Consider the following 57,671-nt stretch of genomic DNA (forward strand, 5'->3'; position numbering starts at 1 on the left):
CGTCGTCCCGATCAGCCGCCAGGCGGGCCCGCTGGCCACCCCGGCGATCCGGCCGCGCCGCAGCAGGATCACCAGCATGGCGAACATGCAGAACAGCAGCACCAGCACGGCGAACCTGCGGGTCATCGAGGCGTCGACGTTCTCCTCGACGGTCAGGAAGTAGTAGCGCAGGAACTCCTGATACCAGGCGATCGTCGGCCCGACGACATATTTGATGCGGGCGGACTCGGCGACCGCGGCCAGCGTCTGCGACCGGCACACCACCACGGCGATCACCGAGGCCGCCGCGGCCAGCACCGCCAGCGGGCCGGCCAGGCCGTCGAGGGCTCGGCGCTTGCGGATCACCCCTTCGATGGCGCGCGATCCGGTCAGCAGCGGAGCCAGCGCGATCAGCCCGTGCGGGGCCAGCGTCACGGTGAAGACGGCCACCAGGATCGCGCACGCGGTCGGCACCAGCCGGCGGGTGGCGATGGTGTGCTCCACCAGCACCCAGACCACCAGCGTGCCCAGCGCGATCAGCGGTTCGGGGCGCAGGCCGTTGTTGAACGGCAGCCAGGCCGCCGCGAACATCATCGCGGCGGTGAACACCGCGATTCGGTTGCCGGACAGCCGGCCCAGCCGAGGCAGGATGCGGCGGCTAATGATCAGCCAGCAGGCCATGCCGGCCAGCGTGGCGGGCAGCCGCATCCACACTCCGGCGGTGCTGAGGCTGCTCAGTTGGCCCAGCAGTGCCGGATACCAGTCGAAGGGGGCCTCGCTGGCGCCGAAGAAGCGGTAATAGTTGGCGACGTACCCGGCGTGCTCGACGTTGCGGGCCATCGTGAGGTTGTAGCCGTCGTCGCTGGAGATGGCGCCGATGACGTGCCACAGCGCCAGGGTGGCCAGCACCCCGATGTCGGCCAGCCAGGTTATCGGGTTGGCCTTGAACCAGTGCCGCCAGCTGCGCGGGGTGCGGTGGGTGTGGCGGCGGTCCAAGACCGCCAGCGCGATGATCGACGCCAGCACCGCCAGCACCCCCAGGGCCATCACGGCGGCCTTGAGCGTCGTCGGGTTGGTGATGAAGCGGGTGTCGACGGCGATGTGCGCGCTCAGGCCCGGCTCCGGGCCGACTTTGAGCTCGGTGAAGATGCCGCCGATCTGCGGCTTGTTCTCCGGCGGCAGGCTGCCGGAGGCACCCGGTATGCCGACGAATTCGGCGCCGACATCGCCGGGGTTGGCCCACAGGCGCAGTTGGCTGCAGTCGGCGATCTTGTTGCGGGGGGCGGCCGCGGCCACATGATCGCGGTAGGCGGCGAACACGGTGGTCTTGTTGGCTCGCACGAACAGGCCGTGCGCGGTGGCGTCGACGCCGCCGGCCGGCACCGTGGACACCACCAGGCCGCCGCTGGCCGGCAGCGTGGCGATGGCCGAGCAGGGGATGGTGATGTCCAGGCCGCGCGGTGCTCCGGAGACCAGCGGGGCGGTGACGTCGGTGACGTGGCCTTGCGCGTCAACGCCCTGCGGCCAAGCGATGGTGGCGGTGGTCTGTCGGGCCGGGAGCAGCGGCGTGATGCCGCACAGCAACACGCCGGCGATGCCGGCGACCACCGCGATCAGCCGGGCGAGTCGATGGCGGTGCTGGTCCTTAGGCTGCGCGGAGGGGGAGGACACGAGCCTCGATGTTATGCGACCGGGGTCCCGAAGCCGGGGACCCCCGTCCCGCCCGTCGGGCGCGGAAGCCCCTCACCGCCGCGCGGCCGGGAGATATGTGGTTGTTGCCCGCCTACGAGCGACACTGCACGTCATGTCGGGTCGCGCAACGCGGCGGCCCGGGCGCGCAGCGCCATCACCCGCTGGTGGATCCGATACTCGGTGCTGCGCGGCATAAACGCCGGGCCGTAGAGTCCGCGGCCGCGCCGGTACACCCGGCCGTGCTCGCGCTCCCATCGCAACGCATCCGAGATCGCCTTCGACGTCATGACCGGACCTTGCCATCGCGGCCTGACATCATGACCGGACCCTGCCATCGCGGTCTGACATAACGCACGTTGTCGCTCGGAGGTGGGCAACTGTCCAAATGGTCCGGAGCCGCGACGGCAGGCAGGTCGGATCAAAGCTCGATCACCTGCAGCACCGCGTCCAAGCCGGCGAAGTCGGCGGGGTTGCGGGTTGCCAGTGCGGCGTTGTCGGCGACGGCGACGGCCGCGATCATCACATCGACCCGGCGCCTTCTGCCGGTCGTTCGCCCGGAGGCAGCGATGATCGCACACAGTTCGCGGTACACGTCCGCTTCACGCTGGGTGAACCCAACGCCCTCCCCGTAGGCGTGGCGTAACCGGGTGAGGTCCACCCGTGCCCGCGCGGCGATCTGCGGATCCGGGTGGGTCGTACCCTCACTGAATTCGGCGAAGGCAATTGCCGACACCAATAGTTGGTGGGTCCCGGGCGGAAGGCGCTCCCAATGCGGGCGTTGAATCAACAGATTCGTGTCGAGGTGGATCTTCACGGGCCGCCGACTCGACCGGATTGATCCCGGCCGCTTTCGACGAGTCGCAACATCTCGGCTTCGTAATGGTCTGGCCTGGGACTGTCATACAACCCCGAGGCCATGATCTGTTCGGGACTGGCGCCGGTACGTTCGGGGGCGGCGCGGGAGGGTTGCTCGGGCGACGGGTCCTGCCCCCTGACGATCACCACACCAGTGGCCGCGCCGTGGTTGGTGACCTGGAACGTCGTTCCCTTCGCCGCCGCGTCGATGACCCGCGAGGCGTTCTGTCGAAGTTCACGAATCCCCACCGACTCCACTTCCATGACGACAGGGTAGCACCGTTGTAGCTCATATGTAGCACATTGTGGGCCGAGGTGCCGCGCGGAGAAACCCAGAAACCGCCAGGAAACTCAGTGCCGCAGCGGCGCCGGGCTCCACAACCCGGACCGGACCGCCGTGCCCAGCTCCAGCTCAGCCGGCGTCGCCGCAGGGTAGTACGGCGTCAACTGCTGCAGCGCACCCCAGTCCCGGAACCAGTCGTGGTTCAGATAGCTGGGCACCGTGGTCGCGCGCACCAATAGCTCGGTGATGCCCAGCGGGCCACCGCCGTTGTTGTCCATCACCGGCGAGTTCGCCTCGGCGCCGAAGCGGTCCGGCAGGATCCGCCACTTGGGCACCTCGGTCACCCCGTTCTGGTGGCCGAACGGCCGCTGGCACGGGAACGCCAGACCCACCAGCCAGTCCAGCAGCACCGGGTCCGACGACCCCACCACGTCCTGCAGGCTGCGCAGCTGCGGAACGCGCGGCGGCGTCACCGCGATCCAGTGCTGCGGCGCCAGGTCGTCGTCGCGGACCACCAACCGGATCCGGGTGGCCTCGGCCGGGATCGCCGACATCGGCGTGCGCAGGTTGCGCCACGCCGGCACCGCCCCGATGTCACCGAAGTCGATGGTGCCGCCCGGCTTGTCGTTGGCGGCACCGGCGTCGGTGGCCCACTGCGCGGTCACCTCACCCCGGTCGAACCGGCCGGCGGCCGCCACCACCAGCAGCGGCCCGGCGTTCGCCCGGTCGGCGGGCAGCCGGTACCACGTCGAGCGCAGCTGCGCGGGCACCTGCACCCCGGGACGCCAGCTGCCCAGCACCGGCACCCGGGCCGGATCCAGCTTGTAGGGCAGCCGGGCCCGCGAGCCGTTGATGCCCTCGCGGGCGGTGGTGCCGCCCTCGGTGCCGGCCTCGCCGCTGGTCTCGGCGCCGGTCTGCGCGTCGTCGTCGGCCAGGCGGCCCAGCCCGGGCGGGCCGATCACCTGGTCGGCGGAGACGTCGGCGGGAATCCCGTTGGGCGCGAACCCGGCCGAGAACGTCGCGCCGAGTGCGTCGGCGACGGGTGTGTCGATCGGCTCGAGCATCCCGGCGTTGGGGTCCTGTTCCACCAGTACGTCATCGGCCAGCCCGCACGTCTTGCCGGTGCCCAGCACGGGAATGGCGGCCAGGTTCGACCGGCCCACCGTCCACGCCGGGTACTGGCCGAGCATCGACACCGTCAGCGACACCACCTGGAAGGTGATCAGCGCCCAGGAGGCGATTGCCAGCGGGTAGCCGGAGAGCGCCGCCCAGCGCGGCGGTCGGTCCTCGCCGTTGACGAAGTGGAACCACGCCGCGACCAGCAACGCGAGCACCGTCAGCCCCACGCCCACGGTGGCGAACGCCAGATGCCACTTGGGGAACGCGTTCGACCACGGCACCCCGAAGTTGGAGACGTACCACCAGCCGTTGACGCTGGCGAACGACAGCGCGGTGATGAACAGCACCAGCGCGGTGAACAGCGTCCGGTTGCGCCGCGAATGCATCGCCGCGGCGCCCACCGCGACGGCGGCCAGCGCACCCAGCGAACCGGCCAGCCCGGCGAACACCCCGAAGTGGTGCGTCCACTTGGTGGGGGTGAACATCATCGCGATGAACGAGATGATGGTGATCCCGATGATGCGCCGGCTCGGCCCGGCCGCGGTGCCGGGAATCCGGCCCTTGCGCAACGCCATCGCCACGCTCACCGCCAGCGCGACACCCAGCGCCAGCACCGGGAACCGGCGCGCCACCGAACCGTCCGGGGTGGCCAGGAACAGCCGCTCGTAGCGGACATGCTCCTCGAACCAGGCCAGGCTGGGCCCGACCGCGGATTTCAGGGTGCTGGCCTCCAGCTCGCCGGCCAACGTCTGGTCGCGGAAGATCACGATCGCGGTGATGCTGATCGCGGCGGCGATCGGCGCCAGCAGCGGTGCCAACCCGAACTGTGCCGAGCGCCGGTGCAAGATGGTGCGCAGCGGCCCGATCGCCACCAACAGCGCACCGATGGAGGCGATCCCGGTCGGCCCGGAGAACAGCGTCAGCGCGCCGATGATGCAGGCGACCGCCAACGGCAGCAGTCGGCTGGTGGCCACCGCCCGCTCCACCGAGCACCAGGTCGCCAGGATGCCCAGCGCGATGATCGGCTCCGGGCGCAGCCCGTTGTTGAGCGGCAGCCAGAACGCCAGGAACATGCCGGCCGCGGTCCAGGCCGCCGCCGTGCTGTGTTTGACGGCGTGGCCCAGCCGGGGCAGCACTTCGCGGCTGATCAGCCACCAGCAGGCCAGTGCCATGCCCAGCGTGGGCAGTCGCATCCAGATGCTGGTGGTCGACACCTGCGACCACACCGCCAGTAGGTCGTAGTACCAGCCGAACGGCGCCTCCGGGGTGCCGAACCAGCGGTAGAAGTTGGCCATGTAGCCGGCGTGCTCGGAGATGCGCGCCATGGTCAGGATGTAGCCGTCGTCGCTGGTGTTGGCCCCGATGAAGTGCCACCACACCAGGACCAGGGTGACCAGCGCGTCCAGCGGCGACATCGACCACCAGCGGGCCGGCAGGAACCGGCGGTGCCGGGTGCCGTCGGCGGTGTCCAGCACATGCAGGGCGATCAGCGCGAGGATCGTCAGCGCCACCCCGAGGATCATCGCGGCCAGCTTCAGCGGCGTCGGCGCGCTGGAGAAGCGGCTGTCGACAGTGGCGCTGAAGTCCAGTCCGTCCGGCGCCGGCCCGGACAGGTCGGTGTAGACGCCGACGATCTGCGGCCGGAAGTCATAGCCGCTGCGGGTGCCGGTCAGCGGTGAGCCGGGGTGCTCGGCGTTGGGTCCGTGCTTGAGGCCGACGAACTCGGCGGTGACCCGGTCGGCGTGCGCGGTGAACGTCAGCTTCTGGCAGTCGGGGCCGAGCACCTGCGACAGCGGCGCCACCACCACCGGCACGTTGCGCACCACCAGGACCAGGTCGTCGTTGACGCGTTCGATGAGCAGTCCGCGGTCGACGGCCTTGGGCGCCTGCTTGGGCACCGTGGACAGCAGCACGGTGTTGGTCTTGGTCAGGCCCGCGGCGGCCCGGCATGGCACGGTGATGTCCAGATCGGTGGCCACATAGCTGATCAGCGGTGCTTGCACGCTGGCCCACGCACCGTTCTGCGGCCAGTTGAGTTCGGCGGTGGTCTGCTTGACCGGCAACAATGGGGTGAGGATCGCCAGCAGGGTGCCCAGTACGCCGGCGACGACGGCGACGGCCCGAGCGATGCGGAAGTCGGCGCGCGTATCGGTCACGGACCTAGATGCTATCGGGGCGCTCGGCGGCCCCGCGTGGTGTGTCTAGCCGGGCAGACTCGGACTATGGACACTGTCGATTACGCCCCCGGCCGGCTCGCCGATTTGTTCGGTGAGCGTTCCCAGCGGACCGCGCTGCTGTGGCACGGCAAGCAGCCCGACGCCCGCACGGCGCTCCGGCCGCTGGCCGAACTGGTGGCCGCGCACGACGTGCACGTGGTGGTGCCCGACTGGAATTCCCACCACGACGACGGCGGGCGCGCAGATCTGCTGGGATCGGTGCAGTTCGCGCGCGAACGCGCTGACGACGCCGACGGCCTGATCCTGGTGGGCTGGTCGATGGGCGGCCTCGCCGCCGCCGGGCTGGCGGTGCACGCGAGCCGCTACGACGTCAGCTTCTCCCACGTGGTCTGCCTGGCCGGCGCGTTCATGGTTGCCGACCCGATCAGCGGCGAGCATCCGGTGGCCGGGCTGCCGGGCGGCCGGCGCTGCCCGATCACGCTGCTGCACGGCACATCCGACGATGTCGTCCCGGTGACGGCCAGCCGCGAGTTCGCCGCCGCCCTGGCGCACCACCGGTGGCCGGTGGAGTCGTACGAGCTGTCCGCCGATCACGGGTCGATCGCCGGAGCAACCTACGACCCCGAGGCCGACCGCTATGCGGCCGCCACCGACCGCCGCACGTTGGCGGTCGCAGCCGAGGTGGCCGAGCGCATCACCGCCGCACCGCCAGCACGAACGGGCCGATCTTCTCCACGCTGAATGCCGGCCCGTCGAACAGCGCGGCGTCCAGTTCCACGGTGTAGCGCTTCACGTTGGGATGGTTGGGATAGACGTCCTTGGCCAGCCGCAACGCGTAGGTGTCCCCGGCACCGGGCCGCAGCAGGAACACCGTCGGCGCCGGCCAGGGCAGGTCGTCGAGGGCGCGGGTGAACTGCGCCGAGGTCTCCAGCTTCGACCAGGCCTCGATCGCGGCGGCGCGCGCGGAGAACTGCGCCAGCGGGTTGGCGTAGTGGCTCGTCAGGCCCTGGAACCCCCAGTAGGGGTAGTAGGACAAGAAGCTGTAGTCGGCGGTGAGCACCACCGTCTCGTCGCGCGCCTTGCCGGTGGCCTTGGTGATGGCGGCGTCAACCGCTTCGTAGTACTTCGCCGCGCCGGGCGGGCGCCGGTCGCCGCGCTGGCCGTGGCCGTCGGTGTCGGTGTAGGCCACGGTGATGTCGGGCCGCAGCACCTCGGGGATGTCCTGGGTGAACGCCAGCGCCCCGGCCAGCCCGACGGCGGTAGCCACCGGATGCACCACCAGATGCCAACCGGTCCCGGCCCGGCTGAGCGCCCGGGTGCCCTCGATGAAGCCGAACACCCCGGCGGTGGCCAGCAGCACGGTCAGCGTCGGCTGCAGCCGGAAACTCAGCAGCGTGGTGCGGGCCAGCGTCGACACCATCGACAGCAGGGACCACAGGTAGACGCCGACGACGCCGATCGCCAGTGCGCCCGCCCGGGTGGAGCTGCGGGCTTTGACCACCAGCCATCCGGTGCCCAGCAGGCACAGCGCGCCGAGCAGGGTGAACTGCAGCATCGGGAAGCTCAGCTCGGCGCCGTCGCCGGGCAGATAGTGCCGGGCGCTGCCGGTGTCGCTGACCGGGTGGTTCAGTGTGGCCAGCAGATACGGCGTCCAGGTGATTGCCGCGATGGCCACCGCGATGACACCGATCACCAGCAGGCGGGCCAGTGGGCGCAGCGCCGCTTTGAGGCCGTCGCGGAGGCGCGACGCCGCCAGCAGCAGCGCCATCAGCGTCACGGTGGACGCGCTGTAGGCCACCAGCAGGGTGTAGAAGGTGGCGGCGAAGCCGAGGAAGAGGCCGGTGCCCACAAGGGCTCCTCCGCCCGTTCGCCCGCCGGCGCCGTCATTCGCGAAGGAGCGGCGCCCGGGGGCCCGCAGGCCCGACCAGGCCATGATCAGCACCGGCGGCAGCAACACGGTGATCATCGCCGCATAGGGCTCCGGGGAGCTGTAGGCCAGCGTGATCGCGGCGCCGGCGATGGTGGCGATCAGCGCGTACTCGAAGCGGATCAGCTTGTTCCACAGCACCAGAGCGACCGCGGCCGCCACCGCCATCGAGGTGATCGCCCACGGCTTGTACATCTCCCAGCCCGGGATGCCGGTCAGCGCCGCGGCCCGGCCGCCCAGCCAGAACCAGCCCGGCGGGTAGTACGACGGCAGCCCGAGGTAGGTCATGTCGTGTAGCGCTGGGCTGTCGGTCAACCGGGTCAGGTATTCGGTGCGGAACTGCTGGTCCACCGAGATCCCGAACAGATACAGCTTGGTGGCGCCCAGCGGCATCGCCAGCGTCACCACCGAGAACGCGCTGGTTAACACCACCGCCGCCAGCCACGCCAGCGCCCGCCGGCCGCGCCGCCACAGCAAGCCGGCGCCGGCCAACCCGGCCAGACAGCCGACCTGCCCGACGGTGGTCAGCGCGTGCAGTTGGTTCGACGACGGGTAGGCCGGCCATTGCACCCGGGCGATGGCCAGCAGTGCGACCACGGCGACGACGACGGCGATGACGCCGGCCAGGATCATCTGCCCGACGGTGGCCAGCGCGGTGCGCATCAGCGGCGGCCTGTCGAGTCGGCGGCGGCGGAGGGGGTGTGGCTGTTGCCCGCCTTTGAGCGACAGCGGGCGATCGCCCGGGGGTGGCAGCGCGCCGAGTGTGCGGTTTGGGCGCGATATGCCGGTGATTTCATGCCAAAACGCACACTCGGCGGGGGGCGGTGAGGCGTGGGCGGCATAGGGGAGGCGACCGGGATCAGATGGGCAGTCGGCGGAAGATCGCCCGCGGGACGTGCCGCAGCACCATCATCACGTAGCGGAAAGCCCCTGGCGCCCACACCAATTCCTTGCCCTTGGCGGCCGCGGTGACCGCCAGCTCGGCGACGTCTTCCTTGTCGACGGTCAGCGGCGCCTCCTTGACGTGTGCGGAGAACCGGGTGCGCACCTGGCCGGGCCGGATCACCAGCACCCGCACCCCGTCGTCGCGGAGCGCCTCACCCAGGCCGAGGTAGAAGCCGTCGAGCCCGGCCTTGGTGGAGCCGTAGACGAAGTTGGTGCGGCGCACCCGCTCACCGGCCACCGAACTCATTACGATGATCTGCCCGAAGCCCTGGGCGCCCATCTTGTTCGCCAGCAACACCCCGACCGAAACCGCTGCGGTGTAGTTGATCCCGGCGACCTGCACGGCCTTGGCCTGGTTGTGCCAGAGCTCCTCGGCGTCGGCGTCCATGCCGAACGCCACGATCGCGACATCTATATCGCCGTCGCTGAAGGCGGCGTCGATCATCGCCGGGTGAGCGGCGGTGTCGAGGGCGTCGAAGTCGATCACCCGCACCGACTTGGCACCGGCCGCCTCCAGCTGCGCCACGGCGTCGTCGCGGCCGGGATCGCCCGGCAGACAGGCCAGCACCACGCTCGCCGAGGCGTGGCGCAGGTAGCGCGCACAGATCGCCAGCCCGATCTCGGACGTACCGCCGAGCACCAGGATGGACTGGGGATTTCCGGTGGCGTCAAGCACCATCTACAGCAGCTCCAAACGTCGGGCCATGTCGGAGGCGAAGACCCCGTCGGGGTCGGCCCTGCGGCGCACCGCAATCCACTCGTCGATGCGCGGGTACATGGCGTGGAAATTCTCCGCGGTGGTGCGGGAATCCTTGGCGGTGTAGAGCCGGCCGCCGAACTCCATCACCCGGCGGTCCAGCCCGTTGAGGAACTCGTCGAGCCCGGGCTTGATCGGAAAGTCCATGGCGACGTTCCAGCCGGCCATCGGGAAGCTCAGCGGCGCCCGGTTGCCGGGTCCGAACAGTTTGAACACGTTCAGCGCCGACGAGTGCCCGCTGGCCTGGATGTCGCGGATGATCGCCTTGAACTCCTCGACCGCCTCGGTGGGAACCAGGAACTGGTACTGGGCGAAACCCGCCGTGCCGTAGGCCCGATTCCATTCCCCCAGCAGGTCCAGCGGGTGGTAGAACTGCGTCAGGTTCTGGATCTTGCCGCGGTAGTGCCCGCCGCGCCGGTAGTACAGCTCGCCGATCACGCTGGCCGACAGCTTGTTCATCAACCCGTTCGGGAAGATGTCGGGCACCGTCATCAGCTGCGGCGCGTCGAATTTCAGCGGGTTGCGGGCCAGCTTCTTGGGCAGCTCGTCGCGTAGTGCCAGCCGGCCCCGGGTGATGGCCGCCCGGCCGAGTTTCGGTGGCGCGCTGACGGCGTCGAACCAGGCCGAAGAGTAGGTGTAGTCGGCCTCGCTGCCGTCGCTGTGGAACGCCACGGTCTCGTCCAGGTCGGCGGTGTTGTCGCCGTCGTTGATGAAGTACGCGGTTTCGGTGGGGGTCATCGCGATGACGGCGCGCACGATGATCCCGGTCAGCCCGTTGCCGCCGACGGTGGCCCAGAACAACTCGGCCTCGGAGCCGTCCGGAGTCAGATGCCGCACCGAACCGTCGGCGGTCAGCAACTCCATCGACACCACGTGGTTGCCGAAACTGCCCTCACTGTGGTGGTTCTTGCCGTGGATGTCGCAGGCGATCGCGCCGCCGATGGTGACCTGGCGGGTGCCCGGCAGCACCGGTACCCACAGGCCGAACGGCAAGGCGGCCTTCATCAACTGGTCCAGGCTGACGCCGCCGTCGACGTCGACGACGCCGTCATCGGCGGAGATCGAGTGGATCCGGTTCAGCGCGGTCATGTCGACGACCAGGCCGCCGCCGTTCTGGGCGTTGTCGCCGTAGGAGCGACCCAGGCCGCGGGCGATCACGCCGCGCCGGTTCGCGAGGGATCCGTGATCGGATGCGCGCGCCACGGCTTTGGCGATGATCTCGACGTCCGGGGTGGACAGCACCTGCGCCACGCTCGGCGCGGTGCGGCCCCAACCCGTCAGCCGCCGCGTGGTCGTCTGCAACTCGGTGCTCAACATCGCAAGTGAGGGTACCGCCAACGCGCCCGCAAACCGGTTCCGCGTGACTAATCGGATGACTACCGTTACGATCGCGCAATGCCTGAGACTCCCCCCACAGATTCCGCCTCTTCGGCCAAGCCCGCCAAGCCCAAGACCGCGGGTTTTCCGAAAACTTCCACTTCGTCCTCGGGACTGTCGGTGCCGACGATCGCCGCTCTCGCGTTGTCGGTGCTCGCCATCGTGTTGGCCGTCTTCGGCTGGTTCTACCCGTCGACGGGCCAGAAATTCTCCGGCGATCAGCGCCAGGAAGCCAAGGGCAAGATCTGCGACGCGCAGGCCGTGGTGCGCCAAGGCACCCAGTTCAACACCAACCTGCAGAACCCGGTGCCCGGCGACCTGGCCGGTGACCTGGCGGTCGGCACCAACGCCCGGCTGTCGTTGTTCGCCGGCGGTGCGTTCCTGCACCAGCGCCTGGAGGCCAATCCGGCCACCCCGGATGACCTGTCCAAGGCCGTCGGCGACATGGCCGACACGCTGGAGGCGCTGAGCATCAACTACCTGGCCGGGCACTCGCCGGACGACTCGGTGCAGCAGCCGCTGCGCGACCAGCTGCGCGGTCAGATCGACGTGCTCGACAACCTCTGCCAGCCGGAGTAACCCCCTTCAGAATCCGTTATCCGATCTCAGCACCGGTTGCGCCAGTCGCGCAGCCGGTGCTGAGTCGTTTCCGGGGCAGTACGGGAGGTCCGCGGGCGATGGCAAGCTCAGCGGAGTTCGCGGACCTGAAAGTCGCTCCGCACCTTGCTGATCCGCTGGTAATCGCGGTCGCGATGCAAGACGCCGGCCCCGTGGTACAGCGCTGTCTCCGCGATGAACAAGTCGGGTAACGGCGTTCGATGCCACATCCCGCGATGATGGGCCAGATCACGCTGAAGGCGGCGAACCCGGTCGAAGATGTCGGCCGGTGCGGACAGCACCGGGTAGGCGTCACGAACCGCGGCGGACTGGCTGTCGTAGTCGGCGCCGGACCGCGCCGAGTACAGCCACTCGAGTTCGCTCATCTCACAGAGAGCCACGTCGGCCAGGTCGATATCGTCCGGCAACGCCGCACCGCCCACAAGCCGCACGTGCGCGCTCTTGTCGAGCAGCCAGAGGGTCATCGCCACGCCTGGTCAGACAACAGCGCATCGGTGTCGACCTGCTTGCCCGCGCTCGCCAGGTGCTCGGTGATCCGTCGCCGCCGCTCGTCGGCCTCGCCCTGCGCCTCGGCTATCAGCCGGCGCAACGCTGATTCCACCGTGGATCGCAGCGTGCTGCCGGTCACCGACTGGGCCTTGCGCACCAGCTCCTCGTCGAGCTCGATTGTTGTCCGCTTCACCGTCATGCATACATATTAACAGTGTATAAGTACATAATATCGCGACCGCCCCGGGGATGGGCAGTCCGGGGCGGTAGCCGGGAACGGCGACAGCATCTGCTCGACGACGTCGTCAGAAACTTCGCCGTGTCCCAGCGACAGTGGTGTCCAAGGCGGGAGCCCGAACGCCAGGAAGACGCCCGCGGAGGCGGCCCGCGACGGTGGAGCTCTCGTGTACGTGAGTCCGTCAGCGTCTACCAGCACGAGCTCAGGCTGGACCCCCTCCCCCGCCGTTTTCTATGACGAGGCTGAGTTTGTGTGGTCTACGTAAGCGAGGTGGAGGCGTGGGATCGAACGGGCTGGAGCGGGACCGCAGCAGCCGTGCCGTCCACGGCGCGGCGGCCCGCGGGGTCGAGCGTGAAGGCCGGCGCATGCGTTCGAACTGCGCTTTTCCCGGTTGAAGCAGTGACACCATTCAACATGCATCCTGATTACCGACAAGAATCATTACCGCAGCTAAGTGAATGGCGAGGTTAGTTTCACGGCGCCACCTGTCAAGCTGTGGCGTCAGAAAGCCTTTAGTGGGCTGTGCTTATCGCGCCTGTTCGGCTCGACGGGGCCGCAGCGATCTAGTCCACCTCACGTGTACTAAATTGACGGGTACGTCAATTAACTGTGGCTGAGGTTGAGGCGGTGTTCAGCATTCGGGGCGACCCGAGGTGGCAGCGACCAGTGGGGCAGGCGAGTGGCGAAGCGCTAAAAGAAGCCGATGACCTGCGGGAATAGCTCGCCAGAAGGCGCATCTGGCAACCAATAGACAAGCAGTCTTTTTCTGAGAATTGGAAAATTTTCTAAGAAAGTTTGACCGACAAGACAGTGCTGATTCAGGCCTATAAGGCCATGTTAGCGCCCATTACTGACGGGTAACTCGCGTCATTCCGGCTTTGTGTACCGGGGTTGACGCGACGAGAATTAGCGTTAACGTAGCCCCACACAGCGTTTGTTGTGCCGCCGCTATGTGCAAGCTAAGGGGAATCAGGTCATGTCTCGTCAACGTCAAAGTGTGTCCAAAGGTCGTCGTCGTAGCCGGGTGGTTGGTGCCGGCAGCGCCGTCGGTGCGTTCCTCGCGTTCGGGATGGCCCCGACCGCGGTCGCGCCGGCGCACGCCGACTTCGACGACGTGCTCATCGACCTGCTCGGTCAGGATCTGGGCGACGCCTTCGCCGGGTTGGGCGCCAACCTCGGGGATCAGGGCGCCTGGGAGGTGGTCTTGGACCCGGCCAGTTGGTCGGCCTTCTTCGACGGCCTCGGCAGTCAGAGCACCTGGGACGCGGTCCTGGCCGATCTCGACCTGAACGCCGCGGGCTCGGCCGTCGCCGACCTGCCCGGTTCGGCCGCCGCCTTCAACTGGGGCGACATCAACTGGCTGATGCCGTTCGGTAACGGCCAGGACGGCACCGAAGCCCACCCGGATGGCTACGCCGGTGGCTGGATCTGGGGCAATGGTGGCGACGGCTGGACCGCTGACGGGACGGGGACCGGCGCCGACGCCGACAACGGTGGCGACGGCGGCCAGGCCGGCCTGTTCGGCGGCGACGGCGGTAACGGCGGCAACGGCTTCGAATCAGGTGACGGCGGTGACGGCGGTGCCGCCGGGCTGTTCTCGTGGTTCAGCTCCGGCGGTGACGGTGGTGCCGGCGGCGACGAAGGCGGTAACGGCGGCAATGGTGGTGACGCCGCTACGTGGGGCTTCTTCAGCACCGCGGGTAACGGTGGTGACGGTGGCGCCGGTGCGATCGGTGCTGCGGGTACGGCGGGCGCGGTGGCCGGCGCTGACGGAACCAACGGTGGTACCGGCGGTAAGGGCGGTAACGGCGGCGCCGGCGGTAAGGGCTCGACGTTCTTTGGCGCCGGCGGTAAAGGCGGCGCGGGTGGCATTGGTGGCGCCGGCGGCGAAGGTGGCGAGGGCGCGGCCGGCACCGCCGGTGACGCGGACGACCCGGACGGCACGGCCGCTGGTGACGGTGGCGAAGGTGGTGCCGGTGGTGCCGCCGGTAACGCGGGCGCGGGCGGTGCGGGCGGTTGGTTCGCCGCCAAGGGTGCCGATGGCCTGGCCGGGATCCAGGGCGTCGGCGGTAACGGTGGCGAAGGTGGTGTTGGTGGTGCCGGCTATGACGCCGCCTCCGACGAGGACGCTTTGCCGGGTACCGATGGTGGCAATGGTGGTGCCGGCGGTGCTGGTGGTGCTGGCGGTGAGGGCTCCACGGACGGGGCGCATGGCGTTGGCGGTGTTGGTGGTGCCGGTGGTAGCGGCAGCGACGGCGCCAACGGCGGCGTGGGCAAGGCGGGCACGGCGACCAGCACGACCGGTGGTGCCGGCGGCAACGGTGGCGATGGCGGCGACGCGGGCAAGGGTGGCGCCGGTGGTGACTCCGGTGGCGGCAACCACGCCGCCGACGGCGCCAACGGCAGCGCCGGTAAGGGCGGCAACGGTGGTACCGGTGGCCAGGGCTACGACGCCGCCACTGACCCGCTCGCGGTGGCCGGTGCCCACGGCGGCGACGGCGGCGTCGGCGGCAACGCCGGCAAGGGCGGCCTAGAGGTTGACGGCAGCCATGCGGCTGCTGGTGCGGCCGGCGTCGGCGGTAACGGTGGTGACGGCGCGACCGGTCAAGCCGGTACGCAGAGCGGCATCAACTCGCCGACGGCCGGCGGTACTGGTGGTAACGGCGGTAACGGCGGCCAGGGCGGTCTCGAGGCCGATGGCACGCACGCTCACCAGGGTGACGGCGGCAATGGCGGCACCGGTGGTGTCGGTGGCGACGCGGCCAGGGATGGCGATGGCAACTTCATCGGCAACGGCCTGAGCCCAGCAAACCCCGCCTCGATCGGTGCGGGTGCTTCCGGTGGCAACGGTGGTAACGGTGGGACCGGCTTCCACGCCGGGACCGGTGGTGACGGTGGTGTCGGCGGCAAGGGCGTCTATGGCGGCACTGGTGGTAACGGTGGTACCGGCGGCGCGGTCGGCGGGGACCACATTGGCGGCAACGGTGGTACGGGTGGTGCCGGTGGCGAGGGCTCCGGCCACGGCGGCTACGGCGGACAGGGCGGTGCCGGTGCGAATGCGACCGGGACCGACACCGCCGGTAACGGTGGCGACGGCGGCGTCGGCGGTGACACCACCGGCGAGGGCAACACCGGCCTATACGGCACGCTGGCCGGTGGCCACGGCGGTAACGGTGGTGTCGGCGGTAGCTCCGAGGACGGCCAGGCCGGCGCCGGTGGTGACGGCGGCGACGGTGGGACCGGCGCACCGGCCGACACCACTGACGAAAGCACTCTCGCCACGACTTTGACCACTGGCGGCTCGGGTGGCACCGGCGGTAACGGTGGCGCAACCATCGATGGAACCGCCGGTAACGGCGGCACCGGCGGTGACGGTGGCGCCGGCAGCTTCACCGGCGGTCACGGTGGCGCCGGCGGTAATGGTGGGGCTGTGGCCACCGGCGGTGAGGGCACTGCGGGTGCCGGCGGTAACGGTGGCACCGGTGCCGACGGTGGCGTCATCGGTGACGGTGCGACCGGCGGTCACGGCGGCGGCGGCGGGACTGGGGCGGCTGCTGACGGTACGACCGCGGGCCAGGGCGGTGGCGGCGGTGCAGGCGGCGGTGGCGCCATCATCATCGGCACCAACGGCGGCACCGTCAGCGACAACATCGCGATCGGTGGTAACGGCAGCGCTGGTGCTGCCGGTAGCACCAGCGGGGTGGGCAGCAACGGCTCCACCGGCGGCGGCGCGGGCATCGTGGCAGACGGCACCGGCAGCAGCATTGCCCACAGCAGCGCAACCGGAGGTAACGCCGGGGGCGGTGACGCCAATGGCGGAATCGGCGGTGACGGCGGTGGTGCGTTGATCCTGGCCAACAATGCTGGTGCCGTCGGTTACGCGGACGCTGTCGGCAATACCGGTGGCAGCGGCACCGATGGCGGAACCGGCGGAACCGGCGGTGCCGGTGTGATTACCGCGAACAACGGCACGGTCACCAGTGACACCGACACGGGTATGAACAGCACCGCCACCGGCGGAGTCGGCGGTGCCGGTATCGATGGTGGCCAGGGCGGTGCCGGTGGTGCAGGCAACCTGACTGCCGGCGCTGGCGGTGTCGCCTACGGCCAGGTCACCGGCGGCGCTGGCGGCAGCGGCACCGACGCGACCAGCACCGGTGGTGACGGTGGTAAGGCCAGTATCGAAGGCGGCTACTCCAACGCCGCGTTGGGCTACGGCGGCCCGGGCGGCACCGCCCACGGCTCTGCTACCGGTAACACCGGCGGTAACGCCAGCAACGGCGGCACCGGTGGTACGGGCGGCGGAGCCCATGTTCTCGCCGGCGGAGCGGGGGCCAACAGCTTCGGCACCACCATCGGTGGGGTCGGCGGTGGCGGCGACGGCGGCACCGGCGGTAACGGCGGCACAGGTGCCGTCGCGGCGCTGAGCGCCGGGTCGACCGCAACGGGTTCCGCCAACGGCGGCGACGGCAATGACGGCTCCAACGGTGGTACCGGCGGCAACGGTGGCCTCGGGTGGGTCCGGGCTTTGGGTCTGGGCAGCAACGCCGATGGCACTGCAACCGCTGGCAACGGCGGCTCGGGTGACGACGCCACTGGTGGCGCTGGTGGCCAGGCTCGAGTTGAGACCAACTCGGCAGGCGGCGTGATCATCAACGGCACCGCGAACAGCGGCAACGGCGGTGACGGCGCCGACGGCGTCAATGGTGCTGCCGGCGGACGGGCCAGCGTCGAGACCGGCAATGAGGGCCAGCAGGCCACCAACGTCGGAGGCTATGTGAAGGACAGCACCGCGACCGCCGGCAACAGCGTCGGCGACCAGGCCGGTGGCCTGGCCAAGGTGACCGCCGCCGGCAAGCTCGGTGACGACAACAGCGTGGTGATCGGCAGCTCCGCGACCGGCGGCAACGCCGGCGACGGCGGGGCCGGTGGGTTCGGGCTGCTGCAGGCAGAGCACGGCGGCACGATCACCGGCAGCTCAGCCACCGGCGTGGCCGGCAGCGACTCGGCTGCGGGTGGCTCGGCGACGGTCAACGCCACCGGCAGCGACAGCACGATCACCGACACCCACGCGATCGGTGGTGCGGCGGGAACCGGCGTGAGCGACGACGGGTCGGGCACCGGCGGCAACGGCGGTGCGGCCAGTGCCTTGGCAACCGGCGGCGGTGCGGTTGACACCGCAACGGTGACAGGCGGCGAGGGCGGCAACGGCAGCAATGGCGGCACTGGTGGTGCCGGCGGCGACGGCTTCGTTTACGCCTACAACACGGGCAGCACCGCTACCGGTACGGCTACGGGTGGCGCTGGTGGCGATGGCATCGACGGCGGCGCCGGCGGTGGCGGCGGCAAGGCCACCGTCGGGGGCGGCTACGAGGACACACCAGGCGGTTCGGCCAGCGGCACCGCCACCGGCGGGGCGGGCGGCAACGGTACCGACGACAACAGCGTCGGTGGCGACGGAGGCAACGGCTGGGTGGTCGCTGCCACGGGATTCGGACACGACACCGCCACCGCGAGCGGCACCGGCACCGGCGGCGCTGGTGGTAGCGGCTACGCCGGCGGCCACGGCGGGGCCGGCGGGGCGGGCATTGTCGGCGCCGGTACCGGCGGTAGCCCCAGCGGGGGCTATGCCATCAACGGCACCGGCACCGGCGGGGTTGGCGGCAACGGCTATGACGGCGGAAGTGGCGGCAGGGGTGGTACGGGCTTCGTCATCGGCCAGTACGGCTGGACCACTACCGACGGCACAGCTACCGGCGGTGCAGGCGGTAACAGCGGTACCGGCGTCGGCAATGGGCACGGCGGGAACGGCGGCTACGGCTATCTGGATGCCGCTAGCAGCACTTCCGCGACGAGCACACTCGGTGGCAGCTCCACCGGCGGCGCCGGAGGGGCCGGCGGGAACGGTGGCACCGGCGGCGCTCTCGGCGGGGCCGGTGGCGACGGCGGCAACGCGCAGATGTGGTTCGGTACCAACAACAACTCCCTGGGCGGTGCCGGCGGTGCCGGCGGCAACGGCGGAGTCGGTGCCGGCAACGACGGTGCCGCCGGTGGCCACGGTGGCTTCGCTGGGGTCAACGGCAGTGGCGACGTCGGCTCCCTCACAAATAGCGATGCTACCGGCGGGGCCGGCGGCGCGGGCGGAGCCGGGACGGCTGCCTCTGCTGGCGGCGTGGGCGGCGGCGGCGGCAACGCCAACATTGGGATCAGCGGCGCAGACAGCACGATCTCTGATGCCGACGCCACCGGCGGGCTTGGCGGCAGCGGCGGCACTAACGGTGCTACCGGTGGCACCGGTGGGGACGCCAACGTCGTGGCCGCGACTGGCGGCCACGTGACTGCCAACGCCGACAATGGCGGCGCTGCAAGCACTGTGACCGGCGGAGCCGGGGGTAACGGTAGCGTCGGCGGGGCCGGCGGGACCGGCGGCAACGGCCTGATCGACGCACAGCATGGGGCCACCGCTTACGGTGACGCAACCGGTGGAGCCGGAGGTAACGCCAGCGGGGCCGGCAGCCAGGGCGGCACGGCCGGAAACGGCAACATCTGGGCCGGTCGGCCCTACGTCGCCTACGACGGTGGCCTCGCACACGGAACCTCCTTGGGCGGTGCGGGAGGTGCCGCGACGGGCGCCGGCTCGGTCGGCGGCAACGGGAGCATCGGGAGCATCGGTGCCACCGGTCCGAATGCCGAGGCCAGCGGATCCGCCACTGGCGGTAGCGGTGGTGCCGGCGTAGACGGTGGTACGGGCGGCAATATCAGTTACAACGCGCCTGCTCAGATCACCGCGTTGGGACCGGATGCCAAGGCCACCGACGTCACTGCTGTCGGCGGCACGGGCGGCAAGGGTATCGGTGCTGACGGGATTGGCGGCGACGGTGGGTACGTCCACGTCGGCGCGGACAACATTGCCAATGACCCCGATGGCAGCTCGTGGACCAACGGCTCCGCCACGGCTGGCAACGGTGGTGACGGCGACGGTGTCGACAACAGTGGGCCCTCGGGACGGGGTGGGTCTGACGACATCATCAGTGGCCCGGGAGTGCACACCAGCGATCAGGACATCACCCTGCCGAGCGGTCATAACGCGCCGTAATCGCCTCGTCACCGCTACCGCCGTCATCGGTGGTAGCGGTGACGGCGTCGGTAAACCGGACGGGGGCTGGGCGATTCGGGCTCCCCTAGTAGTTCCGCCGTCGACCGATGCAATTCTGCGGCTGGGTCGAAAGACCCAGCCGCAGTTGTTATTTGGCATCACTCACCGGGGGTTTGGGCGCTTGTATAGGATTCGGAGGCCCGAGACACGTGGTCGCACAGGCGTTGTAGCGTCAACACGCCACGCTGTCGTGCTTGATTCGGACGGCTAGCGGTTACCTGACGGCCTCGTCCAGCTATCGCCGGCTGTCGGCGTCACTGGAGGTAACCGAAGCCTGCGGCGAGTCGGCGCAACGACGCCTCTGGGCGCGGAAATGCACACGGAAAGTATGGCAGCACCGTCGGCGCCAACGACCTAGTAACCGGCAAATTCGACGCCCCCATCCAGGCCCCCACGGCGGCATTCCGGCCGGCGGAGATGGCCTCGCTGAGCCCAGCACGAACTCCCCGATGAAACGGTGCCTTGTGCCCGGCGCATAGCGTCCGGCGGCCCGCCGAGCCAGATCCTTCCGGGAACGCTCCATGAAGACCGGCTCGCACAGCGTCACCGAGACGGCTGGCAGCAACTGAGACGGTGAGGCCATGGTCAGGGGCTCCGGCTGACCACGGCCATACGAATCCCGCGGGTGCGGGGCGGTTGACAGCCCACGACCACGCGCCCCACGCCGGTCTTGGCGGCAACGCCGGCTAACCCAACCCGGCAGTCACGTCGGCTTAATCCGAAGAGGACAGTTACTGAGAAACATTCATCATCTCATTAATTGATGTCGATCTCCCGCGGCCCTCGGCAGGCCTCAAAACCGCTGTTCGCGGCCTGATCAGGGGTCGGACGTCCGTGTCAGTGAACAACAGTTGACTGGCTCAGAATAGATGTTAACCTTTCTTTCTGAAGATCTTGCTATGCCGTCAATATGTATAGTTAAGGGGATGCCGCCATGGCCCGTCATCGTCAAAGTGGTTCCAAGGGGCGTCGCAGCAGCCGGGTGTTCGGCGCCGGGACGGCGATTGGAGCCTTCCTCGCCTTCGGCATGTCCCCGCTGGGAGTGCAGCCAGCGCACGCGGACTTCGACGACGTGCTCATCGACTTGTTCGGCGAGGGCCTGGGCGATGCCCTGACTACCCTGAGCGCCGACTGGGCTGATCAGGACGCTTGGCAGTTGGTGTTGGACCCGGTCAGTTGGTCGCCATTCTTCGACAATGTGGGTGACCCGGCCGTCTGGGATGTGATCCTGTCTGATCTGGATCTGAGCGGTGTCGGGGCGGCCAGTTTCGACCTGCCCGGTTCTGCGGCGTTCAGCTGGAACGAGATCAACTGGTGGATGCCGTTTGGCAACGGCGCCGATGGCACCGCGGAGAACCCAGACGGCGCGGCCGGCGGGTGGATCTTCGGCACCGGTGGTGCCGGTTGGGACGCCGACGGCACGGACGGCCTGATCGACGGTGGTGCCGGCGGTCAGGGTGGCCTGTTCGGTGGCGACGGTGGTGCCGGTGGGGACGGCTACCTCGGCGGTGATGGCGGTGCCGGTGGTGCTGCCGGCCTGTTCTCCTGGTTCAGCCACGGTGGCGCCGGTGGTGACGGCGGCGACGCGGTTACCGCCGGTGGCGCCGGTGGCACCGGTGGCATCGGTGGTGACGCCGCCCTGTGGGGTCTGTTCAGCACCGCCGGCGCCGGCGGCCAAGGCGGTGATGGTGTGGCCGGTGCCGCCGGTTTGGCCGGCATCCTGGCCCCGGATGGCAATGGCGGCGCCGGTGAGAACGGTGGCGCCGGTGGTAACGGTGGTGCCGGCGGCAGGGGTTCGTACCTGTTCGGCGCCGGCGGTAAGGGCGGCGCGGGCGGTAACGGCGGCGCCGGTGGTGCCGGTGGCGACGGCGAGGACGGCCTTAACGGCACCGGCGACGGTGCCGATGGAACCGACGCCGGTAACGGCGGCCAGGGCGGCAACGGCGGCGCTGCCGGTAAGGCGGGCGCCGGCGGCGCGGGCGGCTGGTTCATGGGTAGCGGCACCGCGGGCACCGCAGGTGCTCAGGGCGCCGGCGGGGTCGGCGGCGACGGCGGTGAAGGTGGTGACGGCAGCGACGGCGCGGACGGCGCCGACGGCACCGCCGACCACGTCGACGGCGCGGCGGGTCACGCCGGTGGGCAGGGCGGCAATGCCGGTCAGGCCGGCGCCGGCGGCCACGGCGCCGGCGGTCAGGCCGACAGCGGTACGGCCGGTACGGCCGGCAAGGGCGGCAGCGGTGGTACCGGCGGCAAGGGTTATGACGCGGCCTCCGACGATGATGCCGCCGCGGGTACCGCGGGCGGCAATGGCGGCGCCGGTGGCGACGCGGGCCTGGGTGGCTTGGAGGCTGATGGCACGACGCATGCGGCCGCGGGTGCGGCCGGCGTCGGCGGTGCCGGTGGTGACGGCAAGGACGGTGCTGCCGGGGAAGCGGGCACCGCAGTCGACCCCGACGGCACGGCCGGCACCAGCGGTGGCGCCGGCGGTAACGGCGGTCTGGGTGGCCTGGAGGCCAACGGGTCCCGGGCGGCCACGGGCGTCGGCGGTGACGGTGGCGCCGGCGGCAAGGGCGGCGCCGGCTATGACGCGGTCGCCGAGGGCGCGGCGGCAGGAGTCTCGGGTGGCAACGGTGGTGTCGGTGGCGATGGTGGTGTCGGTGGCACCGGATCGACCGCCGGTACCCATGGTGCTGGTGGTGTCGGCGGCAAGGGTGGTAGCGGCACTGATGGTGCCCACGGTGGTGGCGGTTCTCAGGGTGATGCCGCCAACCCTGATGGTGGGGCCGGTCAGGCCGGCGGCAACGGCGGTAACGCCGGTGTCGGTGGTTCGGGTGGTTCTTCGGGTAACGGAGTTTTCGCTGACAGCGGCGCCAGTGGCATCGCGGGCAAGGGCGGCAACGGCGGCGAAGGCGGCGATGGCTATGACGCCGCCGCTGATGCTTTGGCGCTTGCGGGTACGGCGGGCGGCAACGGTGGTGTCGGTGGGGATGCCGGCATCGGTGGTGTGGAGGCTGATGGCAGTCGGGCTGCGGCAGGGACGGCGGGTGTCGGCGGTAACGGTGGCGACGGTAAGGACGGCGCCGACGGTGTCCACGGCACGCAAGCTAACCCCGATGGTGGGGCCGGTCAGGCCGGTGGTGCCGGCGGTAACGGTGGCTTGGGCGGTCTGGAAGCCGACAACACCCGTGCGGCCGCTGGTGATGGCGGTGACGGTGGCGCCGGCGGTAAGGGTGGCGCCGGATATGACGGGTTGGCCGGAGTCGACCCCGGCGAGGCTGGCGAGCACGGCGGCAACGGTGGTGCTGGTGGCGCCGGTGGTGTCGGCGGCACGGGCGCCAATGCGGGTAGCCACGGCGCTGGTGGCGAAGGCGGTAACGGTGGCTCGGGTGGTGCCGGCGCTGCGGGTGCCGACGGTGTTGCCGGCACCGCGGCTCACGTGGATGGCACGGCGGGTCAGGCCGGCGGTGCCGGCGGTAACGCCGGTAAGGGTGGTGTCGGTGGCGACAACGGTGACGGCACCACCGCCGCGGCTGGCACCGACGGCTCGGCCGGTGTCGGTGGCAAGGGTGGTGCCGGTGGTCAGGGCTTCGACGGTGTAGACGGCTCCAACAGTGGCGTTGGGCGCATCGACGGCACCAACGGCGGCGCCGGCGGCGCCGGTGGCGATGGTGGCCTGGGCGGCCTGGAGACCGATGGCACCCGCGCGCTTCAGGGCGATGGTGGTGCCGGTGGCGCCGGCGGTAAGGGCGGCAACGGCGGCAACGGTGTCACCGGAGCTACCGCGGGCGCTGCCGGCACCAACGGTGGTGTCGGTGGCGACGGCGGTGTCGGTGGCGTCGGCGGCCAGGGCGCCAACGAGGGCGCAGACGGTTTCGGTGGTGTCGGTGGCAATGGCGGTAACGGTGGCGCCGGTGCGGCAGGCGCTGCCGGTGTTGACGGCACCGCCTCGCATGTGGATGGCACCGCCGGCGGCCACGGTGGCGCCGGTGGTAACGCCGGCAAGGCCGGTACCGGTGGCGCCAACGGCGATGGCCTCGGGAAAGCTGCCGACGGAACCGACGGCTCGGCCGGTGTCGGTGGTGCCGGTGGCCAGGGCGGCAAGGGCTTCCAGGGCGCCGACTCCACCACCGCGGGTGTGGCCGGCGGCAACGGTGGTGCCGGTGGTGCCGGTGGTGACGGTGGCCAGGGCGGCCTAGAGGTCGACAACACGCGTGCTGCTGATGGTGCGGGCGGCAATGGTGGTGCTGGTGGTTCTGGTGGTGACGGTTACGACGGCCAGGACGGTGTCGACGCGGTCGAAGGCGCTGGTGTCGGTGCGGCTGGTGGTGCTGGTGAGTCGGGCACTAATGGTGGTAACGGTGGTGCCGGCGGTGCCGGTGGTTCGGGTTCGACGCAGGGCCAGCAGGGTGCTGGTGGAGCGGGTGGTAACGGTGGCTCCGGTGGTGACGGTGGTGACGGTGCTGATGGTGCTGAGGGCACACAAAGCCATGTCGATGGTTATGACGGTGGTGCTGGTGGTGCCGGTGGTAACGCCGGTAAGGGTGGTGTCGGTGGCCTCGGTGCGGGCGGCCAGGCTGCCAGCGGTGATGACGGCGCGGCTGGTGTCGGTGGTGACGGTGGTGTCGGTGGCGACGGCTTCGAAGGTGCCGACTCCACCACCGCGGGTGTGGCCGGCGGCAACGGCGGCAACGGTGGTACCGGTGGTGACGGCGGCCAGGGCGGCCTGGAGGCCGACAACACGCGTGCCGATGATGGTGTGGGCGGCAATGGTGGTGCCGGTGGTTCCGGTGGTGACGGTTACGACGGCCAGGACGGTGTCGACGCGGTCGAAGGCGCTGGTGTCGGTGCGGCTGGTGGTGCTGGTGAGTCGGGCACTAATGGTGGTAACGGTGGTGCCGGCGGTGCCGGTGGTTCGGGTTCGACGCAGGGCCAGCAGGGTGCTGGTGGAGCGGGTGGTAACGGTGGCTCCGGTGGCGCTGGTGGTGACGGTGCTGATGGTGCTGAGGGCACGGCGTCCCATGTCGATGGTTATGACGGTGGTGCTGGTGGTGCCGGTGGTAACGCCGGTAAGGGTGGTGTCGGTGGCCTCGGTGCGGGCGGCCAGGCTGCCAGCGGTGATGACGGCACGGCCGGTATCGGTGGCGACGGTGGTGTCGGTGGCGACGGCTTCGAAGGTGCTGCCGGTGCGTTGGGTGTCGACGGCGGTAACGGCGGCAACGGCGGTACCGGTGGTGACGGCGGTAAGGGCGGCCTAGAGGTCGACAACACGCGTGCCACCGATGGCGTCGGTGGTAACGGTGGCACCGGTGGTGCCGGTGGTGCGGGCTATGAGGGTCAGTCGGGCACCAACGCTGCCGAAGGTGCCGGTGACGGTGCTGTTGGTGGTGCTGGTGAGTCGGGCACCAATGGTGGTAACGGTGGTTCCGGTGGTGCCGGTGGCTCGGGTTCGACGGCTGGTGAGCAGGGCCTGGGCGGTGTCGGTGGTGCTGGTGGTTCCGGTGGCGCCGGTGGTCGGGGTGCTGATGGTGCTGATGGCACCGACACCCACCTCGACGGCTATGCCGGTGGCGCTGGTGGTGTCGGTGGTGATGCCGGCAAGGGCGGTGCCGGTGGTCTCGGCAAGGGCGGCGCGGCTGCCAGTGGTGATGACGGCACGGCCGGTATCGGTGGCGACGGTGGTGTCGGTGGCGACGGCTTCGAAGGTGCTGCCGGTGCGTTGGGTGTCGACGGCGGTAACGGCGGCAACGGCGGTACCGGTGGTGACGGCGGTAAGGGCGGTCTAGAGGTCGACAACACGCGTGCCACCGATGGCGTCGGTGGTAATGGTGGCACCGGTGGTGCCGGTGGTGCGGGCTATGAGGGTCAGTCGGGCACCGACGCGGTCGAAGGTGCTGGTGACGGTGCTGTTGGTGGTGCTGGTGAGTCGGGCACCAATGGTGGTGCTGGTGGTGCCGGTGGTGCTGGCGGCTCGGGTTCCACGGCTGGTGAGCTGGGCCTGGGCGGTGTCGGTGGTGCTGGTGGTTCCGGTGGTGCTGGTGGTCGGGGTGCTGATGGTGCTGATGGCACCGACACCCACCTCGATGGCTATGCCGGTGGCGCTGGTGGTGCCGGTGGGGATGCCGGCAAGGGCGGTGCCGGTGGGCTCGGTAAGGGCGGTACGGCTGACAGTGGTGATGACGGCACCGCCGGTATCGGTGGCGACGGCGGCCACGGTGGAACCGGCCACATCGGTGAGGCCGGTTCGTTGGGTGTCGACGGCGGTACCGGTGGTGACGGTGGCACCGGTGGTGATGGCGGTAAGGGCGGCCTAGAGATCGATGGGACCACGCGTGCCACCGATGGCGACGGTGGTGACGGTGGCACCGGTGGTGCCGGTGGTGCCGGCTACAACGGCCAAAACGGTGTCAATCCCGGCGATGCCGGTGAAGACGGCAGCGCTGGTGGCACCGGCGGCACCGGTGGTAACGGTGGTAGCAGCGGCACCGGCACCGGTGGTAACGCCGGTGATGGTGGCGCTGGTGGCGCGGCCGGCAATGGTGGCGACGGCGCGAATGGCGATGCCATCAACACAGAAGGCGGCAAGGGCGGCGACGGCGGCAACGTCGGTACCGGCGGCGAGGCCGGCCAGGTCGGCACCGGCGCGACCGCGGGTCAAACAGGTACGGATGGTGCCACGCCGACCACCGGCGGCAACGGCGGCAAGGGCGGCGACGGCTACAACGCAGCCACCGATCCAGGTGCTGTGCCGGGGACCGCGGGCGGTCACGGTGGCGCCGGTGGTAAGGGTGGCGACCACGGTAACGGCGGGGCCGGCGGCCACGGTGGTGACGGCGCCACCGGTCTGGCCGGCGATGCCGGTACCGACAGCAACACCGACGGCACTGAGGGTGGCGTAGGCGGCACCGGTGGTAACGGTGGTGCCGGTGGTGCCGGTGGCTCGATTGCAGGTGCCGGTGGCCACGGCGGTAATGCCGGTAGCGGTGGCACAGGCGGCGACGGTGGTCACGGCTACACCGCCCCGGCTGGCAGTGGTGAATCCGGCAGTGACGGCGGTAACGCTGGTGCCGGCGGCCTGGGAGGCAACGGTGGCGCGGGCGGCGCCAGCGCCAACGGCAACGCCGGTGATGGCGGCAACGCTGGCAACGGCGGCAGCGCGGGCACGGCCGGTGATGGCGGTGACGGCGCCGGTGGCGGCGGCACGAACACCGGTGGTGACGGCGGTGACGGTGGTAACGGCGCCGAAGGCGGTGCGGCCGGCAACGTCGGTCTGGCCGGCGCGGGTGCAGGTGGCAGTGATGGCGACGACGGCACTGCGGGCACCGGTAGCGGCGGCGGTAACGGCGGTCAAGGCGGCGACGGCGAGGGCTTCTACCTGGTCGGTCCTATCCCGGTCGGCCAGGCCGGCGGCAATGGTGGAGATGGCGGTACTGCCAGCTCGGTCGGTGATGGCGGCCGCGGCGGTGATGGCGGTGCGGGTGCTGCCTTTGAACCTGCTGTTGGTGGTGCGGGCGGCAATGGTGGCCGTGGTGGTGACGCCACCACCGGTAACGGTGGTGCCGGTGGTAACGGTGGTGAGGGTGCTGGTGGTTCGGACTCCCAGGCTCTTTTCCCCGCTGGTCCCGGTGGTCTCGGCGGCAATGGTGGTGCCGGCGGTGATGTGTCCGTGGAGGGCACCGGCGGTGCTGGTGGTGTTGGCGGTGCTGGTGGTGACGGCGGCGATGGGTCGGCGGTTGCGGCCGGTAACGCCGGTATCGAGGGTGCTCAAGCTGGTGATGGCGGCCATGGTGGCGCCGGCGGTCAGGGCGCGGGAACCGGCCACGGTGGTGCCGGCGGCCAAGGTGGTGCCGCCGGTAATGGTGGTCACGGTTCGGCCGGCGTGTCGGATGCCGACGGTGTCGGCCAGGACGGTGGCGACGGTGGTCGCGGTGGCAACGGCGGCTTGGGTGGTGGCGGCGGTGACGCGCTCGGCTCCGGTGATGGTGGTGCCGGCGGTGCCGGTGGTGCCGGCGGTAACGCTGGAAACGGCGGTGCGGGTTCGGATTCGACCGCGGCCGACGGTGATGGCGGCAAGGGTGGCAACGGTTCGTCGGGCGGAAACGGTGCCGGCGGTGGCGCCGGTGGCACCGCGTTCGGGACGGGCACCGGTGGCGCAGGTGGCGCCGGCGGCCACGCGGGGCAGAGCGGTTCCGGTGGCAACGGTGGTGACGGCACCGGAACCGGCGACGGTGGTCTCGGCGGCAACGCCGGTGGTACGAACAACCTCGGCGGCGGATCGGGCGGTGCCGGTGGTGATTCAGTCGATGGTGACGGTGGTGTCGGCGGTGCCGGTGGCAATGGCGGTGCCGCGGGTGCGGTGGCCGGCAACGGTGGGGATGCGACCGGTACCGGTAATGGCGGCCACGGTGGCTGGGGCGGCGTAGGCGGCTGGGGTGGTGTCGGCGGTGCCGGCGGTGATGCGTTGGGTGCCACGGGCAATGGTGGTGCCGGCGGTAGCGGCGGTGATGGTGGCAACACCACCGCCGTTGGCGGCAACGGCGGCAACGGCGGCCTGAGCGGCAACGGCGGCCAGGGCGGCGTCGGCGGCTGGGGCGGCGTGGGCCGCGAAGGCGGCGCCGGTGGCAGCGCGGCCGGCTCGGGCAACGGTGGTCAAGGCGGTGACGGTGGTGACGGCGGCACGAACAGTGACGGCGGCCAGGGCGGCAACGGTGGCGATGCGCTGCCGGGTCAGGCCGCGGGTAACGGCGGCGCCGGCGGGCAGGGCTCCGGTGGTGAGCCCGTCACGTGGGCGCCGGGGGGCTACCAGTACGGCCAAGGTGGTGACGGCGGCGCCGGCGGTAGCTCGGCCACCGGCACCGACGGTGTCAGCGGCGATGGTGGCCAGGGCGCTACCGGCAGCAACGGCGGTAACGGCGGTAACGGCGGTACGGGCTGGACCGCCCCGGCCGGCAGCGGCCAGTCCGGCACTGATGGCGGTAACGCCGGTGCCGGTGGCGCCGGTGGTGACGGCGCTGTGGGCGGTGCCAGCGCCACCGGTACCGCGGGCGACGGCGGTGACGCCGGTAACGGTGGTAACGCCGGTACCGCGGGCGACGGTGGTGACGGTGCCGGCGGCGGCGGCGGTGACGTCGCGGGCGATGGCGGTAACGGCGGTAACGGCGCCGAGGGCGGTGCGGCTGGTGCCGTTGGCCTGGCCGGTACGGGTACCGGTGGCAGCGACGGCAACGCCGGCAGCGCGGGCACGTCCAGTGACGGCGGTACCGGCGGCCAGGGTGGTGACGGCGACGGCATTGGCAGCGGCGCGCTGATCGCCCAGTCCGGTGGCACCGGTGGTACCGGCGGCACCGGTGGCGCGGCGGCCGATGGTGGTGCGGCCGGCAACGGCGGTGCCGGCGGTGCCGGCGGTATGGGCGCCGGCATCGGCACCGGCGCGACCGGTGGATCCGGTGGAGCGGGCGGCGGCGGTGCCGTGAGCGACGCCACCGGCCCGGGTTACGGCGGTGGCGGCGGTGGCGGTGGTGGCGGCGCGGCCGTCATCTCCAGCAACGGTGGGGCAGCCAGCGGTATCGCGACCGGTGGCGCCGGCGGCAGCGGCGGCGACGGCTCCACCACCGCTGCGGGCGGTGACGGCGGGACCGGCGGGCAGGGGCTGATCGCCGCTGACGGCGCGGCCAGTACCGCCAACGGCACCGCCACCGGCGGTGCGGGCGGAGATGCTGTCGGCACCGGCACCGGCGGCGACGGTGGCGACGGCGAAATCGACGCCCACGGCGCGGGCGCCCACGCCAGCGGTGAGGGCATCGGCGGTAAGGGCGGCACCGGAACTGACGGTGGCGTCGGCGGCGCTGGTGGCATTGGCTCGGTCAACGCGGCTGCGAGCGGCACCGCGAGCGGTACGGCCACCGGCGGTAATGGCGGCAACGCCACCGGTGACGACAGCATCGGCGGTAGCGGTTCCGACGGCTGGGTCCAGGCCGGCTATCAAGGTGCCTCCGGCGGTGTTTCGGCCGGTACCGCGACCGGTGGTCACGGCGGTAACGCCTCCAATGGAGGTATCGGTGGTGACGGTGATTACGGACTCCTGCTGTCCAGCGGAACGGGTGTGGTCTCTGACAGCCACGCCAGTGGCGGCAACGGTGGCGATGCCAACGTTGCTGGTGCTATGGGCGGCAAGGGCGGCAGCGCCAACATCGCCGGCCTGAACGGCGGACAAATCACGGGCTCCAACGCCACTGCCGGCGACGGCGGTGACGGCCTCGGCGGTGACGGCGGCGACGGTGGGCGTGCCTGGCTCAACGCCAGTGACACAGGCAGCACCATCACGAACGGCACCGTGACCGGCGGAACCGGCGGCAACGGTGGTCTCGACGGTACGGACGGTGCCGAAGGCGGCGACGGCGGCGGCGGCTACTGGGCCAACATCTTTGTTTCCAATGGTGTGACCTCCACCGGCGCCAGCTCTACCGGCGGTAACGGTGGTACCGGCGGTGACGGTGGCGACGGCGTCGGCAGCGACGGTGGCGACGGCGGCCGCGGCGGCATGGGTGGCAACGGAAACGGTGACGGCACCACGGGCTTCGGCGGTAACGGTGGCAACGGTGGTGCCGGCGGCACCAACGGCGGCGCCGGCGGTGCGGGAGCCAACGGCGGCCAGGCGCTAGCCGATCCCGACACTGGTACCGCCACCGGCGGCGATGGCGGCAACGGCGGCGCGGGCGGCGACGGCTTCGACGGCGGCGCGGGTGCCGGTGGTGGCAATGCGACCATCACCACCCTCAACGGTGGTTCCGTCAGCTCCGACAGCACCGCGACCGGCGGCAGCGGTGGTAACGGCGGGGACGGCAACGCCGTGGCCGACGGCGGCAAGGGCGGCAGCGGCGGCAGCGCAACGATGACCGCCGACGGTGGCACCATCACCGACGGTCACGTCAACGGCGGCGATGGCACCGACGGCGAAGCCAACGGCGTCAACGGCGCCAACGGTGCCAACAACTCGATGACGGTCACCGACGGCAGCGTCTCCAACGTCACGGTCGAAAGCGGCCAGAACAGCGACAACGCCGCAGGTGGCCAGGCCTCGCTGGTGATCAACAGCGGTGGCAGTGTCGCCGACAGCACCGTGACCGGCGGCAAAGCCGGTGATGGATTCGACGGCGGCGCGGCGACCCTGACGTCTGTGGGTGCGGACAGCTCGGTTAGCAATGCCACCGTCACCGGTGGTGACGGCGGCTCGGGCGGTGTCGGTGGGAGCGCCGATGTGTCGGCCACTGACGGTGGCGTGATCGACACGGTCTCAGCGACCGGCGGCAACGCCAGTGACAGTGCTGCCGGCGGTGCGGCCACGGTGAGCGCCGATGGCGCAAACAGCGAAGTCACCAACAGCATTGCCAGTGCTGGTAACGGTGGGGTCGGTGACGCTAACGGCGGCACCGGTGGCCAGGGTGGTGACGCGGAGGTCGCGGCGGCCAATGGCGGCAGTATCACCGACGCCACCGCGAGCGGCGGTGAGGGCGGCGCAGGCGTCGCCGGCGGTACCGGTGGCGCGGGCGGTACCGGCCAGGTGGCCACGAGCTTGGGTGACATCGGCGGTTCGGGTGGCAGTGCCACTGGTGAGGCCACCGGTGGTGCCGGTGGTACGGGCACTGGCGACGGCAGCACCGGTGGTGCTGGAGGTATGGGCCAGATTGGTGGCGGTTTCCACGACAGCTACAAGGATGTCGGCGGTGACGGTGGCGCGGCCAGTGGCATTGCGACCGGTGGTATCGGAGGTGATGCCACCGGTGGCGGCACCGGTGGTGCCGGCGGTCTGGGCAGTGTCTTGGCCGGTGGTAACAACGCCACCGCTGACGGCACCGGAGCGGGCGGCGCCGGTGGTAGCGCCGACGGCACGGGCAGTGTGGGCGGTAACGGGGCTACCGGTCAGGTGTCGGCGCTCAACGACGGGGCGACGGCCAGCGGCAGCGGTACTGGTGGTACTGGCGGCAATGCCTCCAACGGTGGTACCGGCGGCAACGGTGGTACCGGGTGGGCGCGTGCCCTGGGAGAGAACAGCCACGTCACCGATGCCACCGCTCACGGTGGTGACGGTGGTGCCGGCACTGACGGCATGAAGGGCGGCAACGGCGGTACCGGCAATCTGCAGGCATATGCCGACGGCAGCACGATTGACGGCAGCCAAGCCCAGGGCGGGCAGGGTGGCGCCGGCGGTAACGGTGTCAACGGTGCCGGTGGCGGCAACGCCAGCATGTCGACGGGCAGTGACAGTGGTCCGACAGCTGGCGGTGACCAGATCACCGACAGTTCGGTGCACGGCGGCGACAGTGTCGGTAACTACGGTGGCAGCGCCGCAACGATGACTGCGACTGGTGGGTCGACCATCGACGACAGCCATGTCGTCGGTGGCGACGCAGCCGTCGGCGGCGGGGCCAGCCCGTATGCGCAGATGACCGCCAGCAATGGTGGTGCCATCAGCGGCAGCACCGTCACCGGTGGTGACGGTGGTGCCGGGGGTGCGCAGTTCGCCACCATGACCGCTGACGGTCCGGGCAGCTCGATCACGGACAGTTCGGTGAAGACCGGTGACGCCGGAAGCAATGACGGTACGGCTGAGGCGGGTCGTGGCGGTGCGGGCAACATGACCGCCACCAACGGGGCGACCATCGAGGACGCGCACGCGATCGGTGGCACCGGCGGTAACGGTGCCGATGGTGGCAAGGGCGGTATCGGTGGTGCGGCCACGGTGACCGCCGATGGTGAACACAGCACCTTGAGCGGCACGGCCAGCGGTGGTGTCGGCGGTAACGGCGGCGACGGACACAACGGCGGGCAGGGTGGTTCGGTCACCCTGAGCGCGACCAACGACAGCACCGCGAACGCTCTGGGCGACGGTGTGGTCGGCGGTGACGGCGGGAACGGTGGTGTCGGCGGTGTCGGCGGCACCGGTGGTGCGGCCTCCCTGTCGGCCGACAGCGGCAGCGCGGCCAGTGGTTCGGCCTCCGGTGGTGACGGCGGTAGCGGCGACTCGGGTGCCGGCAAGGCGGGCAGCACCGGCACGGTGACCGCCACCGACGGTGGCGTGATCACGAACAGCACCGCCACCGCTGCCGACAGTGTCAACGGTGTGGCCGGTGGTGCGGCCAGTGTCAGTGCTGACGGTACAAACAGCTCTGTCACCGACAGTTCCGCTGTTGGTGGTAAGGCCGGTGCCGGTGATGCCAACGGTGGCAAGGGCGGTGCTGGTGGTGCCGCCAGTGTCTGGGCGCAGGAGGGTGGCGCGGTCACCGATGGTCACGCGATCGGTGGTGCTGGTAACACCGGTAGCACTGGTGGTTCCGGTGGTGCTGGTGGTGCGGCTCGGGTGGGGGCTTATGGGGCTGACACCACTGCTGAGGGCACGGCCCAGGGCGGTGACGGTGGTGCTGGTGAGCTCGATGGGCAGGCGGGTGCCGGTGGTGACGCCTTCGTTGATGCCGGTATCACCAATGAGGGTGTGATCGTCGGTAACGGCGAGCACACCTCGGGTAACGCCACCGGCGGCACCGGTGGTGCTGCGGACGGCTCCGGTGCGACCGGTGGTAACGGTGGTGTGGCGATCGTGCGGGCTTCTGATGGCACGATCGGTGTCGCTGGTGACTCGAGTCTGGCTCAGGCCGCCGGCGGTGACGGTGGTGCAGGCCAGAACGGCGGTCAGGGTGGTGCCGGTGGTGCCGGTTACACCTTTGTCACCAACGGTGGCACGGTGACCGACGACGACGGGGCGGCCACTATTGCCCAGGGTGGCACTGGTGGTGCTGGTGTCGATGGCGGCAAGGGTGGTAACGGTAGCTTCGCGCAGGTGACTGCGGGCCAGGACGGGACTGCCTACGGTCAGTCCACAGCTGGTGACGGTGGTGTGGGTACCGGCGTGGGCAGTACGGGCGGCAACGGTGGTAGCGCCAATGTCCAAGGGGCCTGGTCTGGTCCCGGTGGTACTGCGCACGGTGTTGCCACCGGTGGTCACGGCGGCAACGGTGGTGATGCGACCGGTGCGGGTACGGGCGGCAACGGTGGTGGCGGCAGTGTGGTCGCTCGCGGTGCCGGTGCCGAGGCCAGCGGTGCCGGGCACGGCGGCAAGGGTGGTAACGGATACGACGGTGGCAAGGGCGGCAACGGCTTCAGCGGTGCGGTCCAGGCGTTGAGCGACCATGCCACCGCGAATGGCATCGCGACTGCCGGTACTGGTGGTGACGCCACCGGTGCTGGGGCTGTGGGTGGTAATGGTGGCTACACCTACATCCAGGCCAATGGGGAAAATTCGACCATCTCGGGCAGCACCGCTACCGGCGGTGACGGTGGTGCCGGGGTTCCCGGGGCTAACGGCAGGGTGGCCTCGGACACGGTGATCAACGCCAAGGGTGACGGTGACACCATCACCAACAGCCACGTCACGGGTGGTGACAGTGCCGGTACCAAGCAGGGTCCGGGGGCGCGGATCACCACCGATGGTGGTCATGTCGCTGACAGTTCGGTGACGGCGGGGCAGAGCACCGACACCACGCTGGGTGGTTCGGGCAGCCTGACCGTGACCGGCGGCGGCAATGTCACCGATGCTCACCTCACCGGTGGTAACGCCGGTACGGGTACCGGGGCCGGTGGTGGGGCTAACATGACCGTCACCGGCGGCACCGTCAACGGTCTCGAGGTTGATGGTGGCCACGGCGGTGTCAACGGGGCCGGCGGTAGCGCCACCGCGACCGTCGGGACGGACAGCTCCGTGGCCACCAGCTCGGTCACCGGTGGTGACGGCGGTGCCGGCGCTGCCGGTGGTGCGGCCTCACTGACCGCCACCGACGGCTCCCACATCGAGGACACCCACGTGACCGGTGGTGAAGGCTCCGACACGGCCACCGGTGGTGCGGCCAGTGTCAGCGCTAGTGTCGACAGCAGCATCACCGACGTCACGGTGAACGCCGGTGGTGCCGGCGGGACCGATGGCAACGGCGGCGCCGGCGGCGCTGGCGGTGCCGCGTCCGCCACGGCCGCGAGCGGTGGTGTCATCGACGGCGGCATCGTGACCGGTGGTGAGGGCGGCCAGGCTATCAACGGCGGTACCGGCGGCAGCGGCGCTGCGGCCGGAATCGAGGCGACCACCGGCGGCACCGTCACCGGCAGCGACACCGTTGCCACCGGCGGTTCGGGTGGCATGGGCGATGCCGGCATCGGCGGCGGCGGGCAAACGGGTGTCGTTCAGGCCGGCGGTGGTGGCACCGTTACTGATGGCATCGCCAAGGGCGGTGACGGCGGCGCGGGCATCAACACCGGTACGGGAGGCAGCGGTTCTGCGGCCAGCGTCTCCTCGCACGGCATCGGAAGCACCGCCACCGGTACGGCTATCGGAGGTACCGGCGGCAAGGGCATCGACGGCGGCGTCGGCGGTGGCAGCACTGGCTTGGTGAACTACGCCACCATCAACGGCGGCTTCTCCAGCTGGCCTGCCGGCAACGCCCACGCTGCGGGTACGGCCATTGCAGGTAACGGCGGCGACGGTTATGACGGCGCCCGCGGTGGCGATGGTGGCATGGCTTCCATCGGGGCCTTCACCACCGACGGCGGCACTTCACAAGGTACGGCGACCGGCGGTGTCGGCGGCGACAGTGGCAAGGGTGTCGACGCTGGTGACGGCGGCCAGGGCGGCGTCGGCGCTATCTCCAACGCGGTGGGTAACACGATCACCGGAGCGACGGGCACCGGCGGCGCCGGCGGCACCGGCGGCGACGGCGGCATCGACGGCGCCCAGGGTGGCCAGGGCGGTGCCGGCGGTGTTGGTGCGGTCCGAGACGGCGTCGGCAGCACGGCGACCGGTGGCGACGGTGGTGACGGTGGTGCCGGTGGCACCTATGTCGACGCCGCCAACACCGGTAACGGCGGCGCGGGCGGTGCTGGTGCCTCCGGTCAGGTCGGTCTGGGCGGCGAGCTCGGTTCGGTCAGCGGAACCGCGACTGGTGGTGCCGGCGGTGATGGCGGCGACGGTGACGTCAACGGCAACGCCGGCGGTGCGGGTGGCGCTGGTGGCATGGGCACGATCTCTGCCGACACCGCGGACAGCAGCGCCAGCGGCACCGCGACCGGTGGTGCCGGTGGCAAGGCGATCGGCACCGGTATCGGTGGTGTCGGCGGTGTGGGCGAGGTCAGCGCCACGGCGGGTGGCGTGGCTACCGGCACCGGTGACGGTGCGACCGGCGGCGCTGGCGGGGACGGTATCGACGGCGGCCAGGGCGGTGCTGGCGGTATCGGTTCGGTGAACGCCAACGGTGGCAGTGCCACGGGTGACGCGACGGGCGGCGAAGGCGGTAGCGGCACTGGTGCCGACAGCACCGGTGGCGCCGGTGGTGCAGCCTGGGTGCAGTCGAACTACAACGACCTGGGCGGCGGGACTGCTGAAGGCACCGGTATCGGTGGTGCCGGTGGCGACGCGACCAATGGTGGTGACGGCGGCAAGGGTGGCATCGGGATCGTGCTGGCCAACAGTGGGGCCAAGGCCGACGGTGTTGGCACCGGTGGTGACGGCGGTGATGCCACGGCGGCGGGTGCTACCGGCGGTACCGGCGGGATGGGCCAGGTGGTTGCTGGTGGAGACGCCACCAGCACGGCCAGTGGTGCGGCTACGGGCGGTAACGGCGGCGATGCCCACGGCGGCAACGGCGGTAACGGCGAGCGCGCCTTTGTCCAAGGTGTTCGCGGTTCTGCCAGCGGTACGGCGACCGCCGGTAACGGCGGTGACGGCAGTGTTGAGGGTGGCGACGGCGGCGACGGCGGATACGCCAAGGTCGAGGCCATCAACGGCAATGCCGCGGCGACCGCCAGCAGCGCCACCGGCGGCAACGGCGGTGCCGGCGGTGCTGACGGCACGACCGGCGGCAACGGCGGCTACGGCTGGCTCAAAGCCGAGAACGGCGGCTCCGTCACCGGCAGCGACGCGATCGGGACCAACGCCGTCGGAGGTGCTGACGGCGGTAATGCGTCGATCATCGTCGACGGCACGGACAGCTCGGTCACCCATAGCGCTGCTCACGCCGGTGCGGCCGGCGTCGGCGACGCCAACGGCGGCACCGGCGGCGACGGCGGTGATGCGCAGATCGCGGCTGCCTACGGCGGTGCGGTCATAGACAGCACCGCTACCGGCGGAACCGGCGGCAGCGGAGCCGACGGCGGTGCCGGCGGCCACGGTGGCCTGGGTATCGTCCACGCGGCCGGCGCCAACACCTCGCTGTCCGGGGGCACCGCGACCGGCGGCAACGGCGGAAACGGCAGCGATCAGGGCGTCGGCGGTGATGGTGGCCTCGGTGCGGTGACAGCCGGGGTCGATGACAACAACGTTCAACTGCCCGACAACACCGTCAGCAATAGCGCGGCCACCGGTGGTCTTGGTGGAGATGGCACGGGGCCGGGCAGCGAGGCCGGCGACGGTGGTGACGCCGTGATCCAGGGTGGCAACGGTTTCGAGCTCACCGACAGCACCGCTAAAGGTGGGATCGGCGGCGCGGCCACCGACGGCGGCACCGGCGGTAAGGGCGGTGTCGGCCAGATCCTCACCTTGACCCAGGGTGATGTCGAAAACGGTCACGGTACCGGTGGCAACGGCGGTTTGGGCACCGCGGGCGCTACAGGCGGCAACGGCGGTGTCGGCCAGGTCGTCTCGTGGAACCACGCCGACGGCACCGGTGTCGGTACCGGCGGCAACGGCGGTGCCGGCCTCGGCGGTGACGGCGGCAACGGCGGTGTCGGGTCGGTGTATGGCCAGTCCAGTGCCGGGCCCGGTAACAGCGTGGACGGGACCGCCCTAGGTGGCCACGGCGGTGACGGCGGCGAGAACGGCACCGATGGTGCCGTCGGCGGCAAGGGCGGTGACGGTGGCCGTGGCAGCGTCGAGGCAACAGCGTCGACGGGGCCGCATGTCAATGCCGACGCCACCGGCGGCAACGGCGGCAACGGCGGTGCCGGCGGCGCCGGCGCCGACGGTGGCGACGGCGGCAAGGGTGGCATCGGCAACGCGATCGGCACTGACGACGGTGTCGGCGGCGCCGGCGGCCAAGGTGGCGCTGGCGGCACCGATGGCCCGAGCGGGGACGGACACGGAGGTACCGGCGGCAACGGCGGCACCGGCACCGGCGCTACCGGCGGCGACGGCCAAAATGGCGGCGACGGCCAGGCCGACGGCACATCCGGCGACGACGGCGGCCACGGGGCGAACAACCCCTAGACTGCTCGCCGCACCGGCTGCGCGAATTGATACGTGTCCGAGGAGAAGGACCGTATCAATCCGCGCAGCCGGCCGAACAATTCGACTGGCCCGCAGCCTATTTCGTACTTCCATGGCCAATCGCTGTCATATAGAGCACTCGACGCGTGGCTCCGTCGTTCGGCACCTGGTACCGCGGAGGGGCCACCTCGATCTTCGGGAGAATTTTTCGGGCCGCCCGCGGCGGGCGGGCCCCACCGGTATCCCGACGGTGATTCGCGCCGCTCGTGCCGCCTGATCCGGAGGGCACCCACGTGACTCAGTGTGTCGGGCCGTGGGCAAAACCGTTCCATAGCTCGTCGTAGCAACCAGGTGACCGGCGTCCTCGCGTTCGGCCTGGCCCGACTGGACCCCGTTGCCCCGGCGACCTAACCGACGACTTCCTGCGCGACTTCGACGCGTTCCGCACCGGCGCCGGCGGTAACGGCGGCCACCAGTCCTGATCCCGAGAACTTCAACTACGTCACTATCTGAGGGGAAACACACCATGTCAGCTCGTAAGTCGCGGCATTCGCGCAGCCAGAAGTCCCGCCGGGTGTTCGGCGCAACCAGTGCCGCGGCGGCGTTCCTGGCGTTCGGCATGACTCCGGTGGTCGCCGCACCGGCCGCATACGCCGACCTCGACGACCTGTTCGACATCCTCAACACCGACCTGTTCGGGACCGCGACCGGCGACATCAGTTTCCTCAACGGCGACGACGCGATGACCGTCTTCACCAACCTGCATGCCGACCTCGAGGGCTGGCTGGCCGATACCGACAACACTGCGCTGATCGCGCAGATCAACGATCCGTGGATCGACCTGTTCGGCCGCGGCTTGATCGGTAACGGCGATGCCGCCTGGGATGGCACCAACGACTCGATGTTCGGGTGGCTGGGCTTGGGCAACCTGAACGACGGCGGCTTCCTGTTCGGCGACGGGGCCACCGGCGGTATCGACACCGATGGCAACGGGCTGGTCGGCGGAGACGCCGGATTCTTCGGCTTCGGTGGTGCCGCCGGCGCGGGCATCGACGGCGGTGACGGCGGCAGCGGTGGCGTCGGTGGTGACGGCGGCTTCCTGTTCGGCGCGGGTGGCACCGGCGGTGCGGGCGGCGCGGGCAAGATCGGCGCCGACGGCGTCAACCCATCCACCACCGGGCCGGCCGACGCCGGTGACCCGGGCGAAAGCCAGACCGACACCGACCCCGGCGGCGACGCCACCGGCGGCAACGGCGGTGACGGTGCCGACGGTGTGGGCGGGCAGGACGGTGGCGACGGCGGGACCGGTGGTGACGCCACCGCCGACCAGGATGCGATCGCCGGCAATGGCGGTAACGGCGGCACCGGCGGTAACGGCGCCGACGGCCAGACCGGGGGCAACGGCGGTACCGGTGGCGCCGGTGGCCGCGGCGGGCTGTTTGCCGGTGACGGTGGTGCCGGCGGGGCTGGTGGCGCGGGAGCCGACGGTGGAAGCGGCAGTGCCGCGGGCAATGGCGGCAACGGCTCCGACGGCGGTCACGCCGTCAGCGGAATGCACAACCTCACCGGGCCTTCATCCGGATTGATGGTCACCAACGGTGCGGCCGACGGCGGGACCGGCGGGGCCGGCGGCAACGGTGGCACTGGCGGCAGCGGCGGCGATGGCGGTACCGGCGGCGCGGGCGGTGTCGGTGGCGCCGCGCAGGCATTTGGAGCCCACGCCGGTGCGCACGGCGTCGGCGGCGCTGGCGGCGATGGCGGCAACAGCGGGGCCGGCGGCGACGGCGGCCAAGGTGGCAACGGCGGGCTGGGCGGGGTCCCCACGTCCGGGGCGTTCGCCAGCGTCGGCCAAGGCGGTGACGGCGGCGCCGGCGGGAACGGCGGGGATGCCGGTGCGGTCGGCAAGGGTGGTGCCGGCGGCGACAGCGGAGGCGGCAACCACGGCGCCGACGGCGTCAATGGCCAGTTGCCCGCGGCCAGCGGCAACGGCGGCCAGGGCGGCAACGGCGGTGGGTCGACCGGCAACGCGGCCGATTCCACGGTGGGTGGCGTGACCGGCAGCAAGGGCGGTGACGGCGGCGATGGCGGCAACATCGGCAACGGCGGCGACGGTGGCCAGGGCGGCTACGGTGGCTACGGCGGCTCCGGCCTCAAGGCCGACAGCGGCGACGACGGCGGTAATGGCGGCAACGGCGGCGACGGCGGGGCCGGCGGTAATGGCGGCAACGGCGGATCGATCTCCGGTAATGCCGGTAACGGTGGCAATGGCGGCAACGCCGGTGGTGGCGGTGCCGGCGGTACCTCGTTGGGCAAGGCCGCCGACGGCGACTTCAGCACCGGCGACGGCGACGGCGCCCACGGCGGCAACGGCGGGAACGGTGGTGACGGCGGTACGGGCGGCGACGGCGGCGCGGCCGGCCAGGTGCTGGGCACCGGTGACGCCGGCACCGCCGGTGATGGTGGCCGCGGCGGTTACGGCGGAACCAACGGTGGTGCCGGCGCTGGTGGCACCGGTGCGGCCGGAACAGCCGACCACATCAACGGCGGCAACGGTGGCGACGCCGGCGACGCCGGCGAGGTGGGCCAGGGCGGGGCCGGCGGCAGCGGCGCCCACGAAGGCGCTCCCGGCGCCGATGGCGCGCCTCGCACCGCCAACAACGGCGGCGGCGGTTCCGGCGGGCGCGGCTTTGACGCCACCGCCCCGGGCGCCAAGGGCGGTAACGGCGGCAACGGCGGTAACGGCGGGACGTACAACAGCAACGGCGGCAGCGGTGGCGCCGGCGGCAACGGCGGACCCGGAACCGCGGGTGATCCCAACACCGGCGACCCCGGCACGCCCGGCGGTGCCGGCGGCCAGGGCGGCGACGGCGGCAGCGGCGGCACCGTCTCCGGCAACGGTGGCTTGGGCGGTCGGGGTGGCAACGGCGGTGTCGGCGGTGCCGGCGGCACCGGGGTGCCGGGCGAGGACGGCGGCGCGGACGGTGCCGGTGGAGCGGCCGGGACCGGTGGATCGCGTGCCGGCAGCGTCTCCGGCGGCCAAGGAGGCACCGGAACGCCCAACGGGCCCAAGGGCGCGTCCGGTGATCCCGGCGCCGCCGGCCCCAATGGCGAACCCGGTACCGCCGGCGGCGCGACCAACCCCTAGCCCCGGTTCACCGACGGGCCTCGCGGGCTGACGTCAACGGTCCCCTGCGCGGGGGGTGCAGGGGACCGTTGACGTTTCAGCGCACCCGTCGATGCCGTCGTGGCCCGGACCGACGGCGCAACGGCTGCAACCAGTCCTAGCGATAGGAGATGACGCCGAGTCCGTCGATGCGGCGGAAATCCGCGGGATTGGCCGTCAGGACCGGGATTCCGAGTTGCAGGCTGGTGCAGCCGATCCACAGGTCGTTGCTGCCGATCAGTTCTCCGCGGCGGCGTAGCTCCCGGGTGGCCCTCGCGTACGTCAAAGCGATCTCAGCATCGACCGGGACGAGGGTGTGGCGTTCACGCATACTGACAACGATCGGATCGTCGGTGCGGTCGAATCCTGCAGCGAATTCACCGAGTACGACAGTCGAGAGAAACAATTCCGTATCGGGCGATTGACTCAGAAATCGGTGGGCGCACCCGTTGTGCTTGCCGGCGGCCCGTTCGCGCTGCAGGTCGATGAGAAACGTCGTGTCGACGCCTACGCGGAGTGCCACGGATCATCCGGCGGGAGGTCCATGTGCTGTGCCTCATCGAGGCGGTCGAGTACATCCGCAGTTGCGGTCGGCAGGTCGGCGAGGGCTGCCAGCAACGCGCCCGCGGTGCGGGCTTCGTTGCGCCAGTGTGCCCGCTTGATCACGCGTGAGAACGATTCGCCCGGCGAACTACGCGCCGCCCGGAGTCGCTCGTATGCCTCGATGTCAATCGAGATCGTCTTGGTGGCCATGTATCCATGTATACATGCATGGATACATGTTGACTAGGCATCATGCCCCCGAACGGGGCCGATGCGGCCCAGCGCCCTCCACAAACCCGATGTACATTGTGGTGTATGCGGAGAACCAACATCTACCTTGATGAGGATCAAACCGCGAGCCTTGATCTGCTGGCCAAACAAGAAGGCGTCTCCCGTGCGGAGTTGATCCGCCGGTTCGTCGACCGCGCCCTCGCCGGGGTTGACCGCACCGTCAGTGCGGATGTCTCCGCGATCGAGAGTTCCTTCGGGGCTCTGCGCGACGTTGAAGCCCCCTCCCGCGACCCCGGCGAACGTGAACAGCATCTTGCGGAGATCTGGGATCACGGGCGGTGATCCTCGTTGACTCCGATGTGCTGATCGCGCATCTGCGCGGGCATCCGACGGCCCGTGACTGGTTGATCCGGGCGCGCCACGAAGGCTCAATGGCGATCAGCGTGGTCACTGTCGCCGAGGTGGTGGGCGGGATGCGGTCGGCGGAGCGGCAGGCGGTGTGGCGGTTGCTGTCGGCGTTTCGCATCGAAGCCGCAACCGAGCTGGTGGGGCGTCGCGCGGGTGAGTTGATGCGCCGCTACCGGCGCAGCCACGGCGGTATCGGGCTGGGGGACTATCTGATTGCGGCGACCGCCGATGTCAACGGGTTAGATCTCGCGACCTTGAACACTCGGCACTTTCCGATGTTCCCCGGCCTGGAACCGCCGTTCGCGCTCGCCTGAGCTCAGCGCACCCGGAAGATCACCGTCCGCTGCACGATGAAATTGATGACGGTTGCGGTGCCCTGCGCGATCACGAACGCCACCGGCAGCGCCCAATGCTGGTAGTCCAGCAGCCTTAGCACCAAGTGGTTGAGGCCCACCTGCACCCCGAATGTCAACGCGTACAACACCATCACCGCGACGAACCGCCCGGTGTGCGCCGAGGACTGAAAAGTCCAGCGTCGGTTGATCAGATACGCGGTGACGGTGCCGGCCACGAAGCTGATCGCTTTGGCCGCATCGACGCCGAGCCCGGCGCCCAGATACAGCAGCAGGTACAGCCCGAAGTCCACCACCGCCGACAGTGCCCCGGTGACCAGGAAGCGCCACACCTGGGTGGACAGGTGCAGATGACTGGGCTGCGTCGTCTCGGCCACCCGGGAAGCTTAAACGCCCGTCCTAGGCTGAACAGATGTCCGGCTCGCCGATCACCGCCATCGAGGCCATCCCGCTGCGCATCCCACTCAAACCGGACCTGCGCGGCGCCGCGCTGTGGGGCGAGGAGCTGACGGCCGCGGACTCGCTGCTGGTCAAAGTCACCACCGACGACGGCATCATCGGCTGGGGTGAGGCGTTCGGGCTCTACGGCACCGCGCTGGCGGCCCGCGCGCTCGACGAACTCGTCGCTCCGTTGTGCCTGGGCCGCGACGCCGCCGACATCGCGGCGCTGATGGATCATGTGCAGCGCAAGCTGCACGTGTTCGGCCGAGGCGGGCCGGTCAGCTATGCGCTGTCCGCGGTCGACATCGCGCTGTGGGACATCGCCGGCAAGCGCGCCGGGCTGCCGATCTCGACGATGCTCGGCGGCGACGGCCGGGCCATGCCCTGCTACGCCAGCCTGGCCTGCTACACCGAGCCGCAGCGGGTCCGCGCTGCGGTGCGCCGCGTCGTCGATGACGGGTTCACCGCGATCAAGCTGCACGAATCCCAGCTGCCGGCGATCCGGGCGGCCCGCGACGAGGCCGGGCCGGTCATAGCGCTGATCGTCGATGCCGGCTGTGCTTGGACGCTTGACCAAGCCCGCGCCGTCGCTCCCGATCTGCACGCGGTGGACATGTTGTTCCTGGAAGAGCCGCTGTGGCCGCCGGAGAACTTCGACGGGCTGGCCGAACTGCGCCGCAGCACCGCTCTACCGATTGCCTCCGGTGAGAACATAGGCACCACAATGGAATTCGAGCGGCTCCTGGATGCCGGTGCGGTGGACTTCGTGCAGCCTAGCCCCGCCAAGGTGGGCGGAATCACCGAGCTACGCAAGGTCTTTGCGCTCGCCGAAGCCCGCGATGTGGCGGTGATGACGCATTCCTTCTACGACGGGCCCGGGTTGCTGGCCGCGATCCAGGTGACCGCCGCGCTGGGCGGCGCCGACGCGATGATCGAGTGGCGCTGGTTCGACCTGGAGGCCTCGGTCTACGGCGCCGCGCTGGCGCCGACGGAGGGCAGGGTCACCGTGCCGGACGGGTCCGGGCTGGGCCTCGATCCGGATCCCGACGTCATCAGTGCCTACCGGTTCGGGGTGTGAGTAGCAGCTGATTACGCTGGCCGCAGCTATCACAAGTCGAGGTGCAGTCGCAGCGCCTCGTCGAGTTGGGTGAGTTCGATCGCCGGGAGGCGGCCGATTCGCCGTTGCAGTCGTTCGACGGCAACCGACCTGATCTGTTCGGCTTGTGCTTTCGAATCGACGGCCAGGCCGGTGGAGGTGGCCGGCAGCAGCACCTGGAACGGGTAGACAGTGGCGGTGTTGCTGGTCACCGGGACGACGGTCACCACGCCGCGACCGAGTCGGCCGGCCGTTGCATTGGCCCGGTCGTTGCTGACGACGACGGCCGGGCGGTACTTGTTCGCTTCGCTCCCCCGGGCCGGGTCGAAGTCGACCTGCCAGATGTCACCGCGGCGCATTGACGGCCCCGTCGTCGGTGGCCCGGTCCCAAACCTGATCCTCACCGTCGGCCGACCACTGCGCCCAAGCGTCGGCGTAGTCGTCTTCAAGGGTGGGGTGGCGCAGCATCCGAATCGCATGCTGGACGGCCGCCGAACGGGACGGCAAACCCGTGCGTTGCGCGTAGGCGTCCAGTGCCTCGACATCCTCGGCGGAAAGGCTGATACTCAACTTCATACCACGATGCTACTCAGGTATGACCGCCCGCTACACCCAGTACGCCACCCGCGCCCGGAACTGGCGCAGCACCAGCGCGGCCACCGCCCAGCCGAGCGCCGTCAGCGCCAGCACGATCGCCCAGTGCCGCAACGGTTGGGCCGCCCCCAGCAACGGTGCCCGCACGATTTCGAGGTAGTGCATCAGCGGGTTGAACTCGATCACCGTCATCCAGCGCGACGCGCCCTGGGCCCGCAGCGTGTCGTAGTTCCAGATGATCGGCGTCATCAGGAACAGCAGCTGCACCACGCTGAACAGCAGCGGGGAGATGTCGCGGTAGCGGGTGGCCAGGATGCCGAAGCACAGCGACACCCACACGCAGTTCAGCGCGATCACCAGCAGCGCCGGGATTACCGAAAGATCCGCCCACGACCAGGGTTTCGGGAAGATCAGTGCGATCGGGATATAGATGACGATGTTGTGGGCGAACAGGATCATCTGCCGCCACACCAGCCGGTAGACGTGCACGCTCAACGGCGTCGGCAGCTGCTTTATCAATCCCTCGTTGGCGACGAACACATCGGCGCCCTCCAGGATGGCGGCGTTGAGCAGGTTCCACACGATCAGCCCCAGCGTCACGTACGGCAGATGCACCGCCAGGTCGAGGTGAAACAACTTGGAGTACAACCCACCCATCGCCACCGCGGTGGTGGCGGTGCCGATGGTGATCCAGAACGGGCCCAGCACACTGCGCCGGTAGCGCTGCTTGATGTCCTGCCACCCCAGGTGCAGCCACAATTCGTGGCGACGGAAGCCGTCCGCGAGATCGGCCCGGGCCCGCGCGAACGTCTTGGACTGCGCGGCGATATCGGTGAAGCTCATTGCTGCCCCTCGGGTTTGGCGAACTGCTCCCGGCGCCCCAGCCGGCGCAGCCGGAGCCATTCGACCAGACCTGCCATGTCCCAGCGGCGCGACACCAGGAAGAACCAGCCGAACCGCAGCCACTCCTGAACCAGCAGCCGGCGCATGCCGGGCTGCGACATCAGGTAGCCGCGGTTGCGGTAGGTGAAATAGCGTTTCGCCGCGTTGTCCGGGTACTGGGTGTGCATCCGGCCGCCGAGAATCGGCTTGAACTCCGCCGACCCGCACGGGTGCAGGTAAGCCGCGGTCAGACACGTCCCGAACGCCAGGCCCGAACGGACCAGCCGGCGGTGTACCTCCACCTCGTCGCCGCGCATGAACAACCGCAGGTCGGGCACCCCCACCGCATCCAGCGCATCGGCGGTGAACAACGCCCCGTTGAACAGCGAGGCGATCCCGGGCAGCAGATCGCCACCGCCACTGCGCAATTCGCTGACCTCGCGTCGCCACACCAGCCCGCGCCGCAGCGGAAACGCCAGCCGGGACGGGTCATCGATGTTGCACACCATCGGCGACACCTCCGCTAGGCCGTGCTTGGCCGCACAGTCGAGCAGCGCGGCGAGCACACCGGAATCGGCCGGCCGGCCGTCGTCGTCGGCCAGCCACACCCAGTCCGCGCCGGCCGCCAGGGCGTGCAGTATTCCCAGGGCGAAACCGCCTGCGCCGCCGAGATTTCGCCGCGATCCGAGGTACGTGGTCGGCACCGGCTGTCCGGCCACCAGGTCGCGCACCGCGGTGTCGCCCGTGCCGAAGTCGTTGTCGACGACGATCAGGTGGTCCGGCGCCCGGGTCTGGGTCACCAGCGCTTTGAGCGATTCGGTCAGTTGCTCGACGCGCCGGTGGGTGACGACGACGGCGTAGACGGTTTCGGTCACGCCGTGTCCCCGGCCCGCGTTTCGGCCAGCACCTCACGCACGTGCCGGGCGGCGTCGGGGCCCTCATAGGCGCCGACCACTTCCTCGATTCCGCCGGTCATCTTGATGGTGCCGTGGTCGATCCACATCGCGGTCTTGCACAGCCGGGCCAGAAACTCGTTGGAATGGCTGGCGAACACCAGGATTCCGGAGCGTTCGACCAGCTTCTGCAGCCGGGTCTGGGCCTTCTTCAAGAATTCGGCGTCGACCGCGCCGATGCCCTCATCGAGCAGCAGGATCTCCGGGTCGATGCTGGTAACCACGCCCATCGCCAGTCGCACCCGCATGCCGGTGGAGTAAGTACGCAGCGGCATCGCCAGATAGTCGCCTAACTCGGTGAATTCGGCGATCTCGTCGACCTTCGCGGCCATCTGCTTGCGGGTCTGGCCCAAGAACAGGCCGCGGATGATGATGTTCTCGTAGCCGGAGATCTCCGGGTCCATGCCCACACCCAGGTCGAACACCGGCGCCACCCGGCCGACCACGGTCGCCGAGCCCCGGGTGGGTTCATAGATACCCGAAAGTAGCCGCAGCAGAGTGGATTTGCCGGCGCCGTTGTGCCCGACCAAGCCCACGCGATCCCCCAGCGACAGTGACATGGTGATGTCGCGCAACGCCTCGACCACCACCACATTGGAGTTGTTACGCCCGATCGCCCCGCCGGCCTTGCCCAGGAACGCCTTCTTCAACGACCGCGATTTGGCGTCGAAGATGGGGAATTCCACCCAGGCGTCGCTGGTCTCGATATGAGGATCGGTGGCAGACAAGGTGCGCTACAGGTATTGACCGGAGCCGGTGTGGCCGTGTCCGCTGTGTCCGGGACCGCCGGCGGTGGGTCCGGCCGGCAGCGCGCCGTGGCGCATCTGCTCCAGCTGCGCGCGGGCGGCCATCTGCTGGGCGAACAGTGCGGTCTGGATGCCGTGGAACAGCCCCTCCAGCCAGCCCACCAGCTGGGCCTGGGCGATCCGCAGCTCGGCGTCAGACGGGGTGGCGTCCTCGCGCAGCGGCAGCGTCAGCCGGTCCAGCTCCTCGCGCAGCTCGGGGGCCAGGCCGTCTTCGAGTTCACGAATAGAAGCCGCGTGGACCTCACGCAACCGGACCCGGCTGGCCTCATCCAGCGGAGCCGAGCGGACTTCCTCGAGCAACTGTTTGATCATGGTGCCGATCCGCATCACCTTGGCGGGCTGCTCGATCAGGTCGGTCAGCGACGGCCCGTCGTCGTCGGCGTCCTCGGCGGGCGCACCGCCGGCCGACAGCAGCCGCGGGTCGCCACCGCTGATGATCTCAATGCCGTCTGAGCCGTCCGCGCTGCTACTACCGGTGCTCAACGCCCCTCGCCTCCCTGCCATTCATAGATGCTGGCCCCGCCATTGTCGTAGATCTTGGCCCACGACCGCGATTTCTCCAGTGAGACTAGTCCGTCGGGCAGCGCGAATCCGCGCACCGTCGGGCTGCTGATCAGCACGTAGCGGATGTTCAGGGCGCGCACGGCCGCCGCCACCCGCGGGTCGGTGTCGGCATCGTCGGCGTAGGCCCAGAAGATGAACCGGTGTGGGCCGGGGCCCTGCTGTTGGGGGTAGTCGTAGTGCGTCCACAGCGGGTGCAGGTCGGCGACCGCATACATCCAGGCGCTGCCGTCGACGTTGGCGTTGCCGATCACGGTGTCGCGAGCCCCGGGCAATTCCGCCAAATGCGCGAACGCCTCCAGGTCGCGGGCATCGACCATGACCGAGTCGTACTTGTCGCCGAACAGAAACGCGTGTCGCGGCAGATAGTGCCAGGCCAGCCCGGCCGACACAGTCCCGGCCAGCAGCACCCCGGTCAGCACGCCCTGAAAGCGGCCCCGCGCAACGAGCATGACGAGCCACGCCAGCCCGGCGCCGGCCACCGGGATCAGCAGCAGCGTCATCGCCGCCATGATCCGGCGCGGGTCGCTGTAGAACAGATCGGTGAAGCGCCCGAGCACGGCGCCGGCCGGGCCGCCCAGCGGAGCCGAGGACTGCACCACCCCCACCACCAGCACCGCCCACAGCGCCAGCGGCCACCACACCTTCTTATAGAGCAGCAGCCCCGCCCCGACCGCGGTCAGACCCACCAGCGCGTACTGAATCGGGAAGTCGTTGAGGTGGCGGGTGTACAGCAACAGCGCGTCGCGCAGCCCGGACTTGCGGCCCTCATGGGTCAGGAAGGAATGCCCCGCGATGATGTCGGCCTGCTCGCGCACGCTCAGCAGTTGCGGCAACAGCAGCAGCCCGGTCGGCACCAGGACAGCGGCCAGCGCGAGGGTGTCGCGTCGCTTGCCCCGCAACGGATTCCACAGCGCCCCGTCGCCGGGACCGAGCCACCAGGCGGCCAGCAGCAACACCGTCACCACGCCGCCGGTCAGGTGCACCGAGAACACCCCGATCAGCGCCAGCACCGCCACGCCGATCCGATCGCGGTGCGTGCGAACCCCGGTGACCAGCGCGAAAGCCGGCACCACCAGCCCGTAAGCCACCAGGTTGGGCATGGCCGCGGTGCCGAACTCGACGTAGGGCAGCGCGGTGAACGAGGCCGACAACGCGCCGGCGGTGGCCGCCGAAAGCGCAAGCCGGCGGGTGCTCAACACTCGCTGCAATAGATTCCAGGTGAGCAGCGCGGCGCTGATCGGGAACAGCCACACCGAGGCGGCCAGGCCGGCCAGCGTGTAACCGGTGGTGGGTGCCGCGCCGGTCAGTTGGCACAGCACCGCGGTCAGCGCGTGGAACGCCGACGGGTAATAGAGCTGGGTGTGGGTCTCGACGTTGCGCAGTTCGCCCATGTGGGTGGGCGAGGCCTGTCCGGTGTCGAGAATGAAACGGACCGTGTTGGCGTGCCAGACCGCATCCCAGGTGCTGGGGACGCTCTGCCAATCCGACAGGCCCCGCACCGCCGCCCAGCCGATCAGCAGCATGCCCAGCAACACCCCGGCGGCCACCGTGAGCGTCGGACCGAGGGCGGCTCCCGGTGCGGCCACATGAATGCCGGGCCGGCGGTCCAGCAACCCCCGGACGCCGCGGGCCAGGCCGGCCAGCAACGCGCCCACCACCACCAGAGCGGCCAGTGCGGTGCCCGCGTTCCAGGGGATGCCCAGTGCGCCGAACGGCACGATGGCCAGGCCCACCACCCCGTAGGTCAGTGCCGGGCCGGCGGTCACCGCCAGCGGCCAGGTCAGCCTCGCGCCAGCGGCGATGAGCGCTCCCGGCAGGACCAGCAGCAGTAGTGCGGCAACCATTCCGAACACCAGAAGCACTGCACTAGTATGTCTGCCAAGGTGACACGGCTCAGCGCGGCGGGGGAGCTATCCCGTAATCCGATGCTTCATCTATCACCCGATCTTGTGAGAAGTTTTAAGGTGGCTGACATGGCCTATGACGTCGCCCGGGTGCGTGGACTGCACCCGACGCTCGGTGACGGATGGGTGCACCTCGACGCGCCCGCGGGCATGTTGATCCCGGACTCGGTGGCGACCACGGTGTCGACCGCATTCCGGGGATCGCTGGCCACGTCGCGGGGTCCGCACCCGGCTGCGCGACGAAGTGCCGCGGTGCTGGTCGCCGCGCGCCAGGCCGTCGCCGACCTGGTGGGCGCCGATCCCGCCGGGGTGGTGCTGGGACCGGATCGCGCGGTGCTGCTGAGCGCACTGGCGGACGCCGCGTCGTCGCGGGTGAGTCTGGGCTACGAGACCGTGGTCACCCGACTCGATGACGAGGCCAACATCGCGCCCTGGGTTCGGGCCGCCAACCGCTACGGCGCCAAGCTCAAATGGGCCGAGGTGGACATCGAGACCGGTGAGCTGCCGAGTTGGCAGTGGGAGAATCTGATCACCCCGTCGACCCGGCTGGTGGCCGTCACCTCGGCGTCCGGGGTGCTGGGCGCCGTCACCGACCTACGGCCGGTCACCAAGCTGATCCACGACGTGGGCGGGGTGGCCGTCGTCGACCACTGCGCGGCAGCGCCGTACCAGCTGATCGACATCAACGACGTCGAGGCCGACGTGGTGGCACTCAACGCGGCGGGTTGGGGCGGACCGCCGGTGGGTGCGCTGGTCTTTCGGGACCCGGCGCTGATTGACACCTTCGGGTCGGTGTCGTTGAACCCGCATGCCGCGGGCGCGGCGCGCCTGGAGGTCGGATTGCATCAGTTCGGGCTGCTGGCGGGCCTGGTGGCCAGTGTCGAATACCTGGCCTCCCTCGACGAGTCCGCCCGGGGCAGCCGGCCCGAGCGGCTGGCGGTCTCGATGCAGTCGGCCGGTGCCTACCTGAACCGGCTGTTCGACTATCTGGTCGGCTCGCTGCGATCGCTGCCGCTGGTGATGATGATCGGCCAGCCCGATGTCCGGATTCCGGTGGTCAGTTTCGCGGTGCGCAACGTGCCCGCCGAGCGGGTGGTGCAGCGGTTGGCTGACAACGGCGTGCTGGCGATCGCCAACGCCGGGTCGCGGGTGCTGGACTCGATCGGGGTCAACGACATCGGCGGAGCGGTCACCGTGGGGCTGAGTCACTACTCGACGGCCTCCGAGGTCGATCAGCTGGTGCGTGCGCTGGCATCGTTGGGCTGACCTCGGGTCCGGTTCCGCTTCGCCCCGCTACGCTGTGGGCCGACACCCCGAGTACTTCCGAAGGCAGAGCATGGCAGAACCGACGACGTCCCTGGCCCCATTGGCGCTGGACACCCTGGTCGACCTGATGCAGCAGCAAGCTGCGCGGTTGCAGGACACGCCCGCGTTCATCTTCTGCCCGGATGGCGACGCTGAAGAAGCCAGGGTCACCTATCGGGAACTGGACAGCCGGGCCCGTTCCATCGCGGTGGACCTGCAGCGCCAGGGTGCCGCCGGCGAGCGGGTGCTGGTGCTCTGCCGGCCGGGAGTGGACAGCGTTGCCGGGTTGTTCGGCTGTTTCTACGCCGGTGCCGTCGCGGTCCCGGTCGACGAGCACTGGCCGATCCGCCGGATCGAGACCGTCGTCCCCGAGGCGGATGCGCGTTTCGCCCTGGCCACGGCCAAGACGCAGGCCAAGATGAAGGCCGCAGTCGATGGCCTCAGCGCCGGGCCGAAGCTGAGTTGGCTGGCCATGGACGAGATCGAGGACGACGGTCCGGACTGGGAACTGCAGGGCATCGGCGCCGACAGTCTCGCCATGATCCAGTACACGTCGGGCTCCACCGGGGTGCCCAAGGGTTGCGTGCTGACCCATCGCAACTACCTGAGCAACCTCGAGATCATGCGTGGGGCGCTCAACCCTCCGGCCGACGCTCCGGTGCTCAACAGTCCGATCAGCGGGGTGTCCTGGCTGCCGCAGTACCACGACATGGGATTCGTCGGGGGCATCCTCGGCACCATCTACGGTGGCCGCACCACGGTGTTGATGTCGCCGAGCGCGTTCCTGATGCGCCCCATTCGGTGGCTGCAGGCGATCTCGCGCTTCCAGGCCACGATCACGGCCGCACCCAACTTCGCCTACGAGGCCTGCGTCAAACGCAGCACCCCTGAACAGCGCGCCGCGCTGGATCTGTCGAGCCTGTCGATCGCGGTGGTCGGTGCCGGGCCGATCAGCTCCGAGACGTTGCGATCCTTCACCGAGACATTCGCGCCGGCAGGTTTCCGGTCTGAGGCCTTCATTCCGGCCTACGGTCTGGCCGAGGCGACCCTGGGCGTGACCGGGATGTCCGATTCGCCGGTGCCGGTGGTCCGGCACTTCGACCGGACCTCGCTCGGTGAGGATCGGGTGGTGGAGGTGCCCGACGATGCCGCCGGGGCGCTGCCTTTGGTGGGCTGCGGCGTCACACCCGAGACGCAGGAAGTGCTGATCGTCGACCCCGAGACCCGATTGCGCCGCGGTGCCGAAGAGGTAGGCGAGATCTGGGTGGCCGGGCCCAGCGTCGGGGTGGGCTACTGGGGACGCCCCGAGGAGACCGAGTACGCGTTCGACGCGCGCCTGGCCGACACCGGGGAGGGCCCCTACCTGCGCAGCGGCGACTTGGGATTCTTCCGCGACGGTGAGCTCTATGTCACCGGGCGGTGCAAGGACCTGATGACGATCGGTGGCTACAGCCACTACCCCAACGACATCGAGTTGACGGTGCAGGCCTGCCACCCGGCGCTGATGCCCGGCCGCGGTGCGGTGTTCCAGTTGCCGACGGAGCGCTACGCCCCGGAGTACCTGGTGGTGGTGCAGGAGATCCACCATCACCAGGCGGCCGGGGTCGACCTGAACGGCCTGATCGAATCGATCCGGGCCGCGATCCGCGCCCACCACGGGATCGACGCGCAGGCCGTGGTGTTGCTCAAGCCGATGCGGATCCCGACCACCACCAGCGGCAAGATTCAGCGCGGCGCGTGCCGCGATCAGTACGTTGCCGGTGAGCTGGTGGCGGTGGCGGAGTGGGCCGAGCCCAAGCCGGAGAAGCAGGCTCCGGGGCTCAAGGGTGCGCTGATGGCCGGTCTGGGCCGGCTCGTCGCGAACAATTTGGGGCAGCGGGTGGGGAGCCCGGACCAGCCGGGCCGCTCCTGACGGTCGGTCCTGCCGGGGCCGCGACGACGCCCTGAGGTTGCTGTCGTGACAACGTCGTCGATGTTCGCGACGGTGTCCTCGATGCGGTTGTGTAGCGGGCGGCGTCGCAGATGGTGGCCGGGCGCTCCAGCTGCCGGTCACGAAAAGCTCTCCGGTGCAGCGGAATTCGAGATGACGGGCGCGCAAGCAGGAGCGGCCTTCACCGATGTCGGCTGTCGCCGCTTTGACGGTGCGTGCGGTCCTGTGCGGCCGCTCCCAATAGCCCTGCGCGACACTGGAATCCGCTGCCTGGATCTCAGCCGCCTGGTCGGCTCGCACGCGAGGCGGGTTGCTGGGAGCCGACGGACGACTGCCCTGTTGCGCCAGAGGGGCCGGCGGCAGGCCATGACACCTTTGTGGACTTTGGTCGACCTGGACGTGTCTTCGATGTGCCGCGGTGTCATCCGGGTTGATATCCGGCGCAACCCATTCGGTCATCTGCGGGACGGTGACCTGTTCGAGGTTGGGCGGCTGCAGTGACGGCCCTCACCGGCCGGGGAGGCCGGGAACCGACTTTGTCCTCGCCGTAACGGCGGGCCTGCTGCTGCGCCGGCCTCAGGTTCGCTGCGCCCAATCCCTGGACGCCGCCTCAGCGGCCCGGCGCATCTCCGAATCGGCATTAACAAAACCTTAGAACAACATTTTCGGCTGGTCGGATGTATCGTCACCTCAGGCGTACAGACGTCCCCACCGACGGACGATGTATCGCGATACGTGCGATGCGGGGCGTTTTTCGGATGATTTTCATTAGAAAACTTCCGCGTCGACAAACCCAAAAACTCATGTAAAGTTCAGCAACGTCCATGATCAGTTCCTGTAGGAGAGCATGATGCAGCTGGCGCTACGCCCGTACGTCACCCCCGGCGTCGCCATTGCGGGTGCCGCCCTAATCGCGGTTAACACGGCGGTTCCGATGGCTGCGATGCGGCCGGCTCCCGAGCCGCGGCAGCTCGACAGCGTCGTGCACCATCCCGTGCAACTGACCGCGGACTTCTTCGGGCCGTGGACCGACCTCTTCGAGAACACCGCCACCAACCTGGTGGCGATGGGGACCGACAACGGCTGGGGCAACCTGCTCGAGCAGATCTTCAGCGACCCCAGCTCGCTGTCGCGGCTGCCCGAGGTGTTCGACTTCCTGACCAGCATCATGCCGTCGATCAGCGGCGACGACCCGATCATGGTCCTGCTGTCGCCGATCCTGACCATCGGGATGGGCATCATCGGCCCGCTGGTCACGGTCAACGACGCCTGGCAGGACGTCCTCAACCAGATCTTCAACCCGAGCGACCCGCTCGACCCGTTCGCGGCGATCTTCACCGCGCCGGCACGGTTGCTCGACGCCTTCCTCAACGGCACCAGCACCATTGGCGCGCTCGGTATCGACGCCCCCGCCTTCAACGGGATCCTGGTCGCCGGCCAGAACCTGGTCATCGACATGACCGCGGGTGATCTGGTCGACGAGCTGAACATCGGTGATGAGACCATCGCCGGCCTGCTCGACCAGATCGGGATCGGCACCATGCCGGTCGCCGGCATGTTGACCGGCCTGTTGGACAGCCTGGGCATGGGTGATCAAACCCCCATCGACGTGCTCGACTCGCTCGGTTTGGCTGACCTCGAGGTCGCCGGCGTGTTGACGACCCTCCTCGACGCGGTGGGCATCGGCAATCCGACGATCGCCGAGCTCATGGACCAGTTCGGCATCGGCGACGTGCAGGTCGCTGACCTCGTGATCGACTTGACCCACGCGCTGGGATTCGACAACCCGACGGTCGTCGACATCGCCGACAGCGTCGGTGTGGCCGACCTCAAGCTGGCCGACCTCGGCATGAGCGTGTTCAACGCGCTGGGCATCGGTGACCCGACCGTCAACGAGTTGCTCGGCGACCTCGGCGCCGACGACCTGACGCTGAACGGCCTGCTGCACACCGCGGTCGACGCGCTCGGCCTGGGCGGCACCACGACAGCGGGTCTGCTCGACGCCATCGGCATCGGTGAGCAGAGCACCCACGAGTTCTTCGGCTCGCTGCTCGAGGGACTGGGCCTGGGCAACCAGACCATCATGGACCTGCTGAGTCAGGCCGGCCTCGCCGACGCCGACATGGCCCAGTTGGCCATCGCCGTGCTTGGCGAATCGGGCAACGTAACGGTTGCCGAGATCATGGGGTTCGCGGGCTTCGGCACGGTCACGGTCGGGGACATCACCGACCTGATGGGCATCACCAACATGTCGGTGGGCGACATCGTCGGCAACCTGGAGCCCTACACCGGCGTTCTCACGATCAACGACATGCTCGCCGCCACCGGCATGACCCCGCTGGACAAGGGTGGTGACGCCCTGCTGACCGATTCCCTGTCGAGCATGACCATCGCCTCCGTCATGGGCGACCAGTTGAACGATCCCCTCATTTCGATGCTCGGCGACATGGGCAACGCCACGTTGGCCGACATGATCCAAGAGAACTTCTCGATGAGCCTGGGTCAGATGCTCGCCGACTCCGGCATGGCCGACCAGACCCTGCTTGAGCTGGTGCTGGCGGGAATGCCCGACCAGCCACTGTCCGAGCTGCTCGGTCCGATGGGCGCCGCCACCCTCACCGAGCTGATCAACCAGCTGGTTCCGGCTGACCAGACCATCGCCGACATGCTCGACGAGGCGGGCATCGGCAACCAGCACATCAGCGAACTTCTCAACCAGTTCCTCGGTGACCAGACCGTGGCCAACGCGCTTGACGACGGCGGCCTGGGCAGCATGCACCTCGACGACATCATCAGCCAGGCGCTGGGTCCGCAGAGCCTCAACGAGATGCTCAACGAATTCGGCCTCGGCGGGCAGTCGCTGGGCGACCTGTTCGACCAGTTCTTGGGCAGCATGACCATCGGTGACGCGCTCTTCGATGCCGGCCTGGGGTCTCAGACCCTCAACGAGCTGATCGACTCGATGTTCGGCGATTCGACGGTGAGCTCGCTGCTCGGCGACTTCGGGGCTCAGACCGTCGACGAACTGCTCGCGTCGATCGGCCTGGGTGACGTCACCCTCATCAATGCGCAGATCGGCGAGTTCTTCGGCTCGATGTCCTACTGGCTCGACGGCCTAGGGGACCAGATTGCGGAGATCCTCGGTGCTTAAGCGACAACAAGACTCTGGAACTTCCGTCCGGGAGGGCATCATGCAGCAAACACTTCGTCCGTACGTCACCACCGGCTTGGCCATCGTCGGGGTGGGCCTCGTCGCCACACCGCCGGTGGCGTCACAGCTGCCGCAACTGCAGCGTGAGATCGTCGCCGTGGAGCAGCGGGCCGTCGCCCTGACCGCGGACGGCGACTTCTTCTCGCCGTGGACAGACCTGTTCAACAACACCGCGGCCAACCTGCAGGCGTTGAACCAGAACTCGGTCGACATGTGGGGGCTGCTGGTCCACGTCTTCACCAACCCGCAGCAGGCACTGGCCGGCATCCCGGATGTCATCAACATCTTCACCAACCCGCTGCCCGGCATTGACGTGCAGGCGTTCCCATTCCCGGTCGAGATCGACCTGCAGCTGCCGCTGTGGCTGAATTCGCTGATCACCAGCATGGGCCCGATGATGGCCGTCTTCGCTGCGATGCAGCAGGTGATGCAGCAGGTCTTGGACTTCACCGACCCGATGGGGGCGCTGTCCGCGCTGGTCGGCGCGCCGGCGACGCTGCTGGACGCCTTCCTGAACGGCCACGAGAGCTTGGACATCGCGGGCTTCAGCCTGCCGCTGTTCAATGGCATCCTCACGCCGGCTCAGCCCGGGTTGAGCCTGGATGTCGGCGGTGTCGTCGACATGTCCGGCCTCGGCGACACCACCATCACCGACCTGCTGAGCCAGGCCGGCATCGGAGACACGCCGCTGGACACCCTGATCATCGATCTGCTCGACCAGGTCGGTTACGGCCACATGACGCCGGTGGATCTGCTCGACGAGTTCGGGGTCGGCACCGAGACCCTGTCCAACTTGCTCATCGGACTGTTCAACGAGGCGGGCATCGGCAACCCGACGATCGCCGAGCTGCTGACCGACCTCGGCGGCATCAGCCCGGATGACTCGATCGCGAGCCTGCTGATCGCCCTGCTCAACTCCCCGGAAGTCGGGATCGGCAACCCCACCCTCACCGAGCTGGTCCTGGACCTGGTCGGCGGCGACAACGCCACCGTGGGCGGCCTGATCAAGGACCTGCTCGGCGCCCAGGGCACCGAATCCCTCGCCAGCCTGGTCGACCCGTCGTGGACTGTCGGCGGTTTGTTGACCGACTCGCTGGGTGACCCCCCGCTGACCGAGCTCTTCGCGCTGATGGGCCTCGGCAACATCACCGTCGGCTCGCTCGCCGGCATGCTCGGCGAGTACGGCGAGCAGACCCTGGTCGACCTGCTCAACGAAGGGTTCATGCCGGGCATGACCGGCGACTCCGAGCTGATGGACGTGCTGCTCTCCATGTTCCCGCCCGGTGCCACTTTGGGCGATTTGATGGGCGATTACGGCTTCACGACCCTCGGCGAAATGCTGGCGGCGATGCCGATCGGCGAGAACGACATGGGTTACGACCCCACCACTCCGGTGACCGATGTCGGGCTCGTGGAATTGATGTACACGCTTCCCAGCCC

Annotated in this window: 32 protein-coding genes (2 of these 32 cut by a window edge); 12 read left to right on the forward strand and 20 right to left on the reverse strand. The window is 69.9% G+C overall.

Annotated elements, in window-relative coordinates; genetic code table 11:
- From AWC24_RS12510 to AWC24_RS12525, 5 genes are all read right to left on the reverse strand, one after another.
- Positions 1–1,650 carry the 5' portion of an arabinosyltransferase domain-containing protein gene (locus AWC24_RS12510; RefSeq protein ID WP_085085363.1) on the reverse strand. It extends 1,629 nt beyond the left edge of the window, so only the first 1,650 of its 3,279 coding nucleotides appear in the window; the start codon lies at positions 1,648–1,650; its stop codon lies beyond the left edge, outside the window.
- A gap of 131 nt (positions 1,651–1,781) precedes the next feature.
- Complete coding sequence (locus tag AWC24_RS22480) at positions 1,782–1,958, reverse strand: hypothetical protein (RefSeq protein ID WP_165757739.1); 177 nt, start codon at positions 1,956–1,958, stop codon at positions 1,782–1,784.
- Between the two features lie 131 nt (positions 1,959–2,089).
- Entirely contained in the window at positions 2,090–2,485 is a 396-nt protein-coding gene (locus tag AWC24_RS12515; protein ID WP_083038033.1) for a PIN domain-containing protein, read from the reverse strand.
- Positions 2,482–2,790, reverse strand: a complete 309-nt coding sequence (locus AWC24_RS12520; protein WP_085085365.1) for a type II toxin-antitoxin system Phd/YefM family antitoxin — start codon at positions 2,788–2,790, stop codon at positions 2,482–2,484. Before AWC24_RS12520 ends, AWC24_RS12515 begins: the two co-directional genes overlap by 4 nt.
- An 87-nt stretch (positions 2,791–2,877) precedes the next feature.
- The gene (locus AWC24_RS12525) at positions 2,878–6,099 is read right to left on the reverse strand and encodes an arabinosyltransferase domain-containing protein (RefSeq protein WP_407663468.1); all 3,222 of its coding nucleotides are present in this window, start codon (positions 6,097–6,099) and stop codon (positions 2,878–2,880) included.
- Between the two features lie 51 nt (positions 6,100–6,150).
- Between AWC24_RS12525 and AWC24_RS12530 the strand changes: the two genes are divergently transcribed.
- Entirely contained in the window at positions 6,151–6,846 is a 696-nt protein-coding gene (locus AWC24_RS12530; protein ID WP_085085369.1) for an alpha/beta hydrolase, read from the forward strand.
- Here AWC24_RS12530 and AWC24_RS12535 read toward each other — a convergent pair.
- From AWC24_RS12535 to dprE1, 3 genes are all read right to left on the reverse strand, one after another.
- Positions 6,800–8,695, reverse strand: a complete 1,896-nt coding sequence (locus AWC24_RS12535; RefSeq protein ID WP_085085371.1) for a galactan 5-O-arabinofuranosyltransferase — start codon at positions 8,693–8,695, stop codon at positions 6,800–6,802. The two genes, AWC24_RS12530 and AWC24_RS12535, sit on opposite strands and share 47 nt — an antisense overlap.
- Positions 8,696–8,891: 196 nt before the next feature.
- Complete coding sequence (gene dprE2, locus AWC24_RS12540) at positions 8,892–9,656, reverse strand: decaprenylphospho-beta-D-erythro-pentofuranosid-2-ulose 2-reductase (RefSeq protein WP_085085373.1); 765 nt, start codon at positions 9,654–9,656, stop codon at positions 8,892–8,894.
- Complete coding sequence (gene dprE1 / locus AWC24_RS12545; RefSeq protein WP_085085375.1) at positions 9,657–11,051, reverse strand: decaprenylphosphoryl-beta-D-ribose oxidase; 1,395 nt, start codon at positions 11,049–11,051, stop codon at positions 9,657–9,659.
- Positions 11,052–11,129: 78 nt separating this feature from the next.
- On the opposite strand from dprE1, the gene AWC24_RS12550 reads away from it, so the two are divergent.
- Positions 11,130–11,690, forward strand: a complete 561-nt coding sequence (locus AWC24_RS12550) for a hypothetical protein (protein WP_234807354.1) — start codon at positions 11,130–11,132, stop codon at positions 11,688–11,690.
- A gap of 107 nt (positions 11,691–11,797) precedes the next feature.
- Here the strand turns inward: AWC24_RS12550 and AWC24_RS12555 are convergent, their stop codons facing one another.
- The gene (locus tag AWC24_RS12555; protein ID WP_083038112.1) at positions 11,798–12,193 is read right to left on the reverse strand and encodes a PIN domain-containing protein; all 396 of its coding nucleotides are present in this window, start codon (positions 12,191–12,193) and stop codon (positions 11,798–11,800) included.
- Positions 12,190–12,417 (reverse strand): type II toxin-antitoxin system VapB family antitoxin, encoded by a 228-nt coding sequence (locus tag AWC24_RS12560; RefSeq protein WP_174813661.1) that lies wholly within the window; start codon positions 12,415–12,417, stop codon positions 12,190–12,192. The genes AWC24_RS12555 and AWC24_RS12560 overlap by 4 nt, the downstream gene beginning before the upstream one ends.
- Positions 12,418–13,453: 1,036 nt before the next feature.
- Here AWC24_RS12560 and AWC24_RS23355 point away from each other — a divergent pair.
- The 3 genes from AWC24_RS23355 (at position 13,454) to AWC24_RS23360 (ending at position 40,992) form a co-directional block, all read left to right on the forward strand.
- The gene (locus tag AWC24_RS23355) at positions 13,454–19,552 is read left to right on the forward strand and encodes a beta strand repeat-containing protein (protein WP_163705457.1); all 6,099 of its coding nucleotides are present in this window, start codon (positions 13,454–13,456) and stop codon (positions 19,550–19,552) included.
- Between the two features lie 994 nt (positions 19,553–20,546).
- Positions 20,547–37,847: a beta strand repeat-containing protein gene (locus AWC24_RS22490; protein WP_163705455.1), complete on the forward strand. Its 17,301-nt coding sequence runs from the start codon at positions 20,547–20,549 to the stop codon at positions 37,845–37,847.
- Between the two features lie 526 nt (positions 37,848–38,373).
- A complete protein-coding gene (locus AWC24_RS23360) occupies positions 38,374–40,992 on the forward strand; it encodes a PE family protein (protein ID WP_163705453.1) in 2,619 nt (872 codons plus the stop codon).
- Positions 40,993–41,128: 136 nt separating this feature from the next.
- On the opposite strand, the gene AWC24_RS12630 is transcribed toward AWC24_RS23360, so the two are convergent.
- On the reverse strand, positions 41,129–41,533 hold the full coding sequence (locus tag AWC24_RS12630; protein WP_085085383.1) for a type II toxin-antitoxin system VapC family toxin: 405 nt from the start codon (positions 41,531–41,533) through the stop codon (positions 41,129–41,131).
- Complete coding sequence (locus AWC24_RS12635) at positions 41,518–41,763, reverse strand: antitoxin VapB family protein (protein ID WP_013831009.1); 246 nt, start codon at positions 41,761–41,763, stop codon at positions 41,518–41,520. The genes AWC24_RS12630 and AWC24_RS12635 overlap by 16 nt, the downstream gene beginning before the upstream one ends.
- 105 nt (positions 41,764–41,868) lie before the next feature.
- On the opposite strand from AWC24_RS12635, the gene AWC24_RS12640 reads away from it, so the two are divergent.
- Complete coding sequence (locus tag AWC24_RS12640; protein WP_085085385.1) at positions 41,869–42,126, forward strand: ribbon-helix-helix domain-containing protein; 258 nt, start codon at positions 41,869–41,871, stop codon at positions 42,124–42,126.
- A complete protein-coding gene (locus AWC24_RS12645) occupies positions 42,123–42,506 on the forward strand; it encodes a type II toxin-antitoxin system VapC family toxin (RefSeq protein ID WP_085085387.1) in 384 nt (127 codons plus the stop codon). The genes AWC24_RS12640 and AWC24_RS12645 overlap by 4 nt, the downstream gene beginning before the upstream one ends.
- A 2-nt stretch (positions 42,507–42,508) precedes the next feature.
- Here AWC24_RS12645 and AWC24_RS12650 read toward each other — a convergent pair whose 3' ends face one another.
- Positions 42,509–42,922: a GtrA family protein gene (locus AWC24_RS12650; RefSeq protein WP_013831008.1), complete on the reverse strand. Its 414-nt coding sequence runs from the start codon at positions 42,920–42,922 to the stop codon at positions 42,509–42,511.
- Between the two features lie 35 nt (positions 42,923–42,957).
- On the opposite strand from AWC24_RS12650, the gene AWC24_RS12655 reads away from it, so the two are divergent.
- Positions 42,958–44,064: a mandelate racemase/muconate lactonizing enzyme family protein gene (locus AWC24_RS12655; protein WP_085085389.1), complete on the forward strand. Its 1,107-nt coding sequence runs from the start codon at positions 42,958–42,960 to the stop codon at positions 44,062–44,064.
- Between the two features lie 29 nt (positions 44,065–44,093).
- On the opposite strand, the gene AWC24_RS12660 is transcribed toward AWC24_RS12655, so the two are convergent.
- From AWC24_RS12660 to AWC24_RS12690, 7 genes are read right to left on the reverse strand one after another with little or no spacing between them, the layout of a single operon-like run.
- Positions 44,094–44,441, reverse strand: a complete 348-nt coding sequence (locus AWC24_RS12660) for a type II toxin-antitoxin system PemK/MazF family toxin (protein WP_085085390.1) — start codon at positions 44,439–44,441, stop codon at positions 44,094–44,096.
- Positions 44,428–44,658: a ribbon-helix-helix domain-containing protein gene (locus tag AWC24_RS12665; protein WP_085085391.1), complete on the reverse strand. Its 231-nt coding sequence runs from the start codon at positions 44,656–44,658 to the stop codon at positions 44,428–44,430. The genes AWC24_RS12660 and AWC24_RS12665 overlap by 14 nt, the downstream gene beginning before the upstream one ends.
- 30 nt (positions 44,659–44,688) lie before the next feature.
- Positions 44,689–45,519 (reverse strand): galactan export ABC transporter permease subunit Wzm/RfbD, encoded by an 831-nt coding sequence (gene wzm, locus AWC24_RS12670; RefSeq protein ID WP_085085392.1) that lies wholly within the window; start codon positions 45,517–45,519, stop codon positions 44,689–44,691.
- Positions 45,516–46,433, reverse strand: coding sequence for a galactofuranosyltransferase GlfT1 (glfT1, locus tag AWC24_RS12675; RefSeq protein ID WP_085085393.1), 918 nt, complete (start codon positions 46,431–46,433; stop codon positions 45,516–45,518). The genes wzm and glfT1 overlap by 4 nt, the downstream gene beginning before the upstream one ends.
- Positions 46,430–47,239, reverse strand: coding sequence for a galactan export ABC transporter ATP-binding subunit Wzt/RfbE (gene wzt / locus AWC24_RS12680; RefSeq protein WP_085085394.1), 810 nt, complete (start codon positions 47,237–47,239; stop codon positions 46,430–46,432). Before wzt ends, glfT1 begins: the two co-directional genes overlap by 4 nt.
- 6 nt (positions 47,240–47,245) lie before the next feature.
- Positions 47,246–47,821, reverse strand: coding sequence for a bacterial proteasome activator family protein (locus AWC24_RS12685; RefSeq protein WP_085085395.1), 576 nt, complete (start codon positions 47,819–47,821; stop codon positions 47,246–47,248).
- On the reverse strand, positions 47,797–49,743 hold the full coding sequence (locus tag AWC24_RS12690; RefSeq protein WP_085085396.1) for a DUF6541 family protein: 1,947 nt from the start codon (positions 49,741–49,743) through the stop codon (positions 47,797–47,799). The genes AWC24_RS12685 and AWC24_RS12690 overlap by 25 nt, the downstream gene beginning before the upstream one ends.
- A gap of 111 nt (positions 49,744–49,854) precedes the next feature.
- Between AWC24_RS12690 and AWC24_RS12695 the strand changes: the two genes are divergently transcribed.
- The 4 genes from AWC24_RS12695 to AWC24_RS12715 all read left to right on the forward strand — a co-directional run.
- Positions 49,855–51,051: a cysteine desulfurase-like protein gene (locus AWC24_RS12695; protein WP_085085397.1), complete on the forward strand. Its 1,197-nt coding sequence runs from the start codon at positions 49,855–49,857 to the stop codon at positions 51,049–51,051.
- A 70-nt stretch (positions 51,052–51,121) separates the two neighbouring features.
- The gene (locus tag AWC24_RS12700) at positions 51,122–53,002 is read left to right on the forward strand and encodes a fatty acyl-AMP ligase (RefSeq protein WP_234807355.1); all 1,881 of its coding nucleotides are present in this window, start codon (positions 51,122–51,124) and stop codon (positions 53,000–53,002) included.
- Positions 53,003–53,954: 952 nt separating this feature from the next.
- Complete coding sequence (locus tag AWC24_RS12710; protein ID WP_234807356.1) at positions 53,955–56,171, forward strand: hypothetical protein; 2,217 nt, start codon at positions 53,955–53,957, stop codon at positions 56,169–56,171.
- A gap of 40 nt (positions 56,172–56,211) precedes the next feature.
- Positions 56,212–57,671, forward strand: partial view of a hypothetical protein gene (locus tag AWC24_RS12715; protein WP_085085400.1) — the 5' portion only. 949 nt of this gene lie beyond the right edge of the window; 1,460 of the gene's 2,409 nt are visible here — the first part of the coding sequence; it begins with the start codon at positions 56,212–56,214; the stop codon falls past the right edge of the window.

Source organism: Mycolicibacter senuensis, assembly GCF_002101885.1.
GTDB classification, from domain to species: Bacteria; Actinomycetota; Actinomycetes; order Mycobacteriales; family Mycobacteriaceae; genus Mycobacterium; species Mycobacterium senuense.

Coding starts and splice junctions, on each gene's coding strand:
- AWC24_RS12550 (WP_234807354.1), top strand. CDS start 11,130: ATGCCTGAGACTCCCCCCACAGATTCCGCCTCTTCGGCCAAGCCCGCC.
- AWC24_RS12685 (WP_085085395.1), bottom strand. CDS start 47,821: ATGGCAGGGAGGCGAGGGGCGTTGAGCACCGGTAGTAGCAGCGCGGAC.
- AWC24_RS12700 (WP_234807355.1), top strand. CDS start 51,122: ATGGCAGAACCGACGACGTCCCTGGCCCCATTGGCGCTGGACACCCTG.
- AWC24_RS12635 (WP_013831009.1), bottom strand. CDS start 41,763: ATGGCCACCAAGACGATCTCGATTGACATCGAGGCATACGAGCGACTC.
- AWC24_RS12640 (WP_085085385.1), top strand. CDS start 41,869: ATGCGGAGAACCAACATCTACCTTGATGAGGATCAAACCGCGAGCCTT.
- dprE2 (WP_085085373.1), bottom strand. CDS start 9,656: ATGGTGCTTGACGCCACCGGAAATCCCCAGTCCATCCTGGTGCTCGGC.
- AWC24_RS22490 (WP_163705455.1), top strand. CDS start 20,547: ATGGCCCGTCATCGTCAAAGTGGTTCCAAGGGGCGTCGCAGCAGCCGG.
- AWC24_RS23360 (WP_163705453.1), top strand. CDS start 38,374: ATGTCAGCTCGTAAGTCGCGGCATTCGCGCAGCCAGAAGTCCCGCCGG.
- AWC24_RS12560 (WP_174813661.1), bottom strand. CDS start 12,417: ATGACGGTGAAGCGGACAACAATCGAGCTCGACGAGGAGCTGGTGCGC.
- wzm (WP_085085392.1), bottom strand. CDS start 45,519: ATGAGCTTCACCGATATCGCCGCGCAGTCCAAGACGTTCGCGCGGGCC.
- AWC24_RS12655 (WP_085085389.1), top strand. CDS start 42,958: ATGTCCGGCTCGCCGATCACCGCCATCGAGGCCATCCCGCTGCGCATC.
- AWC24_RS12555 (WP_083038112.1), bottom strand. CDS start 12,193: ATGACCCTCTGGCTGCTCGACAAGAGCGCGCACGTGCGGCTTGTGGGC.
- AWC24_RS12695 (WP_085085397.1), top strand. CDS start 49,855: ATGGCCTATGACGTCGCCCGGGTGCGTGGACTGCACCCGACGCTCGGT.
- AWC24_RS22480 (WP_165757739.1), bottom strand. CDS start 1,958: ATGACGTCGAAGGCGATCTCGGATGCGTTGCGATGGGAGCGCGAGCAC.
- AWC24_RS12535 (WP_085085371.1), bottom strand. CDS start 8,695: ATGCGCACCGCGCTGGCCACCGTCGGGCAGATGATCCTGGCCGGCGTC.
- AWC24_RS12530 (WP_085085369.1), top strand. CDS start 6,151: ATGGACACTGTCGATTACGCCCCCGGCCGGCTCGCCGATTTGTTCGGT.
- AWC24_RS12710 (WP_234807356.1), top strand. CDS start 53,955: ATGGCTGCGATGCGGCCGGCTCCCGAGCCGCGGCAGCTCGACAGCGTC.
- AWC24_RS12665 (WP_085085391.1), bottom strand. CDS start 44,658: ATGAAGTTGAGTATCAGCCTTTCCGCCGAGGATGTCGAGGCACTGGAC.
- AWC24_RS12660 (WP_085085390.1), bottom strand. CDS start 44,441: ATGCGCCGCGGTGACATCTGGCAGGTCGACTTCGACCCGGCCCGGGGG.
- AWC24_RS12520 (WP_085085365.1), bottom strand. CDS start 2,790: ATGGAAGTGGAGTCGGTGGGGATTCGTGAACTTCGACAGAACGCCTCG.
- dprE1 (WP_085085375.1), bottom strand. CDS start 11,051: ATGTTGAGCACCGAGTTGCAGACGACCACGCGGCGGCTGACGGGTTGG.